Origin of the sequence: Acidovorax sp. MR-S7 (assembly GCF_000400995.2) — a bacterium.
GTDB lineage: Bacteria > Pseudomonadota > Gammaproteobacteria > Burkholderiales > Burkholderiaceae_C > MR-S7.
Map to the genome: position 1 here is coordinate 167,898 of NZ_DF238908.1, position 55,617 is coordinate 223,514.

Below are 55,617 nucleotides of genomic sequence, written 5' to 3' on the forward strand. Positions count from 1 at the left end.
ACGGCACGCGGCTGTCCTGCGGGCGGTTCTCGGCCTCCCACTTCTTGCGCCCGCCGTCGAGCAGCTTCACGTCCTTGACGCCGTAGATGTCGAACACCCATGCGCCCCAGGCAGCGAACCAGTTGTTGGTGTCGCCGTAGAGCACCACCGTGGTGTCCGGCCCCACGCCGGCCTTGGTCAGCAGCTTCTCGAAATCCTGCGGGCCGACGATGTCACGGCGCACCTTGTCGTTCAGGTCGGCGTGCCACGAGAAGTTGACCGCGCCGGGGATGTGCGCGCGCTCGTACAGACCGGGGTTCACGCTGACCTCGATGAGGCGTACCTGGGGATGGTGCAGGTTCTGCGCCAGCCATTCGGTGGTGACGAGCGGCCCGGCGGGAACGGCCCCGGCCGCGTGCGCGGCGCCGGTGACGAGCACGGCCCAGGCGGCGATGTGGAGGGTGCGGGAGAACATGGTTTTCCTTTCTTTCATTGAAACAGCAGTTGCCGCAGGTGAATCTACGGGCCGGGGCTGCTGCGGAGAACGAATGAAAACGCGCTTGCTTATGCGCCGAATGCCGTTGGCGAAGCCAGTCTGCGCACCACTTCCACCAGCCGGTCGATCTCGCCCGCCGTGTTGTAGAACGCCAGCGAGGGCCGCACCGCCGTTTCCACGCCGAAGCGCCGCAGGATGGGCTGGGCGCAGTGGTGGCCGGTGCGCACCGCGATGCCTTCCTGGTTCAACGCCTGCCCCACCTCGTCGGTGGTGCGCCCCCGCAGCACGAAGCTGAGCACGCTGGCCTTGCCCGGCACGGTGCCGATCAGGCGCAGGCCGGGGATGGTGGCGAGCTGCTGCATGCCGTAGTCCACCAGCGCGTGTTCGTAGCGGCTGATGGCGTGGATGCCGATGCGCTCCACGTATTCCAGCGCCGCGCCCAGGCCCACGGCGTCGGCGATGTTGCCGGTGCCGGCCTCGAACTTGTTCGGGATGGGCTGGTACTGGGTTTTCTCGAAGGTCACGTCGGCGATCATGTTGCCGCCGCCCTGCCACGGGGGCATGGCTTCGAGCACCTCGCGGCGGCCCCAGAGGGCGCCGATGCCTGTGGGCGCAAAGATCTTGTGGCCAGAGAAGACGAAGAAGTCGGCGCCGAGGTCCTGCACGTCCACGGGCGTGTGAGCGATGGATTGGGCGCCGTCGATCAGCGTGGTGATGCCGCGCGCCTTGGCATGAGTCACCACCTCTTTGACCGGGACGACGGTGCCGAGCACGTTGGAGACATGGCCGATGGCGACGATCTTCGTGCGGTCGCTCAGCAGCTTTTCGTATTCGTCGAGGCGGATCTGGCCCTGGTCATCGACGGGGATCACGCGCAGCTTCGCGCCCTTGGCCTGGGCGAGCTGCTGCCAAGGGACGATGTTGGCGTGGTGCTCCAGGTGGCTGACGATGATCTCTTCGCCCTCGCCCACGTTCTGGCCGCCCCAGCTTTGGGCGACGAGGTTGATGGCCTCTGTCGTGCCGCGCACGAAGATGACTTCATGAACATCGGGCGCGTTGATGAAGCGGCGCACCACCTCGCGCGCGTGCTCGTAGGCGTCCGTGGCGCGCGCCGCGAGCACGTGGGCGGCGCGGTGGATGTTGGAGTTCTCGTGCTCGTAGAAATGCGCGATGCGTTCGATGACCTGCCGGGGCTTGTGCGTGGTGGCGGCGTTGTCGAGCCATATCAGCGGGTTGCCGTTCACGCGCTCTTGCAGGATGGGGAAGTCGCGGCGCACGGCGTGCACATCGAAGCCTGCCGGGGTCTGGATGAGCGGGCTTTGCTGCACTTCGCCTGGGTGCAGGTAGGGGTGCGGCTTGGCCGGGGTGACGTAGCCGCTGGGCAGGCGCACGGCATCGACGAAATAGAACTGCGGCGCGGTGCTGATTTCAGGCCCTTGCGGCGCGGGTGGCGTGGGCAGACTGGGCACGCCATCGGCCAGGCTCGCCAGGCGCGGCTCGTAGCCGGGCAGCACAGCGAAGGCGTTGTCGGGCACGCCATTGCCTGCCTGCGCGTGCGGCAGCACCGCGCCCGCGCGGTTGACGAGCGACAGCGATGTGCCGGGGCTGGATGGCAGCAGATTGGTGCCGGGCACCTGCCCCAGCGGGATCGGCGTGCCCGGCACGTTGGGCGACAGGCCCGAGGGCGCGGCCAGCGGCGAGCCGCCCGGCGCCCAGGTGGTGGGCGGCTGCGCGCCCTGCACGGGCACGGCAGGCGCATCGCCGGGTAGGCTGCGCAGCAGGCTGGTGGCAAGCTGCGCGAGCGCGGCGGTGTCCAGCGGCGAGGCTGGAATGGGTGTTGTGACGCTCAAGACGCTTACCCTTTACTTGTAGGTATCGAGCACCGAGTAGTCGTGGTACCGGTCGATGCGCACGTCCTCCAGCACCGCCAACGCATCGGGCGTGAGCACGGCCAGCGAGCAGTACAGCGAGATCAGGTACGAGCTGATCGCCTGGTCGTTGATACCCATGAAGCGCACCGACAGCCCCGGGCTTTGCTCGCCCGGCAGCCCCGGCTGGAACAGGCCGACGACGCCCTGGCGCCGGTCGCCCACGCGCAGCAGGATGATGCTGCTCTTGCCGTCGGCCACGGGAATCTTGTCCGAGGGGATCAGCGGCACGCCGCGCCAGGTGATGAACTGCGAGCCGAACAGGCTGACCGTGGGCGGCGGCGTGCCCCGGCGCGTGGCTTCGCGGCCGAAGGCGGCGATGGTGAGCGGGTGGGCCAGGAAGAAGGCGGGCTCCTTCCACACCTTGGTCAGCAGTTCGTCCAGGTCGTCGGGCGTGGGCGCGCCGCTGTCGTTCAGGGGAAGGATGCGCTGCTCGTCCGTCACCTGCGCCAGCAGGCCGTAGCCCGCGTTGTTGATGAGCTCGCTCTCCTGGTTCTCCTTGATGGTCTCGATGGTCAGGCGCAACTGCTCCTTGATCTGGTCGTGCGGGCTGCTGTAGAGGTCGGAGATGCGCGTGTGCACGTCGAGCACCGTGGACACGGCGTTCAGGAAGTACTCGCGCGGCGCCTCGTCGTAATCGACGAAGGTGCGCGGCAACTGGTTCTCGAACTGCTTCGATGTGCAGGTGACCTTGATGTCCTCGGGGTTCTTGACCTGGTTGACGCGGTAGATGCCCGCCTCCACCGGCACCCATTGCAGCAGGTGGGTGAGCCAGCGCGGCGTGATGGTTGATAGCTGGGGCGCGGTCTTGGTGGCGTTGGCCAACTGGCGGGCGGCGTTGTCGCCCAGGGTGTGGAGAGTCGTCATTGCAATGCAGCTTCTGGCTGGGGTTGAGGGAAAGTGGGGGAATGGGTGGCTTGCTGCACCGTGGCCTGCGTGACGTGGGCGCCGGGCGGCACGTCCTCGGTCACCCAGACGTTGCCGCCGATGACCGCGCCGTGGCCGATGGTCACGAGCCCGAGGATGGTGGCGCCCGCGTAGATGACCACGTCGTCCTGCACGATGGGGTGGCGCGGCCAGCCCTTTTGCAGGTGGCCCTGGGCATCGCGCGGAAAGCGCTTGGCGCCCAGCGTCACCGCCTGGTAGATGCGCACGTTGCGGCCCAGCACGGCCGTCTCGCCGATCACGACGCCGGTGCCGTGGTCGATGAAGCAGCCTTCGCCGATGCGCGCGCCGGGGTGGATGTCGATGCCCGTCTGGCCATGCGCCAGCTCGGCGGCGATGCGCGCGAGCAGCGGCAGCTCCAGCGCGTAGAGCGTGTGGGCGATGCGGTGGTGGATCAGCGCGAGCACGCCGGGGTAGCTCAGCACCACCTCGTCCACGCTCTGCGCGGCCGGGTCGCCGTGGAAGGCGGCCAGCACGTCCTCGTCGAGCTGCTGGCGCAGGGCGGGCAATGCCTCGCTGAAGGCGCGCACGGCCTGGGCGGCGCGCTCGTCCACGTCGCCGCCATTGCGGCGGTAGCGCAGCTCGATGCGCGCCTGCGCCAGCAGCGCCTGCAAGGCGGCGTCCAGTGTGTGGGCGATGTAGAAATCCTCGCCCGCCTGGCGCAGGTCGGGCGGTCCCAGGCGCAGCGGGTACAGCACGCCCTTGAGCGCATCGACGGCGCGGGCCACCGCGTCGCGCGAGGGAAACTCGCGGTGCGTGGTGTCGGTGCGGCCCTGCTGGGTGCGCCACTGTTCGCGCACCTCGCGCAGCGCGGCCACGATGTGGGGGATGGGAAAGTCGCTCATGGTGTTTAAGGTCGAATCAGCCCGCAGCGCTTGCTGGACAAGCGCTGGCAGCTATCGTTTTAGAAGTCAGTTCAGTCTTGAATCCACGGCAGGCCGTGGAAGCGCCAGCCGTTGAATCGCCCGCGCTGCTGCGTGTCGTCGAGGTCGCCCTCGAAGCCCTCGCCCACGTTGAGCACGTTGGCCAGCCCCGCCTTGGCCGCCTCCTGCGCGGCCAGGGCCGAGCGCTTGCCGCTGCGGCAGATGAGCAGCACGGTGACGGGCTGCGGCTGCTTGGCGATCAGCGCGCCCAGCTCGCGCACGAAGCGCGGATTGCGCGCCAGCGCCGTGCCGGTGGCCCAGGGTACGTGGGCGCTGCCAGGCACGTGGCCGACGAACTTGCGCTCCTCCGCGGTGCGCACGTCCACGAGCAGCGCCCGTCCTTCGCGCACGAGCTGCCACGCCTGTCGCGGCGGGAGAGTGCCGCCGTCGGCGGTGGCGCGGGCTGCGGCCTGCTGCAGCACGGGGAGAAGCGAAAGATCGGTCATGGCTGGTGCATCGGTCAACGGTGGCGATGCGCCATGGTGCGCCGGCCCGGCGCGCGCGCGAACGAATACGAAAGAGCTTGCTTATGCGCGAAACGAGGAAGGGCGCGGCTCACGCCCGCTCCTGCAGCGCCTGGCGCACCGCGTCGGCGGTGAGCGTGGGCACGAAGCTCTCGATGAAGGCGTAGGCATAGCCGCGCAGCCATGCGCCGCGCCGCAGCGCCAGGCGCGTGAGGTTGACCTCGAACAGGTGCCGCGCGTCGATGGCGCGCAGGTGCCGGTCGCGCTCGGCGTCGAAGGCGATGGAGGCGATCACGCCCACGCCCATGCCCAGCTCCACGTAGGTCTTGATGACGTCGGCGTCCATGGCGGTGAGCACGATGTCGGGTGCCAGGCCCGCGCCGGCGAAGGCCTCGTCGATGTGCGCGCGTCCGGTGTAGCCGGTGTCGTAGGTGATGACGGGGTGGCGCGCCAGCGCCTGCAGCGTCACCGGCCCGCTTTCCTGCAGCAGCGGGTGGCCCGGCGGCACCACGACGCTGTGCGACCAGCGGTAGCACGGCAGCGTGACGAGCCGCTCGTAGCCGGCCAGCGCCTCGGTGGCCACGCCGATGTCGGCCTCGCCCGACAGCAGCATCTCGGCCACCTGGCGCGGCGAGCCCTGGTGCAGGTGCAGCGAGACCTGCGGGTACAGCGCGCGGAAGTCGCGCACCACCTGCGGCAGCGCGTAGCGCGCCTGCGAGTGCGTGGCCGCCACGGACAGGCGCCCGCGCTCGCTGGCGGTGAAGTCCGCGCCCGCGCGGCGCAGGTTCTCGGCCTCCAGCAGCAGGCGCTCGACGATGGGCAGCAGCGCCTCTCCCGGCGGCGTGAGCCCGGTGAGGCGCTTGCCCGCGCGCATGAAGATCTCCACGCCCAGCTCGTCCTCCAGCTCGCGGATCTGGCGGCTGACGCCGGGCTGCGAGGTGTAGAGCATGGTCGCCACCTCGGTCAGGTTGAAGCCGCGCCGCGCCGTCTCGCGCACCGAGCGCAGTTGCTGGAAATTCATGGATTGCTATGGGTTCGATAGCTCCTGGCGCTTGCCCCGCAGGCGCTGGAGCCGTTTTTCTATTGAATGGCGCTCAGAGCTTGGCGATGGAGACTTCGGTGGACTTGACGAGCGCCACGACGTCGGAGCCCACGGCCAGGCCCAGGTCGTCCACCGAGCGCGTGGTGATGACCGAGGTGACGATGCCCCAGGGCGTCTCCACGTCGACCTCGGAGACGACGTCGCCGCGGATGATTTCGCGCACCTGGCCCTTGAACTGGTTGCGCACGTTGATGGCTTGGATGGACATGGTTTTCTCCTGTGAAAAGTCCGGGGGGAGGGGTGAAGGAAATCAGATGGCCCAGCGCAGGGCCAATGCGGGCAGGCCGCGCCAGCCGCCGTCGTCCTGCGCCTCCTCGGCGCCGGGCTTTTGCAGCACGCGGTCGAGGATGCGTTTCTCGATGGCGGCGAACTGCGCATCGCCCTGCGAACGCGGGCGCGCGAGGGCGATGCGCTCGTCCAGCGCGATGCGCCCGTCCTCGATGAGCACCACGCGGTCGGCCAGGGCCACGGCCTCCTGCACGTCGTGCGTGACCAGCAGCGCGGTGAAGCGGCGCTGCTGCCACAGCCCTTCTATGAGGCGGTGCATCTCAATGCGCGTGAGCGCGTCCAGCGCGCCCAGCGGCTCGTCGAGCAGCAGCAGGCGCGGCTGGTGCACCAGCGCGCGCGCCAGGGCCACGCGCTGGCGCTGGCCGCCCGACAGGCGCGCGGGCCATTCGCCGGCGCGGTCGGCCAGCCCCACCTGGGCCAGCACCTCCAGGGCACGCGCGCGCTGGTCCCTGGGCAGGCCCAGCGTCACGTTGTCCAGCACGCGGCGCCAGGGCAGCAGGCGCGCGTCCTGGAACATGATGCGGGTGTCGCCGTGCAGGCCGTGCACGGGCCGGCCGTCGACGGCGAGGCTGCCCTCGCTCGCCTCCTCCAGGCCCGCGACGAGGCGCAGCAGCGTGCTCTTGCCGCAGCCGCTGCGGCCCACGATGGCGATGAACTCGCCGGGTTCGATGGCAAGCTGCGCATGGCGCAGCACCTCGCGCGCGCCGTAGCGCTTGGTGAGCTGGCGGATCTCGAGCTGCACACCGCCGGTGGTGTCCTGCGCCATCTCACGCTCCCGGCTTGAACAGGGGTGCGTCGAGCGCATCGACGCGCCGCGGCAGCAGCTTCTCGGCCAGGAAGGCGTCGGCGATCTTCTGCTGCTCGCCCAGGACCTCGGGCACCACGGGGCGCACGGCGTAGCTGCGCCGGCCGTTGGCCTGCTCGATGGTGGCGGCGTCCAGGCCCCACACGGGTGCGAGCAGCTGCGCGGCCTCGCGCGGGTGCTGCTTGACCCAGCGGCCGGTCTTCTCCAGCTCGGCGTAGATGGTGCGCAGCACGTCGGGCCGCGCCTGGGCGTAGCGCGTGCTGGCAAGGTAGTAGCGCTGGTACGAGGCGATGCCCGTGCCGTCGGCCAGCACGCGCGCGCCGGCCTGGCGCTGCGCGGCGGAGAGGAACGGGTCCCACACCACCCAGGCGTCGATGGCGCCGCGCTCGAAAGCGGCGCGGCCGTCGGCGGGCGTCAGGTAGGCGGGCTGGATGTCGGCGAACGACAGGCCGGCCTTGTCCAGCGCGGCGATCAGCAGGTAGTGCGCGCCTGCGGCCTTGGCGAAGCCCACCTTCCTGCCCTTGAGGTCGGCGACGCTCCTGAGCGGGGAGTCGGGCTTGACCAGGATGGCCTGCGCCGAGGGCGACGGCGCTTCCTGCGCGACGAAGGTCAGCCTGGCGCCCGCGGCCTGCGCGAACACGGGCACGGTGTCGGCCACGTCGGCGCTGAAGTCCAGGTTGTCGAGGTTGAGCGCCTCCAGGAGCGGCAGGCCGCTGGTGAACTCGTGCCACGCGGGCTGCACGCCCAGCGGGGCGAGCTGCTTTTCCAGCGTGCCCTGTGCCTTGAGCACGGCGATGAGGGTGGACGACTTCTGGTAGCCGATGCGCACGGTGGCGGCGCCTTGGGCATGCGCGAGGCCGCCCGCGGCGAGCGCCGCGAGGCCCGCCAGCGCATGGCGGCGCGAGAAAGCGGTGGTGGTCATGGAATGAGCCTTTGGAATGTGGAGGGGGTCACGTCTTCTGGTAGCCGGGATGCCAGCGCAGCCACCACTGTTCGAGGGCGCGCGCGAACACGTCGGCCAGCTTGCCGAGCAGCGCGTAGAGCAGGATGCCCACGAGCACTATGTCGGTCTGCAGGAACTCGCGCGCGTTCATGGTCAGGTAGCCGATGCCCGACTGCGCGGAGATGGTCTCGGCCACGATCAGGATCACCCACATCAGGCCCAGCGAGAAGCGCAGGCCCACGAGGATGGACGAGAGAGCGCCGGGCAGGACGACGTCGCGGTAGAGCTGCCAGCGCGTGAGGCCGTAGGTGCGGCCCATCTCGATCAGCGCCGGGTCCACGTTGCGGATGCCGTGGAAGGTGTTCAGGTACACGGGGAAGAACACCGAGACGGCGATCAGGAACAGCTTGGCCGATTCGTCGATGCCGAACCACAGGATCACCAGCGGGATCAGCGCGAGCGCCGGGATGTTGCGCACCATCTGGATGGAGGAATCCAGCAGCGTCTCGGCCCAGCGCAGCGAGCCCGTGAGCAGGCCCAGCAGCAGCCCGAGCCCGCCGCCGATGGCCAGGCCCGCCAGGGCCCGGCCGGCGCTCACCTTCACGTGCGTCCACAGCTCGCCCGAGGCGGTCAGCTCCCACGCGGCACGCACCACGGCCGAGGGTGCGGGCAGCACGCGCGTGGACAGCCAGCCCAGCGACGAGGCCGCCTGCCACACGGCGACGAGCACCAGCGGCACGAGCCACGGCACGAGGCGCCGGCCCACGCCGGCGGCAAACGCGGCCAGGCCCGCGAGCGCGCCCGGCTCCTGCGGCGCCGCGACGGCGGCGGCCGCGCCGGTGTCGAGTTCGCGAAGGGCGTGTGTCATGGCCGCCCTCCTTCAGCTCTGCGCCGCACGGGGCACGAACAGGTTGGCCACGGCCTCGCCCGCCGGCTGGCCGAACGGGCCGAAGGGCGCGCCGCCCGCGAGCTTTTCCTGCGTGCGCAGCGGCAGCAGCGGGAACACCAGCTCCGCGAAGCGGTAGGCCTCCTCCAGGTGCGGGTAGCCCGAGAGCACGAAGGTGTCGATGCCGAGCCGCGCGTATTCCTCGATGCGCGCGGCCACCGTCTGCGGGTCGCCCACCAGCGCCGTGCCCGCGCCGCCGCGCACCAGGCCCACGCCGGCCCAGAGGTTGGGGCTGATCTCCAAATCGGCGCGGCTGCGTCTGGCGCCCCCCGCATGCAGCGCGGCCATGCGGCGCTGGCCTTCCGAGTCCATGCGCGCGAACGCGGCCTGGGCTTGCACCACGGTCTCGTCCGTGACGTGGCTGATCAGTTCCTCGGCGGCGGCCCAGGCGGCCTCGTCCGTCTCGCGCACGATCACGTGCAGGCGAATGCCGAACTTCAGCGTGCGGCCATGGCGCGCGGCGCGCGCGCGCACGTCGGCGATCTTCCTGGCCACCTCGGCGGGCGGCTCGCCCCAGGTGAGGTAGGCATCGACCTGTCCAGCGGCCAGTTCGTGCGCGGCCTCGGACGAGCCGCCGAAATACACCGGCGGGTAGGGCTTCTGCACGGGCGGAAAAAGCAGCCGGGCGCCCTTCACCTGGAGGTGCTCGCCCTCGTAGTCGAGGCCGGCGCCGTCATGGCTGCGCGCCAGGATCTCGCGCCAGATGCGGATGAACTCGGCGGACTGTTCGTAGCGCTGCCCGTGGTCCAGGAACACGCCGTCGCCCTCCAGCTCGCCGCGGTCGCCGCCGGTCACCAGGTTGACGAGCAGGCGCCCTTCGGAGAGGCGGTCGAAGCTCGCGGCCATGCGCGCGGCCAGACTGGGCTGGTGCAGGCCGGGGCGCACGGCCACCAGGAATTTCAGGCGCCGGGTGAAGCCGATGAGGCTGGACGCGACCACCCACGGGTCTTCGCACGAGCGGCCCGTGGGGATGAGCACGCCCTCGTAGCCCAGGCTGTCGGCGGCGATGGCCACCTGCTTGACGTAGTCGTGGTGGACCGGACGGCCGCCCCGGGCGGTGCCCAGGTAGCGGCTGTCGCCATGGGTGGGGATGAACCAGAAGATCTGCATGGGGGCCTCAGTACGAAATGGCGAAGGGCAGGCCGGGCCAGCGCAGGCCCCAGGCGGCGGCCGTGGTGACGACCAGGCGCTGGATCTGGTGACGGGGATCGAGGGAAGGGTTCATGGCGGTGCTCCTGCGGTTCAGGGCCGGGCGATGACGACGGCATCGCTGACCTGGATGGGTTTGGGAATCAGCTTGAGCGCGTGGAAGGTGTCGGCGATGCGCTGCTGGTCGGCCGCCACCTCGCGCGTGATGGGCTTCACGTTGAACTCGTAGCGGCGCAGCGCCAGCTCCACCACGTCCACCGGCAGGCCCTGCAGCGGCGCGATCAGCTCGGCCGCCTGCCGCAGGTTCTTCTTGAGCCAGATGCCGCGCTCCACCGCGTCGGCGAACACGGCCTCGATCACCTGCGGGTGGCGCGCCACGAAGCCGCGCTCGCCCAGGTAGTACTGGTAGTTGTTCACCACGTCGGGCGTGCCGGGCGCGCCCGTGCCGTCGGCCAGCACGCGCGCGCCGATGCTCTTCTCGGCCGCGGCCTGGAACGGGTCCCACACCACCCAGGCATCGACGCTCTTGCTCTCGAACGCGGCGCGGCCGTCGGCCGGCGCCAGGTACACGGGCTGGATGTCGGAGAGCGCGAGGCCGTGCTTTTCGAGCTGCTTGACCAGCAGGTAGTGCACGTTGCTGCCCTTGTTGAGCGCGACCTTGCGGCCCTTGAGGTCCGCCACCGAGCGCAGGGGCGAATCCTTGGGCACCAGGATGGCCTCGGCGCGCGGCGCGGCCGGGTCGTGGCCGATGTAGACGAAGCGCGCGCCCGCGGCCTGGGCGAAGATGGGCGGGGCCTCGCCCACATAGCCCACGTCCATGGCGCCGACGTTCAGGCCCTCCAGCAGCTGCGGCCCGGCGGGAAATTCCACCCACTTCACGCCGAAGCCCAGCGGCTGGAGCTTCTTCTCCAGCGTGCCCTGGGCCTTCTGCAGCACGAACAGGCTGGCGGCCTTCTGGTAGCCGATGCGCAGCACCGGCTGTTGCGCCCAGGCGTGGCCGGCCTCCGCGAGGGCGCTCAGGCCCAGCAGCGATGCGAGCGCCGCCCGGCGCGTGGGGGAAAAGATCCAGTTCAATGACAACACGATGCAGTTCCTCGGGTAGCGGTGCCCCGCGCTCGGCGCCGGGCGAAGGCCATCCCTTCCGCGCGCGGAGGCGGAATGGCCGGGGGAAACGGGGGAAGGGACGGAGAGGGCGACGGCGCGGCGCCGTCAGACGCTACATCGCACCTGCGAGAACGGCACCGGCGCGAAATGGGTGGCCGGCGCGGGCGCGGACACGGCGGGCCGCAGGGTTTCGGTGACGAGCAGGTTCACCGCGTCGTCGATGCGGCCGGCCACGTCGCCGGCCACCTCGTGCGAACCCTCGGGCGTGACCACCACCTGGGCGTCGGTGGCATAGATGCCCGGCAGGATGTGCTTGGCGCCCAGCGACTGCAGCACGGGCCGCAGCGCATAGTCCAGCGCCAGCATATGGTGCGGGCTGCCGCCCGTGGCCAGGGGCAGCACGGTCTTGCCCTTGAGCGCCGTCTGCGGCAGCAGATCCAGGAAGACCTTGAGCACGCCGCTGTAGGCGGCCTTGTAGACCGGCGTGGCGATGACGAGCACGCGCGCGTCCAGCACCCGCTCCACGGCCTGGGCCACGCTGCGGTGGCCGGTGTCGGCCAGCAGCAGCGCCTGCGGGTTCAGATCGCGGATGTGCAGGTGCTCGGGCGGCGCGCCGCGCCGCGCCAGGCGCAGGCCCACGGCGTCGAGCAGCGCGGCAGAGCGCGAACGCTGCGAGGGGCTGCCGGCGATCAGCAAGGCGGTCATGGTAGTGCTTTCCTTTTCATAGCTTCCAGCGCTTTTCAGACAAGCGCTGCAGGCCGATTTGGCTCTTACTTCTTGGTATAGATCTGGTCGAAGCTCGCGCCATCGGCGAAGTGCTCCTTGTCCGCCTTGGCCCAGCCGCCGAACGCCTGGTCGATGGTCACCAGCGTGAGCTTGGGGAACTGCGCGTCGAACTTGGCCTTGGCCTTCTCGCTCGTGGGGCGGTAGTAGTTCTTGCCGGCGATCTCCTGGCCCTCGTCGGAATACAGGTGCTTGAGGTATTCCTCGGCCAGGGCGCGCGTGCCCTTCTTGTCCACCACCTTGTCCACCACGGCCACCGTGGGCTCGGCCAGGATGGACAGCGAGGGCACGACGATCTCGAACTTGTCCTTGCCGAATTCCTTCAGTGCCAGGAAGGCCTCGTTCTCCCAGGCCAGCAGCACATCGCCCACGCCGCGCTGCACGAAGGTGATGGTGGAGCCGCGCGCGCCGGTGTCGAGCACGGGCACGTTCTTGAAGAGCTTGCCCACAAAGTCCTTGGCCTGGGCCTCGCCGCCGTACTTGCGCTTGGCGAACTCCCACGCCGCCAGGTAGTTCCAGCGTGCGCCGCCGCTGGTCTTGGGGTTGGGGGTGATGACCTGCACGCCGGGCTTGACCAGGTCGTCCCAGTCCTTGAGGCCCTTGGGGTTGCCCTTCTTCACCAGGAACACGATGGTCGAGCTATAGGGCGCCGAGTTGTGCGGCAGGCGCTTTTGCCAGTCGGCGGCCAGCAGGCCGTGCTTGGCCAGCGCGTCGACGTCGCCGCCCAGGGCCAGCGTGGCCACGTCGGCGTCGATGCCGTCGATGATCGAGCGCGCCTGCTTGCCCGAACCGCCGTGCGACTGCTTGAGCTGCACGTCCTGCCCCGTCTTGGCCTTCCAGTATTTGGCGAACGCCTGGTTGTATTCGGCGTACAGCTCGCGCGTCGGGTCGTAGGAGACGTTCAGGAACTGCACCGGCTGCTGCGCGGATGCGGGCAGGGAAAGTCCCCACCCGAGGGTGGCGGCAAGGGCGGCCGCGAGGGGAAACTTGATAAAGTGGCGGCGATTTTTCATGGTGCTTCCGTTGCGTTGAATGTCGATGCAACGCATTCTGGAAGTCGCTCTTCAAAACTGGAACAAATAAGATTTCAGTTTGTTATAGCCAAAACATCTGAAACAGGAATCCCACCATGGCACGCACCGTCCATTGCATCAAGCTCGGCCAGGACGCCGAGGGCCTCGACTTCCCTCCCTATCCTGGTGAGCTGGGCAAGCGCATCTACGAAAACGTGAGCAAGCAGGCCTGGGCCGACTGGCTCAAGCACCAGACCATGCTGGTCAACGAGAACCGCCTGAACCTGGCCGACGCCCGCGCCCGCCAGTACCTCGCCCGGCAGATGGAGAACCATTTCTTCGGCGGCGGCGCCGAGGCCGCCGCAGGCTACGTGCCTCCCACCAGCAGCTAAGGCGCCGTGTCCGAGCCTGTCGACTGGCTCCCCGACGGCACGCCCTACAGCCCCCGCTTCTCCGACCGCTATCACAGCGAAAGCGGCCCAGCCCAGGCCCGCAACGTGTTCCTGCACGGCTGCGGCCTGCCCGCCGCCTGGGCCGGGCAGCCGCAGTGGCGCGTGCTGGAGACGGGCTTCGGCCTGGGGCTGAACTTCCTCGTCACCTGGGCCGCCTGGCGCTCCGATCCTGCGCGCCCGCGCATCCTGCATTTCACCACCTGCGAGGCCTGGCCCATGGGCGCGGCCGACCTGCTGCGCGCCGTGCAGCACTGGGCCCCCGAGGCGCCCGGGCTGCAGCCGCTCGCGCAGCAGCTCGCCGCGCAGTTCTGGGGCCTGCTGCCCGGCGTGCACCGCCTGGCCTTCGAGGACGGGCGCGTGCTGCTCACGCTCTACATCGGCGACGCGCAGGCGATGCTGCGCCAGCAGCAGCCCGTGGCCGACTCCGTCTACCTGGACGGCTTCAGCCCCGAGCGCAACCCCGACCTGTGGAGCCCGCACACCCTCAAGGCCGTGGCCCGCTGCTGCCGCCGCGGCACGCGCCTGGCCACCTGGACCATCGCCCGCGCGGTGCGCGACGCGCTGGCGCAAGGCGGCTTCGCGGTGCGCAAGGTGCCCGGCGTGCCGCCCAAGCGCGACAACCTGCAGGCCACCTTCGAGCCGCACTGGGAGCCGCGCGCGGGCCAGCCCGTGCTGCCGGACGTGGCCGCGCCCCGCGTGGTCCGCTGCCTCGTGGTCGGCGCCGGCCTGGCTGGCAGCGCCGTGGCCGCCAGCCTGGCACGGCGCGGCTGGCAGGTGCACGTGCTCGAAGAGGGCGAGGCGCCCGCGGCGGGCGCCTCGGGCCTGCCCGCGGGCGTGTTCGCGCCGCACGTCTCGCCGGACGACAGCGTGCTCTCGCGCCTGTCGCGCGCCGGCGTGCGCACCACGCTGCAGACGCTGGCCGCCGCCCTGGGCGATGCGCAGGGGGTGGACTGGAGCGACTGCGGCGTGCTCGAACACGGCGTGGACGGCGCCCTGCCCCTCGCCTGGTCGCAGGGGCCGGGCCTGGACTGGAGCCGCCCCGCCACGCCCGGCCAGCTGGCCGCCAGCCACCTGCCGCCCGGCGCGGCAGCCTGCTGGCACGCGCGCGGCGGCTGGGTGCGCCCGCCCCGGCTGGTGCAGCGCCTGCTGGAGCAGCCCGGCATCCACTGGCACGGCGGCCACACCGTCGCGCGCCTGCAGCGCACGGCCACCGCATGGCAGGCGCTCGACGCGCACGGCACCGTGCTGGCCGAGGCCGAGCTGGCCGTGGTCTGTGCCGGCTTCCACAGCGCGCCGCTGATCGGCAGCCCCTGGCCGCTGCAGCCGCTGCGCGGCCAGGTCGCCTGGGGGGTGCATGCGCCGGAAGACGCCGGCCTGCCCTGGCCGCCCCAGCCGCTCAACGGCCACGGCAACCTCGTGTCGCGGGTGCCGCTGGACCAGGGCCTGGGCTGGGTGGCCGGCTCCACCTTCGAGCGCGACCGCGCCGACCTGCCGCCCACCCCGCACGAGACCGCCGCGGGCCATGCCGCCAACCTCGCCAAGATGCAGGCCCTCGCCCCCGCGCTGGGCCAGGCGCTGGCACCCGTGTTCGACGGGGCCCGCACCTGGGCGGCGGTGCGCTGCACGGCCCCCGGCCGCCTGCCCATCACCGGCCCGGTGGATGCGGTCGGCCATGACGCGGTCGGCCAAGACGCGGCCGGCCAGCCGGGCCTGTGGGTCTGCACGGGCATGGGCGCGCGCGGCCTCACCCTGTCCCTGCTCTGCGCCGAGCTGCTGGCCGCGCGCCTGCATGCCGAGCCGCTGCCGCTGGAGGCGAGACTGGCCCAGGCGCTCAGCACCGAAAGACTATCGAATCGATAGCTGCCTGCGCTTGTTGGGCCTGGGCTACAGTCTGAAAAGGCTCAGCTTTTTCCTGCGGTGTATCCGCCGTCCACCATCAAGTGCGCGCCGGTGATGAAGCTGGCCTCGTCGCTCGCCAGGAACACTACCGCGTTGGCCACCTCGGTGTCGGTGCCCAGGCGGCCCAGCGGGTGCAGGCGGACGAGCGCCTGGCGCATCTCGGGCGGCAGGTCCTTGAGCAGCGGCGTGTCGATGTAGCCCGGCCCCACCGCGTTCACGCGCACGCCATGGGATGCGCCTTCCAGCGCCAGGGTGCGCGTGAGGTTGACCACGCCGCCCTTGGCGGCCGAATACGCCGCCGTCTGCTTCTGCCCCATCACGCCGAGGATGGACGCGCAGTTGACGATGCTGCCCCCGCCGCCCTGCCCCAGCATGTGGCGCAGCGCCGCGCGCGCCACGCGGAACACGCCGTTCAGGTTGATGTCGATGATGCGCAGGAAGGCCTCGTCCGTGTAGTCCTGCGCGGGGCACAGGCCGCCGATGCCCGCGTTGTTGAAGACGGCGTGCACGCCGCCCAGCTCCTGCGCCGTGCGCTGCATCAGCGCGTCCACCTGCGCGGTGTCGGTCACGTCGGTGGCCACGAACAGGCAGCGCCCGCCGTGCCGCCCGTCCAGCCGCGCCGCCTGGGCCGCGCCGTCGCTGCCCGCCACGTCGGCGATCACCACGTGGGCGCCTTCTTCCAGGCTGCGCACCACCGTGGCCAGCCCGATGCCGCTGGCGCCGCCGGTGACGACCATGTTCTTGCCTTTCAATCGCATAAGAGCTCCTGTTCGACCATGGTTGAGACCTTGCCATGGTGGCGCGCTGCGCCGCCATGGGTGTTGACGCGCATCAAGCGCAGGCCAACACCTTTTTATATGCCAATGACGATATATATGAAGCATTAAAGATTAGTTTGTTTTCATAAGACACCCTTCTACAGTCACGTCCCATGCGTGCCTGCCCGCGTGGCAAGACACCTCGCGATGAACCGTTGACTAGCCCCTCATGTACCAATACACCGATTTCGACCGCCAATTCGTCCAGCTGCGCGCCGAGCAGTTCCGCGACCAGCTCGAACGCTGGCAGCGCGGCGAGTTGACCGACGAGCAACTGCTGCCCCTGCGCCTGCAAAACGGCTGGTACATCCAGCGCTACGCGCCCATGGCCCGCATCGCCGTGCCCTACGGCGAGATCAGCAGCACGCAGCTGCGCATGCTGGCGCGCATCGCGCGCGACTACGACAAGCCCGCGCCTGAGCTGCTGGCCCACGCCCAGGCCACGCAGGACCAGCTGCAGGCCGCCCAGCCGGGCCTGACGCTGGCAGCACCGCCGCTCCAATACGGCTACGGCCACTTCACCACGCGCACCAACGTGCAGTTCAACTGGATCCCCATCACCCAGGCCGCCGAGGTGATGGAGCTGCTGGCCAGCGTGTGCATGCACGGCATCCAGACCAGCGGCAACGACATCCGCAACATCACCTGCGAGGCCTATGCGGGCATCGCCGAGGACGAGATCGTGGACACGCGCCCGTTCGCCGAGATCGCGCGCCAGTGGAGCTCGTTGCACCCCGAGTTCACCTTCCTGCCGCGCAAGTTCAAGATCGCCTTCAACGGCGCCGAGGAAGACCGTGCCGCCACCGGCTGGTACGACATCGGCTTGCAAGCGCTGCGCAACGACGCGGGCGAAGTGGGCTTCACCGTCAAGGTGGGCGGCGGCATGGGCCGCACGCCCGTGATCGGCACCGTGGTGCGTGAGTTCCTGCCCTGGGACCAGCTGCTGAACTACATCGAGGCCGTGATCCGGGTCTACAACGGCTACGGCCGGCGCGACAACAAGTGGAAGGCGCGCATCAAGATCCTGGTGAAGTCCGAAGGCCAGAAGTTCATCGACGCGGTGGAGGCGGAATACAAGGCCATCCTGGAGCAGGACGGCGCGCCGCACACCATTACCCAGGCCGAGCTCGACCGCGTGACCGCCCACTTTGTCGTGCCGCCGCTGCGGCCCGCCAACCTGCCCTCCAGCGTCAAGGCCGACGGCCAGCTCTACCAGCGCTGGCTGCAGCAGAACGTGCGCGGCCACCGCCTGCCGGGCCTGCGCGCCGTGACCCTGTCGTTCAAGCGCGTGGGCTTCGCGCCCGGCGACGCCGACGCCGACACCATGGAGGCCCTGGCGCAGCTGGCCGACCAGTTCTCCGCCGGCGAGGCGCGCCTCACGCACGAGCAGAACCTGCTGCTGCCCTGGGTGCACGAGGGCGACCTGCCTGCGCTCTACGAGGCCGCCCGCGCCCTGGGCCTGGCGCAGCCCAACATCGGCCTGCTGACGGACATGATCGCCTGCCCCGGCGGCGACTACTGCTCGCTGGCCAACGCGCGCTCTCTGCCCATCGCGGCGGCCATCACCGAGCGCTACCAGGACCTGGACGAGCTGTTCGACCTGGGCCCCATCGACCTGCACATGAGCGGCTGCATCAACTCCTGCGGCCACCACCACAGCGGGCACATCGGCATCCTGGGCGTCGACAAGGACGGCAAGGAGTGGTACCAGATCACGCTGGGCGGTGCCGACGGCACCACGCTTTCCGGCCCCGCCATCGGCGGCAAGGTGGTCGGCCCCTCGTTCTCCGCGGCCGAGGTGCCCGACGTGATCGAGGCCGTGCTGAACACCTACCGCGCCGAGCGCAAGAGCGGCGAGTTCTTCATCGACACCCTGCGCCGCGTGGGCCACGACCCGTTCAAGGCCGCCGCCAACGCCGCACGCCATCCCAAGGCCGAAGAAGCCGTTGCCCAGGAATAAGGACTATGAAAATAATAGCTGCCAGCGCTGCCCCCGCGAGCGCTGAGACCGAAAACACCCTGCAGATCGCCAACGACGCCGACCTGGCCGCGCTGGCTGCCAGCGGCGCGCTGCAAGGCGTGCAGCGCATCGAGCTGCAGTTCCCCAAGTTCACCGACGGCCGCGCCTACAGCCAGGCGCTGCTGCTGCGCCGGCGCTACCAATTCGCCGGCGACATCCGCGCCACGGGCGACGTGCTGATCGACCAGCTCGTGCACATGCACCGCAGCGGTTTCAGCAGCGCCGTGCTGGCCGAGGGCGTGGACCCTACCGCTGCCGAGCGCCAGTTCGCCCGCTTCCAGGGCTTCTATCAGGGCGACGTGCTGGAGCCGCGCCCTCACTTCGCACGGGAGGCCGCATGAACGCCCGCGTGGACACCTCCGTGCTGGCCCACCAGCTCAGCAACCGCCACCTCGACGCGCTGGAGGAAGAGACCATCTTCATCCTGCGCGAGGTGGCCGCCACCTTCGAGCGCCCCGCGCTGCTGTTCTCGGGCGGCAAGGACTCGCTGGTCATGCTCCGGTGCGCCGAGAAGGCTTTCGGCGCGGGCCGCATCCCCTACCCGCTGCTGATGATCGACACCGGCCACAACTTCCCCGAGGTGACGGCCTTCCGCGACCAGCGCGCGAAGGAACTGGGTGCCGAGCTGATCGTGCGCAGCGTGGAAGACTCCATGGCGCGCGGCACCGTGCGCCTGGCGCACCCGGGCGAATCGCGCAACGCGCACCAGTCGGTCACGCTGCTGGAGGCCATCGAGGAATTCCGCTTCGACGCGCTGATCGGCGGCGCGCGCCGCGACGAGGAGAAGGCCCGCGCCAAGGAGCGCATCTTCTCCCACCGCGACAGCTTCGGCCAATGGGCACCGAAGGCCCAGCGCCCCGAGCTGTGGACGCTGTTCAACACACGCCTGGCGCCCGGCGAGCACTTCCGCGTGTTCCCCATCAGCAACTGGACCGAGCTGGACGTGTGGCAGTACATCGACCGCGAGGCCGTGCAGCTGCCCTCCCTCTACTACACCCACCCGCGCCAGGTGGTCGAGCGCCGGGGCCTACTGGTGCCGGTGACCGAACTCACCCCACCGCGCGAAGGCGAGACGGTGGTCACGCGCGACGTGCGCTTTCGCACCGTGGGCGACATCACCTGCACCTGCCCCGTGGAAAGCACGGCCGCCACGGCCTCCGACATCGTGATCGAGACGCTGGCCGCCGAAGTCAGCGAGCGCGGCGCCACGCGCATGGACGACCAGACCTCCGAAGCCTCCATGGAAAAGCGCAAGAAAGACGGGTATTTCTGATGAGCACTATCGATACCATAGCTGGCAGCGCTTACCCAGCAAGCGCCGCAGGCCAGAATGACCTGCAATCGGCCCAGGCGCCCGCGCTGCGCTTCATCACCTGCGGCAGCGTGGACGACGGCAAGAGCACGCTGATCGGCCGCCTGCTGGTGGACAGCCGCGCGGTGCTGCAGGACCACCTGGCGGGCGTGACCAGGAGCGGCGAGACCGACCTGGCGCTGCTGACCGACGGCCTGTCCGCCGAGCGCGAGCAGGGCATCACCATCGACGTGGCCTACCGCTACTTCGCCACCGAGGCGCGCAAGTTCATCATCGGCGACGCGCCGGGCCACGAGCAGTACACGCGCAACATGGTCACCGCCGCCTCGCAGGCCGACGCCGCCGTGGTGCTGGTGGACGCCACCAAGCTCGACTGGCGCAACCCGCAGCTTGCCCTGCTGCCGCAGACGCGCCGCCACGCCCTGCTGGTGAACCTGCTGCGCGTGCCTTCGCTCGTGTTCGCGGTGAACAAGCTCGACGCGGTGGAAGACCCGCAGCACGCTTTCGCCCACATCCGCCAGCAGCTCGCCGCCTTCGCCCAGGCCGCCGGCATCCAGGTGGCCGCCACTGTGCCCGTGTCCGCCCTCAAGGGCTGGAACGTGGCCCAGCCCCACGCCGGCTGGTGCGGCTACGAAGGCCCCAGCCTGCTGCAGATCCTGGAGCGGCTGCCGCACACGCCCGCCGACACGCACCTGCCGCTGGCCTTTCCTGTGCAGTGGGTGGAGAAATTCTCCGCCTCGTCCGACACCAGCCAGGGCCGCCGCGTGTTCTGGGGCCGCGTGGCCGCGGGCCACGTGGCGCCGGGCACCGAGGTGCAGGTGTTTCCCAGCGGCCAGCGCGCCACCGTGGCCCAGGTGCTGGACCACGCGCGCCGCCCCACCGGCGTGCCCGCCGGCACCAGCGCCGGCATCGTGCTCGACCGCGAGGTGGACGTCTCGCGCGGCGACTGGCTGCTGGCCGCGCCAGCCGGCGACGGCGGCGACGGCTTCGACGCGCCCGCCCCCGCCTGGCCCGGCCAGCGCGAGCTGCGCGCCACCGTCGCCTGGATGGACGACGAGCCGCTCGTCGCCGGCCGCGTCTACTGGGCGCTGCACGGCCACCGCTGGGTCAAGGCCAAGGCGCGCCGCGTGGTGCACCGCCTCGACATCCACACGCTGGCCGAGGAAGACGCCGCCCAGCTCGAACCCAATGCCATCGGCCACGTGGAACTGCTGCTGCAGGAGCCCCTGCCCGCCGCGCCCTTCGCGCAGGCGCGGGTGCTCGGCTCCGTCATCCTGGTGGACACCGCCAGCCACCGCACGGCGGGCGCCGCGCTGGTCCACGGCGCTTGACCTGTGTTAAGTGTCCTCGAGGCAGCCAGGGTCGGCGGCCTGCGGACACCGGCCGCCGTCCTAAAATCCCGGGTTGGCCTTACATACCATCCCATCACTTCTTCCCCCATGACTCACGTCGTCTCTGAGAACTGCATCAAGTGCAAATACACCGATTGCGTGGACGTGTGCCCCGTGGACTGCTTCCGCGAAGGCCCGAACTTCCTCGTGATCGATCCCGACGAGTGCATCGACTGCGCCGTGTGCGTCCCCGAATGCCCGGCCAATGCCATCTTCGCCGAGGAAGACCTGCCGGCCGACCAGCTTGCCTACATCAAGCTCAACGCCGAACTCACCCCGCAGTTCAAGAGCATCACCAAGCGCAAGGCCGCACTGCCCGACGCCGACGACTGGAACGGCAAGCCCGACAAGCTCCAGTACCTGGAGCGTTGATCCTTCCATGGACAGCCTGCCGCCCCAGAGCGTGGATGCCGTCGTCATCGGCGCCGGCCCGGTCGGCCTGTTCCAGGTCTTCCAGCTCGGGCTGCACGGCATCGCGGCCCATGTGATCGACGCCCTGCCCCACGTGGGCGGCCAGTGCGCCGAGCTGTACCCCGACAAGCCCATCTACGACATCCCCGGCGTGCCGCACTGCACGGGCCGCTCGCTGGTGCAGCAGCTGCGCCAGCAGATCGCCCCGTTCGCCCCCGCGCTGCACCTGGGCCAGCAGGTCGCCACGCTGCAGCGCATGCCCGAGGGTGGCTTCGCCGTGGGCACCTCCGCGGGCCTGGCGCTGCACGCGCGCAGCGTCTTCATCGCCGCGGGCGTGGGCGCCTTCGTGCCGCGCGCGCTCAAGCTCGAAGGGCTGGAAGCGCACCTGGGCCGGCAACTGCACTACCACCCCGATCCGGCAACGCTGCCCGCGCAGGCCGAAGGACAGCACGTCGTCGTGCACGGCGGCGACGAGCCCGCCGTGGCCGCCGCGCTGGCCTGCGCCGATGCCGGCGCCGCCAGCGTGGTGCTGCTGCACCGGCGCGACGCCTTCCAGGCCGAGCCCGCGCTGCTGGAGCGCCTGCAGGCCCGGCGCGACGCGGGCCGCATCCGCGTGGTGGCCGCGCAGATCACCGGCCAGGAAACCGCGTCCCAGCGCCTGGTTGCCCTGCAACTGCTGGACCCTGAAGGCCAGCCACAGCGCCTGCCGCTGGACCAGCTGATCGTCTGCCTGGGCATCTCCCCGCGCCTGGGCCCCATCGCCGACTGGGGCCTCGCGCTCGACCGCAAGCAGCTCGCGGTGGACACCGCGCAGTTCCAGACCAGCGAACGCGGCATCTACGCCGTGGGCGACATCAACACCTACCCTGGCAAGCGCAAGCTCATCCTCTGCGGCTTCCACGAAGCCACGCTCGCCGCCTTCGGCGCGGCCGAGCTGCTCACCGGCGCGCCCGTGGCGCTGCAATACACCACCACCAGCACACGGCTGCACGAGCGGCTGGGCGTGGCCGCCGGCTGAGCCGGCCTGCGCCCGTATACTGCGCGCCTCGCTAGGGGTGCTCCGGCGCAAGCCGCCGGGGCTGAGATCACACCCTGTGAACCTGTTGAGTTAATCCTCGCGCAGGGAAGCTGTCTTGCCGCGCCCCTTGCCGGGCCGCCATGCCCCGGCCCCTGCTCTGCCTACGAACGGAGCACGCATGTCCACCGCCGCCAACGAATCCCTGACCCCGCTGCCGCCGCAGCAGCGCGCCTTCCGCTGGCGCGACCATGCCTCGCTGTGGTTCAGCCTGGGCGTGGGCCTGCTGGTGATGCAGGTGGGCGCCTACCTGATGCCCGCGCTGGGCACGCAGGAAGCGCTCCTCGCCATCGTCGCTGGCTCCCTCGTGGGCGCGGGGCTGCTGGGCTGGGTGGCCAAGATCGGCTGCGACAGCGGCTTGGCCAGCGCGGGGCTGATGCACGCGGTCTACGGGCGGCGCTTCGCGGGACTGCCCATCGTGCTGAACATCGTGCAGCTGCTGGGCTGGGGCGCGTTCGAGCTGGTGGTGATGCGCGACGCCACGGTGGCCATCGGCCGCCAGGCGGGCGCGATGGCGGCGGGCTACTGGCCGGTGCTGGCCACGCTGCTGTGGGGCGGCGTGGTGATGCTGCTGATCGGCGGCTCCATGGTGCGGCTGGTGCGCCGGCTCATCGCGCGCGTGGCGCTGCCGCTGGTGGTGCTGTCGCTGCTGTGGCTGTCGTGGCAGTTCCTGGCGCTGGCGCATGCGCAAGGCATCGAGGCCCTGTGGACGCGCCAGGGCGCGGGCGGCATGGGCGTGCTGCCGGCGCTGGACCTGGTGATCGCCATGCCGATCTCGTGGCTGCCGCTGGTGGCCGACTACGCGCGCCACGGCCACGAGGGGCGCGCCGCGCTGCGCGGCACCTGGCTGGGCTATGCCGTGGCCAACATGTGGTGCTATGCGCTGGGCGTGCTGGTGGCGCTGGTGCTGCCCAGCCAGGACCTGGTAACGGCGCTGCTGCTGGCGCAGGGCGGGCTGATCGCGCTGTCGCTGATCCTGATCGACGAGGTGGACAACGCCTATGGCGATGCCTACTCAGGCTCGGTGTCGGCGCACAGCCTGTGGCCGCGCTGGAGCGTGCGGCGCTGGGGCTTCGTGGTCGCGCTGGCCTGCACGGCGTTCGCGCTGGTGCTGCCCATGCACAGCCTGGAGCCGTTCCTGCTGCTGCTCAGTTCGGTGTTCGTGCCGCTGTTCGGCGTGATCCTGGGGCGCCTGGCGTTCGGCGCGCATGCCGGTGCGCTGCTGCGCAACGCACGCGGCGTGCACGGGCTGCCCGTGGTGCTCTGGCTGGCGGGCATCGCCTGCTACCACCTCCTGCCGCGCGTGCTGCCGGGCATGGGCGCAGCGCTGCCCACGCTGGCGGTGTGCTTCGTGCTGGCCTTTGCCACGCGCCCGCGCAACGCTACGGAATAGATAGCTGCTTGCGCTTGTCGATCAAGGACTTTCACCTGTTTTTCGGCTGAATATGGCGAACGGCAAGCGCGAGCCGCTCATTTAAATATAGCGACCGCGGAACTTCGATCGCGCGGCCCCCTCCACCTTGTGTTGCAACCCATTTTCACAAGGAGTAACCGCCCCGTGTCTTCCACACCGGCCCGCCTCGCCCGCACCCTCTCCTGCGCCGCTTTCGCCGCCGCGCTGTGCCTGCCCGCCCTCGCGCAGGCGCGCGAGTTCGTCAGCATCCACGGCAATACGGTCAATGTCCGCACGCAGCCCACGACGCGCTCCGCCACGGCGTGGGAGCTGGGGCGCGGCTACCCGCTGCAGGTCGAGCAGCGCAAGGGCCAGTGGCTCAAGGTACGCGACCATGAGGAGACGCTGGGCTGGGTCTTCGCACCGCTCACGGCCAAGACGCCCCACCGCGTGGTGACCGCGCGCACCGCCAACCTGCGCGCCGGCCCGGGCACCCAGCACAAGCGCGTGGGCCAGCTCGAGCAGCACGAGGTGGTGCGCACGCTGGGCCGCTCGGGCACCTGGGCGCAGGTGCAGCGCGCCAGCGGCCAGAAGGGCTGGGTGGCCCAGCGGCTCACCTGGGGCTGGTGACGATGCGCTGCGCCACGGGCGCATAGCCATGGTTGAGCGGGCCATGGCCATGGCCCGTGCGCACGTCGGCCCCCGCGGCGATGGCGCCCAGGATGTAGGCGCGCGCGCGCTCCACGGCTTGCGGCAGCGCATGGCCCAGCGCCAGGTGCGCGGCGATGGCCGACGACAGCGTGCAGCCCGTGCCATGGCCGTTGTGCGTGGCGATGCGCGGGGAGGCCAGGCGGTGCAGTCCGCCGCCGGGCAGCGCCAGCACGTCCACCACGCGCTCGCCCGGCAGGTGGCCGCCCTTGAGCAGCGCGGCGCGCGCGCCCAGGTCCAGCAGGCCGGTGGCGGCCGCGTCCAGCTGGTCCTCGGCGGCGAGGGTGCGGCCCAGCAGCAGGCCGGCCTCGTCCAGGTTGGGCGTGACCACGGAAGCCAGCGGGAACAGCTCGCGCACCAGCACGCCCACCGTCTCCTGGGCGATCAGGCGGTCTCCGCTGGTGGCGACCATCACGGGGTCGAGCACCACGTGGGGCAGGCGGTGGCGGCGGATGGCGTCGGCCACCACGCGCACCACCTCGGGCGCATGCAGCATGCCGATCTTCACCGCATCCACGCCGATATCCTCCACCACCGCATCGATCTGCGCGGCCAGGAACTCGGGCGGCACGCCATGGATGCCGCGCACACCCTGCGTGTTCTGCGCAGTCAGCGCGGTGATGGCCGTCATGCCGTAGCAGCCCAGGGCGCTGAAGGTCTTGAGGTCGGCCTGGATGCCCGCGCCGCCGCCGCTGTCGGAGCCGGCGATGGACAGCACGCGCGCATAGCGCCGGGCGGGAGTCGGTGTTTCTTGCGTCATGACAAAAATTATCAACCGTAAGGACACTGCCCCTGTGCTGTAATTCCCGGCACGGACGAAACAGGGGTGTCCCTGCCATTGGGGCAGGCGGCTGAGAAAGACCCTCACACCCGATCCAGATCATGCTGGCGTGGGAAGTTTCAGGCCTCGGTGCCACGCTCTGTCTTGTCCCGTCCTTGGAACAACGATGCCTGCGCACCCTCTTCTTCGCTCCCCCGCTTCCATCACCCTCCTCGGCGCCGGTCTCATGGGCCGGCTGCTGGCCGTGGAGCTCGCGCGCCAGGGCCACAGGGTCGAGGTGCACGAGGCCGGCGGCCCCGGCGCCGAAGGCTCCGCCGCGCGCGTGGCCGCCGCCATGCTGGCGCCGCTCGCCGAATCGGCCGTGACCGAGCCCGGCGTGGTGCGCATGGGCCAGCATGCGCTGGGACGCTGGCCCGCGCTGCTGGCGCAGCTGGCCGGGCCCGTCTTCTTCCAGCAGGAGGGCACCCTCATTCTCTGGCACCGGCAGGACGCGCCCGAGGCCGCGCGCCTGCGCCACAAGCTGGAGCAGACGCAGGCCACCGTGCCCGGCCTGCCCGCGCTGCAGGTGCTGGACGCGGCCGGCGTGGCGCAGCGCGAGGGCGCCGTGGCGGGCCGCTTCCACCAGGGGCTGTACCTGCCCGGCGAAGGCCAGCTCGACAACCGCCAGCTGCTGGCCGCGCTGGCCGCCACCATGGAACAGCTGGGCGTGCGCACGCACTGGCACAGCACACGCGCGCCGGGCGACTTCCAGCCCGGCGGCGCGGGGCAGCCGGACTGGGTCATCGACTGCCGCGGCCTGGGCGCGCGCACCCAGTGGCAGGCGCTGCGCGGCGTGCGCGGCGAGGTGGTGCGCCTGCACGCGCCGGACGTCACGCTGCAGCGCCCCACGCGCGTGGTGCACCCGCGCTACCCGATCTACATCGCGCCCAAGCAGGAGCACGTGTTCGTGATCGGCGCGACGGAGATCGAGTCCGACGACCTCTCGCCCACCAGCGTGCGCAGCGCGCTGGAGCTGCTCAGCGCCGCCTATGCGGTGCACCCGGGCTTCGCCGAGGCGCGCATCCTGGAGATCGCCACCCAGTGCCGCCCCACCCTGCCCGACAACCTGCCCGCCGTGCGCGTGGTGCGGCAGCGCGTGCTGGAGGTCAACGGGCTGTACCGCCACGGCTTCATGATCGCCCCCGCGCTGCTCGACGTGGTGCTGCAGGTGCTGAACACGGGACAATCCGCGCTGGCCTCCGATTTCGCGCTTTCGCTTTCCCTGCCCTCATGAACGTCCTCATCAACCAGACCGCCACCGAGCTGCCCGTCGGCGCCACCGTGGCCGACGCCGTGGCCTACCTGAATCCCAAGCCCCCTTTCGCCGTGGCCGTGAACCTGCAGTTCGTGCCCCGCGCCGGCTATGCCGCGCACGCGCTGCAGGCGGGCGACAGCATCGAAATCATCGCTCCCGTCACCGGAGGCTGAGAACACCATGACCCACACCACCGACGACGCGCTCGTGCTCTACGGCCAGCGCTTCCAGAGCCGCCTGCTGCTGGGCACGGCGCGCTACCCCTCTCCCGCCGTGCTGGAGGCCGCCGTGCGGCGCGCCCGCCCGGCCATGGTCACCGCGTCGCTGCGCCGCCAGGGCAGCAACGCGGCCGAGACCGGCAGCAGCTTCTGGGAACTGCTCAGGCAACTGGACGTGCCCGTGCTGCCCAACACCGCCGGTTGCCACAGCCTGCAGGAAGCCATCACCACCGCCCACATGGCGCGCGAGGTGTTCGACACGCCCTGGATCAAGCTGGAGCTGATCGGCGACGACTACACGCTGCAGCCCGACACGCTGAACCTCGTGCAGGCGGCCGAGCGGCTGGTGAAGGACGGCTTCCACGTGCTGCCTTATTGCACCGAAGACCTCGTGCTCTGCCAGCGTCTCGTGGACGTGGGTTGCCAGGCCGTCATGCCCTGGGCCGCGCCCATCGGCACCGGGCGCGGCCCGGTCAATCCCTATGCGCTGCAACTGCTGCGCGAGCGCCTGGCCGTGCCCATGCTGGTGGACGCGGGCCTGGGCCTGCCCTCGCATGCCTGCCAGGTCATGGAATGGGGCTACGACGGCGTGCTGCTCAACACCGCCGTGGCGCTGGCGACCGACCCGGTGGCCATGGCCGGTGCCTTCGCCGATGCCGTGGCTGCCGGCCGCGCCGCGCGCCAGGCGGGCGCGATGGCGCCTCAGGAGGCAGCCCAGCCCAGCACCCCCGTCCTCGGCACGCCCTTCTGGCACCACACGCAGTAATGGAAAAACACCCCTCTGAACGGCTGCACGGCTGCCCTCGCTTGGTTGCGCTGGTTTCATGCGGCGCGGACAACGCATAGCGATCTGATATGAACGACGACCTGCAACACGCCATCCTGCGCCACCACGCCCCGCGCTTCGCCGGCTTTCCGGCGCAGCCCGTGCCGGAGTCCGCGTCCGGCGACCCGGTCTACCGCGCCGCACTGGCCGCGTGCAGCCAGCTCGGCTTCATCGCGCACGACGCCGACTGCCTGGCCCGCGCCTGGAGCGCCCAGGCCCAGCGCCTGGGCCATTTCGACGCGGCCCTCTGGCCCGATGCGCCGCAGGATTTCGGCCTGCAGCCGCGCCCGCACGCCCTGCCCTTCGCCTCCTGCCCGCAGCGGCTGAGCCTGTACGCGGTGCTACCCGATGCCGCCTGGGTGAGCCGCATGGCGCGCGCCGGCGTGCCCACGGTGCAACTGCGCTTCAAGAGCACGGATGCCGACGCCATTGCGCGCGAGGTGCGCGCTGCCGTGCAGGCCGTACAGGGCACCGGCGCCCTGCTGTTCATCAACGACCACTGGCGCGAGGCCATCGCCGCCGGCGCCTATGGCGTGCACCTGGGCCAGGAAGACCTGGATGCGCTGCACCCCGACGACCTGCGCACCCTGCGCGATGTCGGCCTGCGCCTGGGCGTCAGCACCCACGGCTACGCCGAGATGGTGCGCGCCGATGCCGCCTGCCCCAGCTACGTCGCCATGGGCGCCGTGTTCCCCACCACGCTGAAGAAAATGGCCACGGTGCCCCAGGGCGTGGCGCGCCTGCAGGGCTATGCACGGCTGATGCGAGGCTACCCGCAGGTGGCCATCGGCGGCATCGGCCTGGCGCAGTTCCCCGAGGTGCTGGCCACCGGCGTGGGCTCGATCGCCGTGGTGCGCGCCATCGTCAACGCCGAACAGCCCGAGGCCGCCGCCGCGCAGCTGATGGCGGCGATGGACAGGGCCTAACCCCGCAGGTCCTTGCGTTCCAGCTCGAAGCGGATCTCCATCTTGTCGTCCTCCATGCCGAAGCCCACGGGCTGGCCCGGCGCGGGCGCGGCCGTGGCGGGCACGGGCGGCAGGTCGCTGATGGTGATGGGTGGCGGGTCGGTCAGGTCCACGTCCAGCATGGCTTCCGAGATCGGCCGCTGCGCCAGCGGCGCATACCCCGACTCCTGCAACGACAGATCTCCCGCCAGCGAATCGAGCGAACGCGGCGCGGCCCCAGGCGGCAGGTTGGGCGCCCCCCACGGCGTGGTGCGCTGGCGCGGCGAAGACGCGCCGCGCAGGTGGGCGGGCACGGTCTGCACGATGGACAGGAGCAGCAGCAGGTCGTCGTAGGCCGCCAGGTCGAAGGGTTCCACGGGGTCCGCCCCCTCGCGGCGGAACAGGAAGCCATCGAGCACCGCCATCACCTCGGGCGAGGCCCACACCCTTTCGATGTGCGCCAGCGCCTCGGGAGAGTCTTCCAGGGCACGGCCGTGCTGGTGGAACTGCGAGAACGGCGGCACGCGGGCATTGAAGTGCGCATGGAAGCGCTCGCGCAGCAGCTCGAAGCCCTCCGCGCGGCCCAGCATGTGGTGCAGGCGCAGCAGTTCCAGATACGCCACGGGCGAGGCCTCGCCGTGCTCGGCCACGTGCTGCTGCAGCGTATCGATGGCCTGCTCGTGCTCGCCGACGGAAATGAAGAACTCCGCCTGCTGCAGCACGTCGAAAAGGGCTTCGGGATGCACCGTCTGCTGCGCCCGCGGCGGCGAGGCGGAAGCCGGCACGGCTGCCGGCGACGGAGGCGGCATGGGCAGCGTGGGCTCGCCGCCGTCCTGCGGCGGCTCCCAGAGCTGCGCCGCGCCGGAGGACAGCGCCTCCAGCGGCGGCGCATCCATCTCGGCCAGGGCGGCATCGCTGTCCCAGTCGTCCCGCGGGTCCGCGGCGAAGGAGACCACCGAATGCTGCCAGTCCTGCTCCGCCTGGCGCCGCGCACGGCGCAGCAGCCAGGCGATGCACAGCACGGCCAGGGCCAGCAGCCCCGCGAGCGCATAGACCACGGTGGCGGAAAAGCCCTGCGACTCCACCTGGGCCAGGCGCTGGCGCAGCTCGGCCACCGTGGCCTTCTCCGTCTCCAGCCGCGCGCGCTGGGCGTCGGCGGCGGCCTCCAGCTTGCGCAGGCGGGATTCGAGCGACAGCACCTCCTCCGCCGGCACCACCGCGGCCTGCGCGGCAGAAGCCGCAGCCGCGGGCAGCGCCGGGGCGGAGGCCGCCGCCTGGGGCGCCTCGGGCCGCAGGTCCCACGGCTCCATGACCAGGCGCGGTGCGAGCGGTGGAGCGGCAGCGGGCGTCGCCGGCCGGGCCTGGCGCGTGGCGCTGGCAGGCGCCGCGGCGGACGGCTTGCGTGCGGCCGCGCGGCGCGGGCGTGCCTGGGCCGGCGCACCCGATGCGGCCCGCGTAGGGCGCGCCGCCGGAGGGGCGGGCGTTTCGGCGGCCGTGTCGGCGCGAGCTGCGGCAGCCCCGCCCAGGCGGGCAATATCGATGGGCTGGCCGGTCGCCACGGCCATGCTCGGCAGGTCTGCCAGGAAGGTGTAGGTGCGCGACACCCGGCCCTCGCAGCCCGCGACCAGCGTGGCGGTGAGCACGGGTTCGTCCACGGCGACCGTGGTCTGCACGCGCACCAGTGGCGCAGGCCCGCCCTCCACGGGAGTGACCTGGATGCGTGCCGAAGGGAGAGGATGGGAGCCGGCGACCAAGCGGGCGGAGATGCAGGAGGAAGCCAGGTCCTTGCCCGGATCGGGACGCACCTCGAACGCCAGATCGACCGCCGCCCCCAAGGTCACTGCGCCCCGGCTGTCTCCGAGGGAAAGCGCTGCTGCGCCGCAGGCCACGGCGAACAGGCAGGCGCCGACGATTGCGTTACGAGTGCTCACAATGGTGTCAATTTGTGAATCGATTTTGACACAGAACGCCCCTGGATCGCCACAGGGATAATGCCGCGCATGCAACTCGATTTCACACGCATCGGCGTCGTCGGCACGGGCGCCATGGGCCGGGGCATCGCCCAGATCGCGGCCCAGGCCGGCAGCACGGTTTATCTCCACGACAGCCAGCCCGGCGCGGCCGAGGCCGCGCGCGATCACCTCCACCAGCAGTGGCTACGCATGGCGGACAAGGGCCGCATCGACGCGGGGCAGCCCCAGCTCTGGCGCGACAAGCTGGTGCCCGTCGCCTCCCTCGGCGAGCTGGCGCCGTGCACGCTGGTGGTGGAAGCCATCGTCGAGCGGCTGGACGCCAAGCGCGAGCTGCTGCTGCAGCTGGAATCCATCGTCGCACCCGACGCGGTGCTGGCCAGCAACACCTCGTCGCTGTCGATCACGGCGGTGGCCGCAACGCTTGCCCGCCCGGAGCGCGTAGCGGGTTTCCACTTCTTCAATCCCGTGCCGCTGATGAAGGTGGTGGAGGTGGTGGCCGGCCTGCGCACCAGCGCCGCCGTCTGCGAACGTCTGGCCCGCTACGCACGCGCCATGGGCCACACGCCCGTGATGGCGCAGGACACGCCGGGTTTCATCGTCAACCATGCCGGGCGCGGCTACGGCACCGAGGCCCTGCGCATCGTCAGCGAAGGCGTGGCCGATTTCGCCACGGTGGACCGCATCCTGCGCGACCAGGTGGGCTTCAAGCTCGGCCCCTTCGAGCTGCTGGACCTGACGGGGCTGGACGTGTCGCACCCGGTGATGGAATCCATCTACCACCAGTTCTACGACGAGCCGCGCTTTCGCCCTAGCGCCATCGCCGCGCAGCGCCTGGCCGGCGGACTGCTGGGGCGCAAGTCCGGCGAGGGCTTCTACCGCTACGTGGACGGCACGGCCCAGGTGCCGCCCGAGCCCGCGGCCCCGGTGGTGGCCGAGATGCCGCCCGTGTGGGTGTCCACGCGCGCGGCGCGGCGCGCGGAGCTGTACCAGCTGCTCAAGGACCTGGGCGCGCGCATCGAGACCGGCGCCTCCCCCTCGGCCCAAGCGCTCACGCTGGTGGCGCCGCTGGGCTTCGACGTGACCACGGTGGCCGTGGTGGAGCGGCTGGACCCGGCGCGCACCGTGGGCATCGACATGCTCATCGACGACGCCGCCACCCGCCGCCGCGTGCTCGCCACCAACCCCGCCACGCGGGAGGACATGCGCGATGCCGCGCACGCCCTCTTCGCGCGCGACGGCAAGGCCGTGAGCGTGATCTGCGACTCGGGCGGCTTCGTCACGCAGCGCGTGGTGGCCACCATCGTCAACATCGCGTCGGACATCTGCCAGCAGCGCATCTGCACGCCCGCCGACCTGGAGACCGCCGTCACCCTGGGCCTGGGCTACCCGCTCGGCCCGCTGGCGATGGGCGACCGCTGGGGCCCCACCAACGTCCTCGAAGTCCTGTTCAACATGCAGACCGTTTATGGCGACATGCGCTACCGCCCCAGCCCCTGGCTGCGCCGCCGCGGCGCCATCGGCCTCAGTTTGACGCATCCCGAAAGCTGACATGCCCGCCGAACTGCAAAGCACCAGCCAGGGCCAGACCCTGGTCCTCACCATCCACCACCCGGAGATGCGCAACGCGCTCGACCCGGCCATCTACGCCGCCGGCATCGAGGCCTTGAACGTGGCCGAGCGCAGCGCCGACGTGCGCAGCGTGGTGCTCACCGGCGCGGGCGACACCTTCAGCGCGGGCGGCAACCTGCAGCGCTTGCAGGCGCGCCGCCAGCAGGGCGCGCAGGAGCAGGCGCGCGGCGTGGAGGCGCTGCACGACTGGGTGGAGGCCATCCGCACCTTTCCCAAGCCCGTGGTCGCGGCCGTGGAGGGGCATGCGGCGGGCGCGGGCTTCTCGCTGGTGCTGGCCTGCGACCTCGTGGTGGCGGCGCGCAACGCGCTCTTCGCCGTGAGCCACGTCGGCGTGGGTCTCTCGCCCGACGGCGGCGCCACCTGGAGCCTGGGTCGCATGCTGCCGCGCCAGCTCGCGGGCGAGCTGCTGCTGTGCGGCAGCCGCATCGACGCGGCGCGCCTGCAGGCGCTGGGCGTGGTCAACCAGCTGGCCGAGCCCGGCCGCGCGCTGCACGAGGCACTGGCGCTGGCCGAGCGCCTGAACGGGCGCGCGCCCAACGCGCTCGCCAGCATCAAGGAACTGCTGGACGATGCCTCCCGCCACACGTTCACCGAGCAGCTGGCGCACGAGCGCGACCACTTCGTGCGCAACCTGCAGCACGCCAATGCCGGCGAAGGCATCGCGGCCTTCCTGGAAAAGCGCGCGCCGCGCTACCAGTAAATAAAAAAAACGCAGGCGCACTCGCTGCGCCCTGCCCCGCGCGCGACAGCCTCCTGCCGCGCCGCCGGTCCCCCACGCGACAATGGGCCGCAACCGCAGTCACGCAAACGACAGACCATGGACGAGCCGATTCTTACCATCGAAGAACGCGAGGCGATCAATACCGGTCGCTGGTTTTCCTCCCTCTCTCCCTCACTGCGTCACGACATCCTGCGATGCTCCTACGTCAAGCGCTTCAAGGACGGCGCGCTCATTGCGGCGCGCGGCGACCCGCCCGAGGAGTGGATCGCCTGTGCGCGCGGCGCGGTGCGGGTCAGCTCCACGTCGCTGTCGGGCAAGCAGATCACGCTGACCTACGTGGAGCCGGGCATCTGGTTCGGCGACGTGGCGATCTTCGACGGCGACCGGCGCACGCACGATGCCTATGCGCATGGCGACACCACCATCGTCTGCGTGGCGCGGGCGGACTTCCGCAAGATTCTCGCGCAGCACACCGAGCTGTACGAGGCCATGCTGCGCCTGCATGCGAGGCGCATCCGCCAGCTGTTCGGGCTGGTGGAAGACCTCAACACCCTGCCGCTGCGCGCGCGCCTGGCCAAGCAGTTGCTGCACCTGATGCGCAGCTATGGCGTGACCAGCCTGTCCAACGGCGACGAGATCCGCATCAGCCTGCAGCTGGCGCAGGAGGAGTTGGCGCAGCTGCTCGGCGCATCGCGCCAGCGCGTGAACCAGGAGCTCAAGGCCATGGAGCGCGAGGACGTGATCCGCATCGAGCCGGCCGGCCTGGTGGTGCGCGACCGCGCCGCGCTGCTGCGCATCGCCGAGACCTGAGTCTTTCGAAAACCATAGCTGCCAGCGCTTGCCTGGCAAGGGTTTCAGCATCAAAGGTGCCAAAATCCCTTGCCAGGCAAGCGCTGGCAGCTCTTTTTTTGTGACTGGACCCTTGCCCCCATGAGCGACTTCGACCACTTCATCGGCACCCGCCCCGTCTCCGCGCAGCATGCCTTCGACACCGGGGCGCTCGGCGCCTGGCTGGCGCAGCATGTCGAGGGCTTCGCCGGGCCGCTCTCGGTGGAGATGTTCAAGGGCGGGCAGTCGAATCCCACCTACAAGCTGCTTACCCCCGGCGCCAGCTACGTGATGCGCTCCAAGCCTGGGCCGGCCGCCAAGCTGCTGCCCTCGGCCCACGCCATCGAGCGCGAATACGCCGTGATGCGCGGCCTGGCGGGGACGGATGTGCCCGTGCCGCGCATGCTGGCGCTGTGCGAGGACGAATCGGTCATCGGCCGCGCCTTCTACATCATGGAGTTCATGCAGGGCCGCGTGCTGTGGGACCAGTCGCTGCCCGGCATGCAGCCCGCCGAGCGCGCCGCGCACTACGACGAGATGAACCGCGTCATCGCCGCGCTGCACGGCGTCGATTTCGCCGCGCGGGGCCTGGCAGGCTACGGCAAGAGCGGCAACTACTTCGAGCGCCAGATCAGCCGCTGGAGCAAGCAGTACGTGGCCTCCATCACCCAGCCCATTGCCGAGATGGACCGGCTCATGCAGTGGCTGCCCGCCCACATGCCGGCCAGCGCGCGCGACGAGAGCCGCGTGTCCATCGTGCACGGCGATTACCGGCTGGACAACCTCATGTTCCACCCCACCGAGCCGCGCGTGATCGCCGTGCTCGACTGGGAGCTGTCCACGCTGGGCCACCCGCTGGCCGACTTCGCCTACCACTGCATGAGCTGGCACATCCCGACCGCGCTCAGCCGCGGCATCGGCGGGCTGGACCTGGCCGCGCTGGGCATCCCGGCGGAGGACGCCTACATCCGCCGCTACTGCGAGCGCGCGGGCATCGCCGACGTCGATGCGCTGCGCGCCGACTGGAACTTCTACCTCGCCTACAACATGTTCCGCATCGCGGCCATCCTGCAGGGCATCGCCAAGCGCGTGGAGGCCGGCACGGCCGCCAGCGCCCAGGCCAGGGCCGCGGGCGCCACCGCGCGGCCCATGGCCGAGCTGGCCTGGTCCTTCGCGCAACGCTGAGCTTCTTTCCGACCTCTGAAGGGAATCCCCATGGACTTCGACTACTCTCCCAAAACTAAGGAACTGCAGGCCCGGCTGACGCAGTTCATGGACGAGCACATCTACTCCGCCGAGAAGGCCTATGCTCAGGAGATGGGCGCCAACACGGCGGCCGGCAACCGCTGGCAGCCGCTCAAGACCATCGAGAACCTCAAGCCCAAGGCCCAGGCCGCAGGCCTGTGGAACCTGTTCCTGCCGGTGGACACGGCCGAGGCCTCGGGCTACCACGGCGCGGGCCTCACCAACCAGGAATACGCGCCGCTGGCCGAGATCATGGGCCGCGTGCTGTGGGCCAGCGAAGTGTTCAACTGCTCGGCGCCCGACACGGGCAACATGGAAACCATCGCGCGCTACGGCTCCGAGCCCATCAAGGCGCAATGGCTGCGCCCGCTGCTCGACGGCCAGATCCGCTCGGCCTTCGCCATGACCGAGCCCGACGTGGCGTCGAGCGACGCCACCAACATCGCCACACGCATCGAGCGCCAGGGCGACCACTACGTCATCAACGGCCGCAAGTGGTGGACCAGCGGCGCCAACGACCCGCGCTGCAAGGTCTTCATCACCATGGGCAAGACCGATCCCGAGGCGCCCAAGCACTCGCAGCAGAGCATTATCGTGGTGCCGGCCGGCACGCCCGGCATCACCGTGGTGCGCGCGCTCAACGTGTTCGGCTACGACGACGCGCCCCACGGCCATGCCGAGGTCGTCTTCGACAACGTGAAGGTGCCCGTGGAGAACATCCTGCTGGGCGAAGGCCGCGGCTTCGAGATCGCGCAGGGGCGCCTGGGCCCCGGGCGCATCCACCACTGCATGCGCCTGATCGGCCAGGCCGAGCGCGCGCTGGAGCTGATGTGCCGGCGCGCCAGCAGCCGCGTGGCCTTCGGCAAGCCGATCGCCGCGCAGACCGTGACGCAGGAGCGCATCGCCGAGGCGCGCTGCAAGATCGACATGGCGCGCCTGCTCACGCTCAAGGCCGCCTGGATGATGGACACCGTGGGCAACAAGGTGGCCAGGACCGAGATCGCCATGATCAAAGTCGTCGCCCCCAGCATGGCCTGCCAGGTGATCGACTGGGCCATGCAGGTGCACGGCGGCGGCGGCGTGAGCGACGATTTCCCGCTCGCCTACGCCTACGCCAACGCCCGCACGCTGCGCTTCGCCGACGGCCCCGACGAAGTGCACCGCAACGCCATCGCCAAGTGGGAGCTGGGCAAGTACGGCAGCTACGGCCGCGATGCCCATGTGCCCGTGACGCGCGGCGCCTGATTCAAAAATGAGAGCTGCCAGCGCTTGCTGGGCAAGCGCTGGCAGCTCTTTTCATGCGCATTCCACAGCGGACGTTTTCATTACGTAAAATGGCCGGCTTTTGGGAGCCTCTTCCATCGCCATGAAGAAAAGCCATCCGGACATGCCGCCCAAGCCCAGCGTCCAGGTGCTGGAGCGCATGTTCCAGTTGATCGATGTCCTGGCCTCGCGCGAGGAGGCCATCTCGCTGAAGGAAATCAGCGAGAAGACGGGCCTGCACCCGTCCACCGCGCACCGCATCCTCAACGACCTGACCATCGGCCGCTTCGTCGACCGGCCGGAATCGGGCAGCTACCGGCTCGGCATGCGCCTGCTGGAGCTGGGCAACCTCGTCAAGGGACGCCTGTCCGTGCGCGACGCAGCCATGGCCCCGATGCGCCAGCTGCACAAGCTGATCCAGCAACCCGTGAACCTCAGCGTGCGCCAGGGCGACGAGATCGTCTACGTGGAGCGCGCCTACAGCGAACGCTCGGGCATGCAGGTGGTGCGCGCCATCGGCGGCCACGCACCGCTGCACCTCACCTCCACCGGCAAGCTGTTCCTGGCGGCCGACGATCCGCAGCGCGTGCGCGCCTACGCCGCCCGCACCGGCCTGCCGGGGCACACGCGCAACAGCATCACCCAGCTGCCCATCCTGGAACGCGAACTGGGCAAGGCGCGGCAGTACGGCATCGCGCGCGACAACGAGGAGCTGGAGCTGGGCGTGCGCTGCATGGCCGCCGGCGTGTTCGACGACCAGGGCCAGCTCGTGGCCGGCCTGTCCATTTCCGCTCCGGCCGACCGGCTGGACGACGGCTGGCTGCCCAAGCTGCAGGCCACCGCGGGCGAGATCTCGGCCGCCCTGGGCTACACCGCCGGCATGCGCACGGCGCTGCAGGGACCGCTGGCGTAGGCGATAAAAAAGCGCGCGGCCTCGGGCCGCGCGCCTTGCAGGGAAAAAGGCTTTCCGTCAGCCCTTGGGGCCGGCCTCCGCGTGCAGCATGATCCCGTCCATGGGATGCATCTTCTCCACCCAGGAGCGCACCCGCTCCGCATCGCCCAGGCGGCTGAACTTGCCCGCCGAATCCAGGAACACCATGATGAGCTTGCGGCCCGCCACCTGCGCCTGCATCACCAGGCAGCGGCCGGCCTCGGAGATGTAGCCGGTCTTCTGCAGGCCGATGTCCCACGCCGGGCTGCTCACCAAGCGGTTGGTGTTGTTGTACTGCAGCGTGCGGCGGCCCACGGCCACCTCGTAGCTGGGCGACGTGGACAGCTCGCGCAGCAGCGGGTCACTGTGCGCCACATTGACCAGCGTGGCCAGGTCATGGGCGCTGGACTGGTTGCGGCTGGACAGGCCCGTGGGCTCAACATAGCGCGTGTCGGCCATGCCGAGCAGCCGGGCCTTGGCGTTCATGCGCTCCACGAAGGCCGCCAGTCCACCCGGATAGGTGCGGCCCAGCGCATGCGCGGCGCGGTTCTCGCTGGACATCAGGGCCAGGTGCAGCATCTCGCCGCGCGTCAGCGTGGCGCCCACCACGAGGCGCGAGCCGCTGCCCTTCTCGGTGTCCACGTCGTCCTGGGTGATGGTGATGGGCTCGTCCATGGGCAGGTGCGCCTCGGAGATCAGCAGCCCGGTCATGAGCTTGGTGAGCGAGGCGATGGGCAGCACCGCATGGTCGTTCTTGCTGAGCAGCACTTCCTTGGTGTCCTGGTCGATGACCAGCGCCACGCTGGACTTCAGGTCCAGCGGATCGCTCACCTCGTGCAGGCCCGCGAGCTGGCCGAACGACAGCCGCGGCGGCACGGCGGCCACGATGCGCGCGGGCGCCTTGGCGCTGCGGGCGGACACGCGCACCGCCTTGGTGGCCTTCGCGGCGGACTTGCGCGGCACCTTGGCGGCCGAGCGGTGGGTGGTGGCCGAGGCCGCAGTTTTCTTCACCGCCACCTTCTTGCGCTCCGCCGCCTGCGCGCCCGGCAGCGCGAGCGCCAGGCTGACGGCCATGAGGGCCAGGGCATGAAAAAACCGGGCGGCGGCGCGAGGACGGGCGTGCATCAGATGCTCCAGGCGGCAAAAACTGTGTGGCAGTGTACAGAATCAAAAAAAGTCGCGCAAGATCAATATCTTGCGCGACTCTTTTAGAAATTGCCTCAATTATAGGCTGGCAAATCAGCCCTGCGCGGCCACGCGCTCGGCTTTACTTTGTAATTTGTTCAGGGCGCTCAGGTAGGCCTTGGCCGATGCCACGACGATGTCCGGGTCGGCGCCCACGCCGTTGACCACCCGCCCGGCGCTCTGCAGGCGCACCGTGACCTCGCCCTGGCTCTCGGTGGAGCCGCTGATGGCATTGACCGAATACAGCACCATCTCCGCACCGCTCTGCACGTGCGACTCGATCGCCTTGAGGGACGCATCGACCGGGCCGTTGCCGTCCGACTCTCCGCGCACCTCCTTGCCGTCCACGGTGAAGACCACCGTGGCCTGCGGACGCTCGCCGGTCTCGCTGTGCTGCGCCAGCGACACGAAGCCGAACTGCTCCTTCTCGCTGGTCACGCTCTCGTCGCTCACCAAGGCCAGGATGTCCTCGTCGAATATCTCGCTCTTGCGGTCGGCCAGCTCCTTGAACTTGGCGAAGGCGGCGTTGATCTCGCCCTCGCTCTCCAACTCCACGCCCAGCTCCTGCAGGCGCTGCTTGAAGGCGTTGCGCCCCGAGAGCTTGCCCAGCACGATCTTGTTGGCGCTCCAGCCCACGTCCTCCGCGCGCATGATCTCGTAGGTGTCGCGCGCCTTGAGCACGCCGTCCTGGTGGATGCCCGAGGCATGGGCAAACGCGTTGGCGCCCACCACGGCCTTGTTGGGCTGCACGACGAAGCCCGTGGTCTGGCTGACCATGCGGCTGGCGGCCACGATGTGCTGGGTGTCGATGTTGACCTGCAGGCCGAAGTAATCCTTGCGCGTCTTCACGGCCATGACCACCTCTTCCAGCGAGCAGTTGCCCGCGCGCTCGCCCAGGCCGTTGATGGTGCACTCCACCTGGCGCGCGCCGCCGATCTGCACGCCCGCCAGCGAGTTGGCCACGGCCATGCCCAGGTCGTTGTGGCAGTGCACGCTCCACACGGCCTTGTCGCTGTTGGGCACCTTCTCGCGCAGCGTCTTGATGAAGTTGCCGTACAGCTCGGGAATGGCGTAGCCCACCGTGTCGGGAATGTTGATGGTGGTGGCGCCCTCCTTGATGACGGCCTCGCACACGCGGGCCAGGAAGTCGATCTCGCTGCGATAGCCGTCTTCCGCGCTGTACTCGATGTCGCCCGCCAGGTTGCGCGCGAAGCGCACGGCCTGGATGGACTGCTCCAGCACCTGCTCGGGCGTCATGCGCAGCTTCTTTTCCATGTGCAGCGGGCTGGTGGCGATGAAGGTGTGGATGCGCCCGCGGTTGGCCCCCTTGAGCGCCTCGGCGGCACGCGCGATGTCGCGGTCGTTGGCACGTGCCAGCGAGCACACGGTGGAGTCCTTGATCGCGTTGGCGATCGCCTGTATGCATTCGAAGTCGCCGTTGGAGCTGGCGGCGAAGCCGGCCTCGATCACGTCCACCTTCAGGCGCTCCAGCTGCCGCGCGATGCGCAGCTTTTCGTCGCGCGTCATCGAGGCGCCGGGCGATTGCTCGCCGTCGCGCAGGGTGGTGTCGAAAATAATGAGTTGGTCGGTCATCGTGTGTCTCTCCATGAAATGCGGTGGCGGCAATGCGTGGCGTGCCGGGCAACCCGTTAATTTAAGCGACCCGGCCGCCTGTTCAGGCGACGGCCTCCTGCGCGGCGCCTGCGGACTGCATGCGGGCCGCCCGCAGCACGCCCGAGGTCACGGCGCGTATCGCGGCGCTGATGATGTCGTGGTCCATGCCCACGCCGAACACCTGCCGGCCGTCGTCCACGCGCAGCTCCACATAGGCCGCCGCGCGCGCGTCGCCTCCTACGGCCCCGGTGCCGCCGATGGCATGCTCGTGGTAGTCCACCACCCGGATGCTATGCCCCGTGGCCGCACCCAGCGCGTTGACGAAGGCGTCGATGGGCCCGTTGCCCAGCCCGTGCACCGGGCGCACGCGGCCCTGCCAGTCGATGCTGCCGCGCAGTTCCGTCTCCTGCACGCCATGCGCATTGGTGCGCGACGCCAGCTCGCGGTCCTGCAGCGGCGGCGTGGCATCCAGGCCGTATTCGCCGCAGAAGATGCGCCACAGGTCCGCGGCGGCCAGCTCCTTGCCCTCGACGTCCATGGCGCGCTGCACCGCCTGGCTGAATTCGATCTGCAGCCGGCGCGGCAACTGCATGCCGTACTCCGTCTCCAGCAGGTAGGCCATGCCGCCCTTGCCCGACTGGCTGTTGACGCGGATCACCGCCTCGTAGCTACGGCCCAGGTCCTTGGGGTCGATGGGCAGATAGGGAATCTCCCACACGTCATCCGGGCGGCGCGCGGCGAAGCCCTTCTTGATGGCGTCCTGGTGCGAGCCCGAGAACGAGGTGTAGACGAGGTCGCCCGCATAGGGATGGCGCGCCGGCACAGGCAACTGGTTGCAGTGCTCCACCTCGGCGCGGATGGCATCGATGTCCGAGAAATCCAGCTCCGGCGAGACGCCCTGCACGTACATGTTGAGCGCGACGTTGACGATGTCGAGGTTGCCGGTGCGCTCGCCGTTGCCGAACAGGCAGCCTTCCACGCGGTGGGCACCGGCCATCAGCGCCATCTCGGCGGCGGCCGTGCCTGTGCCGCGATCGTTGTGCGGGTGCACGGACAGCACCACCTCGGGCCGGCCTGCGAAGTGCCGCGCCATCCACTCGATCTGGTCGGCGAAGATGTTGGGCGTGGCCGCTTCCACGGTGGTCGGCAAGTTCAGGATGATGGGACGCCCCGGACCCCAGGCGGCGATCGCGGTCTCGCAGGCCTGCAGCGACACGTCGAGCTCGGCCAGGCTGAAGGTCTCGGGCGAATACTGCAGCACCCACTCCGTCTCGGGCCGCGCGTCGGTGAGTTCGCGCACCTGGTGGATGTGGCGCTCCACCAGGGCCATGACCTCGGGCACCTCCATGCCGAACACCACCGTGCGCCACACGGGCGCCACGGCGTTGTAGACGTGCACGATGGCCCGTCGTGCGCCCTGGACGGCATCGACGGTGCGCCCGATCAGTTCCTCGCGCGCCGGCGTCATGACCTGGATGGTCACGTCGTCGGGAATGCGGTCCTCGTCGATGAGCTTGCGCACGAAGTCCCATTCGATCTGGGACGCGGCGGGGAAGCCCACCTCGATTTCCTTGAAGCCGATGCGCACCAGCATCTCGAACATCCGCAGCTTGCGCTGCAGGTCCATGGGCTCGATGAGCGCCTGGTTGCCATCGCGCAGGTCGGTGGACAGCCAGATGGGCGCACGGGTGATCTGCGCGTCGGGCCATGTGCGGTCCTTGAGCCCGATGGGGGCGAAGGCGCGGTACTTGCTGGCGGGGTTCTTCAACATGGTTGCAGGTCTTCCATTCGAGGGGGAGGAACCACCAGCAACTGCATGCAAAAACAAAACGGCCCGTTGCTGGTGCATACGGGCCGATAGGAGTGGAGTTGACGCGTGCGCTACTCTGCCTGCCCGTGGGACATCAGTAGTAGGGCTAGCGACAGGGAATGCATGGCGGCCACTGTAGCACAGATTCTCATTGGTGCAATCCGCGCTCGTCGGGCTCGTCGGTGGATGTGCTGATCACGCTGGCTGGCTTGCCCTTGGCCTTGCGCCAGGCATAGACGACGTAGCCCGACAGGCCGTACATCATGAAGATCCCGAACAGCACGCTGGGCGGATCGATGTTGATCACGGCGATGCCCAGCGCGATGAGCACGATGGCGGCGAAGGGCACGCTCTTCTTCATCTGGATGTCCTTGAAGCTGTAGAACGGCACGTTGGTCACCATCGTCAGGCCGGCGTAGAGCGTGAAGGCGCACATCACCCAGGTGGTCTGCTCCCAGCTCAGCCAGCCGTCGTCGCCCGGGTGCACGCCGGCCTCCGTCATGAGCCAGATGAACCCCGCCACCAGAGCTGCCGCCGCGGGCGAGGGCAGTCCCTGGAAATAGCGCTTGTCCACCACGCCGGTGTTGACGTTGAAGCGTGCCAGCCGCAGCGCCGCGCATGCGCAATAGACGAAGGCCGCGATCCAGCCCCAGCGCCCCAGCCCCTGCAGCGCCCATTCATAGGCGATGAGCGCCGGCGCCGCGCCGAATGACACCATGTCCGACAGCGAATCCATCTGCTCGCCGAACGCGCTTTGGGTGTTGGTCATGCGCGCCACGCGGCCATCAAGGCTGTCGAGCACCATGGCGCAAAACACGCCCACCGCCGCCAGGTCGAAGCGGCCGTTCATGGCCATGACGATCGCATAGAAGCCGCCGAACAGCGCGGCCAATGTGAACAGGTTGGGCAGGATGTAGATGCCCTTGCGGCGCTTGCGCACCATGATGCCCTGGCCTTCGGCAGAGTCATTGCCGTCATGCATTCAATCGACCTCCAGTGCCCATCGCACATGCGCGAGCAGCTATATTTTTAATACTGATCCAATCCGCACTACCGCTGCGGAAAAGGAGGCAGTGTAGCCGCAGCGCCGCACGCGAAAAAGGCCACCGAAGTGGCCTTTTCCCAGGAGTGCGTGCGGCGCATGGGGCCGCAGCCGCATCAGTTGCGCGTCTGGTCCACCAGCTTGTTCTTGGCGATCCAGGGCATCATGGCGCGCAGCTTGCCGCCCACCACTTCGATGCTGTGGTCGGCCGTGTTGCGGCGGCGGGCCGTCATGCTGGGGTAGCCGGTGCGGCCTTCCAGGATGAACATCTTGGCGTAGTCGCCGTTCTGGATGCGCTTGAGGGCGTTGCGCATGGCGGCGCGCGACTGCTCGTTGATGACCTCGGGACCGGTCACGTACTCGCCGTACTCGGCGTTGTTCGAGATCGAGTAGTTCATGTTGGCGATGCCGCCTTCGTAGATCAGGTCCACGATGAGCTTGAGCTCGTGCAGGCATTCGAAGTAGGCCATCTCGGGAGCGTAGCCGGCTTCGACCAAGGTCTCGTAGCCCATCTTGATCAGCTCGACCGCACCGCCGCACAGCACAGCCTGCTCGCCGAACAGGTCGGTCTCGGTCTCTTCCTTGAAGTTGGTCTCGATGATGCCGGCCTTGCCGCCGCCGTTGGCCATGGCGTAGGACAGGGCCAGGTCGCGCGCCTTGCCGCTCTTGTCCTGGTGCACGGCCACGAGGTGGGGCACGCCACCGCCCTGCGTGTAGGTGGAGCGCACGGTGTGGCCGGGGGCCTTGGGAGCGACCATCCACACGTCGAGGTCGGCACGCGGCACGACCTGGTTGTAGTGCACGTTGAAGCCGTGGGCGAAGGCGAGCGACGCGCCCTGCTTGATGTTCGGCGCCACGTTGTTGTTGTAGACCTCGGCGATCTGCTCGTCGGGCAGCAGGATCATGACCACGTCGGCTTCCTTGACCGCGTCGTTCACTTCCTTGACCGTCAGGCCGGCCTTGCCGACCTTGTCCCAGCTCGCGCCACCCTTGCGCAGGCCGACCACGACCTTCACGCCGCTGTCGTTGAGGTTCTGTGCGTGTGCGTGGCCCTGCGAGCCGTAGCCGATGATGGCAACGGTCTTGCCCTTGATCAGGCTCAGGTCACAGTCTTTGTCGTAGAAAACTTTCATGGTCGCTCCGGTTGAAATTCTGTTGAGGGGGGAAGGGAAAAGCGGGAATTGTCCTACACGCGCAGGATGCGCTCGCCGCGGCCGATGCCGCTGGCGCCCGTGCGCACGGTTTCGAGGATGGCGGTGCGGTCGATGGCCTGCAGGAAGGCGTCGTTCTTGGCCTGGTCGCCCGTGAGTTCGATGGTGTAGCTCTTTTCGGTCACGTCGATGATGCGGCCGCGGAAGATGTCGGCCATGCGCTTCATCTCCTCGCGCTCCTTGCCGACGGCGCGCACCTTGACCATCATGAGCTCGCGCTCGGTGTAGGCCCCCTCGGTCAGGTCGACCACCTTCACGACCTCGATGAGGCGGTTCAGGTGCTTGGTGATCTGCTCGATCACGTCGTCCGAGCCCGTGGTCTGGATGGTCATGCGCGAGAGCGATGCATCCTCCGTGGGAGCCACGGTGAGCGATTCGATGTTGTAGCCGCGGGCCGAGAACAGGCCCACCACGCGGGAAAGAGCGCCAGGCTCGTTTTCGAGCAGGACGGCGATGATGTGTTTCATGGTGATGCGATTCCTCTTTTCGCTGCCCTCCCCTGGCGCCGGTAAGCGCCAGGCTTGGCAGGCAATAGATTCGTCAAGAAAGATAGCTGCCAGCGCTTGGCTGGCAAGCGCTGGAGGCCGTTTTGATGCTTAAAGGTCTTCCGACCCCAGCAGCATTTCGGTGATGCCCTTGCCGGCCTGCACCATCGGGAACACGTTCTCGGTGGGGTCGGTGCGGAAGTCCATGAACACCGTGCGGTCCTTGAGCTTGCGGGCTTCGCGCAGCGCGGGCTCCACGTCCTGCGGGCGCTCGATGAGCATGCCCACATGGCCATAGGCCTCGGCCAGCTTCACGAAGTTGGGCAGCGCATCCATGTAGCTATGGCTGTAGCGGCCGGAGTACTCGATCTCCTGCCACTGGCGCACCATGCCCAGGTAGCGGTTGTTCAGCGAGCAGATCTTGATCGGCGTGTTGTACTGCAGGCAGGTGGACAGCTCCTGGATGTTCATCTGCACCGAGCCTTCGCCGGTGATGCAGAACACCTCGGACTGCGGCTTGGCCAGCTTGATGCCCATGGCGTAGGGAATGCCCACACCCATGGTGCCCAGGCCGCCGGAGTTGATCCAGCGGCGCGGCTCGTCGAAGCGGTAGAACTGCGCGGCCCACATCTGGTGCTGGCCCACGTCGGAGGTGACGTAGGTGTCCGCGTCCTTGGTCATGTTCCACAGCGTCTCGACCACGTACTGCGGCTTGATGACCTCCTGGTTGCCGCGGTCGTACTTCAGGCAGTCGCGGCTGCGCCAGGTTTCGATCTGGTCCCACCAGGCGCCGAGCGCCTTGGCATCGGGACGGGTGCTCGCCTCGCGGATCATGGAAATCAGCTCGGTCAGCACTTCCTTGACATCGCCCACGATGGGAATGTCCACCTTCACGCGCTTGGAGATGGAGGACGGGTCGATGTCGATGTGGATGATCTTGCGGTCGTTCTGCGCGAAGTGCTTGGGGTTGCCGATCACGCGGTCGTCGAAGCGCGCGCCCACGGCCAGCAGCACGTCGCAGTTCTGCATGGCGTTGTTGGCTTCGATCGTGCCGTGCATGCCCAGCATGCCGAGGAACTTGCGGTCGCTGGCCGGATAGGCGCCCAGGCCCATCAGCGTGTGCGTGACCGGATAGCCCAGCATGTCCACGAGCGTGCGCAGTTCGTTGCAGGCATTGCCCAGCAGCACGCCGCCGCCCGTGTAGATGTAGGGGCGCTTGGCGGCCAGCAGCAACTGCAGCGCCTTGCGGATCTGCCCGCCATGGCCCTTCTTGACCGGGTTGTACGAGCGCATCTCCACGCTCTGGGGATAGCCCTGGTAAGCCGTCTTCTTGAACGAGACGTCCTTGGGAATATCGACCACCACCGGGCCGGGGCGGCCGGTGCGCGCGACGTGGAATGCCTTCTTGAGCGTCACCGCCAGGTCGCGCACGTCCTTGACCAGGAAATTGTGCTTGACGATGGGGCGCGTGATGCCCACGGTATCGCACTCCTGGAAGGCGTCCAGCCCGATCGCGGGCGTGGGCACCTGGCCGGAGATGATGACCATGGGGATGGAGTCCATGTAGGCGGTGGCGATGCCCGTCACCGCATTGGTCAGGCCGGGGCCGGAGGTGACCAGCGCGACGCCCACCTCGCCCGTGGCACGGGCGTAGCCATCGGCAGCATGCACGGCCGCCTGCTCATGGCGCACCAGCACGTGCTGCATGGTGTCCTGCTTGTACAGGGCGTCGTAAATGTAGAGCACCGCGCCGCCGGGGTAGCCCCAGATGTACTGCACGTTCTCGGCCTGCAGGGCCTTGACGAGGATTTCGGCGCCCATCAGCTCCTGGGAGCCGGTTGCGGGGGGGGAGGCGGAAGCGTTGCCGCTGGAGGCGGCGGCCGCCGAAGCGAGTTCGGCCTTGGAGATTTCCATGATCAACCTTTGCGAATTTCTCTAACGAAAAACCTTGGGTGCTCCTCGCGCCAGCTCTTGTGAAGCCGCCTTGGAACTTGAGGCCTCGGCCATGGGCGACATGCGTACTGCGCCGGACCGGGACCCGTTTGCCTTTTTGAATTGCAGCGGCGATTATCGCACTGCGCGCCGCACCTGGCGTGCGCCTTGCGCAAATTTTTCCGGTGCGATGCCATAATCGCCCGTTTCCAAGCCTGCGCCGCGCGCGCTTCGCGCCGCCCCTGCCAGCCCTCCGCGGTTTTTTCGTCTTTTGGCCACCGAACAAGAGCTGTCCGATTTCCTCAAGAGCGTCGACAAGCGTGCCTTCAAGCGCACGCTCTACCACGTGCGCAACGAGGAGTCGGCCCTGGACATCGTGCAGGACAGCATGCTCAAGCTGGCCGAACACTACGGCGACAAGCCCCTGGCCGAGCTGCCGATGCTTTTTCAGCGCATCCTGACGAACTGCACGCTGGACTGGTTCCGCCGCCAGAAGACCCGCAACGCGCTCTTCTCGAGCATGAGCGACTTCGAGGGGCCGGGAGACGATGGCCAGGATTTCGACTTTCTCGAGGCCTACCAGTCCCCGGCGGAAGGCGAGCTGGCGCAGAGCGCGGAAGACACCGTACGCCGGGCACAGGTCCTGCGCGACATCGAGGCGGAGATCCAGGAATTACCCGCCCGTCAACGCGAAGCATTTTTGATGCGTTACTGGGAGGAAATGGACGTGGCAGAAACAGCAGCCGCCATGGGTTGCTCCGAAGGCAGTGTCAAGACACACTGCTTCCGTGCCGTCCAAACCCTCAGCAAGGCACTGAAGGCCAAAGGAATCGTGCTATGAACAGCCCCTCTCAAACCGCCGTGGATGCGTATGCACTGCGCGTGACCGCGCGCCTCACGCATGCCACCGAGGAGTTGCCCTACGACATCACCGAACGCCTGCGCGCGGCCCGCATGCAGGCACTGGACAAGCGCAAGAAGCCCATGGCACAGGCCGTGTGCCGTGCAGAAACCGCGACGGTGCTCGTGGGCGCCGGCGGGGCTGCCGTCCTCGGCCGGGGCGGCGACGAGGGCAACTGGTGGCGCGCGCTGGTTTCGGCCGTGCCGGTGGCGGCGCTGCTCGTCGGCCTGTTCTTCGTCAACATGGCCCAGGACCAGACCGTCGCCGCCGAGATCGCCGAGGTCGACGCCGCCCTGCTGACCGACGACCTGCCGCCTTCCGCCTACGCCGACCCCGGCTTCCTGCAATTCATCAAGACCTCCAGCCCGGGCCAATAACCCCATGGGCCCGGGCCCATCCACCGCCTGATGCACGCATCGCACCACCGCCACCTCTCCCCTTCCCGCCAATGGCCAGTCTTCGTGCTGGCTTTTGTCTTGCTGGGCCTCCTGGCGGCGGCCGGCTGGTGGATGGCAGGCTACGTGCGCATGGCCCCCAGCACCCCCGTGCCGGCCGAGGCCCTGGGCGGCAAGCACAAGACCCACAGCGTGCTGCTGCCGCCCCAGGTACAGGCCGGCCCCGACTGGAGCGAACTGAACACGCCGCAGAAGGAAGCCCTGTACCCGCTGGCCAACCGCTGGGCCTTCCTCAGCGAGGCGCAAAAGCGCAACTGGCTCAAGCTCGCAGCCGGCTTCCACGCCCTGTCCCCCGAGGAGCAGTCCAAGATGCTGGCCCGCATCACCGACTGGGCCAGCCTGAGCGTCCAGCAGCGCAGCCAGGCCCGGCTGAACTATGCGGCGGCCAACAAGCTGGCACCCGACAGCAAACGCGCCCAGTGGGAGGCCTACCAAGCCCTGAGCGAAGAAGAGAAAAAGCGCTTGGCCGCCAAGGCCGCTCCTAAGCCCTCGGGCGCCGCCACAGCCGTGCGGCCTGTGTCGCCCAAGAAGCTCGCCCGCGTGCCTGCGGCCACCAATGCCGCCCCGGCCGCCCCCAACCCGCCAAAGATCCTGCCGCCCGCGGAATTCCATTCGCCCCAGGCCCTGCCGGTGACGCCGCCGCCTCCGCCGGTTGTGGTAGAAACCGCACCCGTCGCGACGCCGTCGGCCGTTCCGGTGCCCCTGCCCCCGATGCTCCCCGCTTCCGAAGCGGAGCCGGCAACGCCTCCTTCCGACCACGCGCCCCTGTACAGCCCGTCCTAGCCGATCGCCCTTTTTTGCATGCAATCTCCCAGCCCGACCACCACTGTGGCCCCCGCGCTCTGGCGCCGCATGGCCTGCTGGTTCTACGAAGGCATGCTGATGTTTGGGCTGGTGTTCATCGCCGGCTACCTGTTCGACACGCTCAGCCAGTCGCGCCACGCCCTCGCCAACCGGCCCCTGCGGATGGCGTTCCTGTTCGTGGTCTTCGGCATCTATTTCGGCTGGTTCTGGTCGCGCGGCCAGACCCTGGCGCAGAAGACCTGGCATATCCGCGTGGTGGACACCGCCGGCCAGCCCGTCACCCAGGCCCGCGCCTGCCTGCGCTACATGCTGTGCTGGCTGTGGTTCCTGCCGCCGCTGGCGGCCTACGCGCTGGGCGTGCCCGCCCTGACCACCCTGCTGCTGCTGGCCCTGTGGGTGGTGCTCTGGGCCCTGCTGAGCCGCCTCCACCCCGAGCGCCAGTTCTGGCACGATGCGCTGGCGCGCACGCGGCTGGTGCACCATCAACCGCCGCCCCGCGCCCACCAGGGGCGCCGATAGGCCCGCCACGCCATGTCCGACACCCCTTCCGTCCACCCCCACAAGCGCCGCACCGGGCTGAACCGCCTGTGGCACGCTGCGGGCTATTCGCTGCAGGGCCTGCGCGCGGGCTGGGGCGAGAAGGCCTTCCGCCAGGAAGCCTGCCTGGCCATCGTGCTGCTTCCGGTCTCCTTGTGGGTGGGCCGCAGCTGGGTGGAAGCCGCGCTGCTGGCCGCCGCCGTGGTGCTGGTCCTGGTCACGGAACTGCTCAACTCGGGCATCGAGGCGGCCATCGACCGCATCGGCCCCGAACTGCACGACCTGTCCAAGCGCGCCAAGGACATGGGCAGCGCCGCGGTGCTGCTCAGCCTTCTGCTGTGCGCCGGCATCTGGGCGGCAGCGCTCTACCAAAGGTTTGCCCATGGCTGATCCCGCCTTCTCCGTCTGCGTCTACCTGGGCTCGCGCCCCGGCGACAACCCTCTCTTCACCGAAACGGCCACGGCCGTCGGCCGCTGGATCGGCCAGCACGGCGGGCAACTGGTCTATGGGGGCGGGCGCAGCGGCCTCATGGGCACCGTGGCCGAGGCCACCCGCCTGGCGGGCGGGCGGGTGGTGGGCGTGATTCCCCAGGCCCTGGTGGACAAGGAACTGGCCAACCACCAGTGCGACGAACTGCACATCGTCACGACCATGCACGAGCGCAAGGCCATGATGGCCGAGCGCAGCGACGCCTTCCTGGCGCTGCCCGGCGGCATCGGCACGCTGGAGGAGCTGTTCGAGGTCTGGACATGGCGCCAGCTCGGCTACCACGACAAGCCCATCGGGCTGCTGGACGTGGACGGCTACTACGCCCACATGCTGCGTTTCCTGGAGCAGGCGGTGGCGAACGGCTTCATGGGTGAATGGCAGATGGGCCTGGTGCGCACCGGCACCGAGGTCGATGCCCTGCTCTCCTCCCTGGTGCAGGACGCGGGCCTCAACGCCCAGGCGATCCCGCTGCGCAGCGTGATCTAGAAATCAGACTGCCGCGTCGTCCAGGTCACCGGTGCGGATGCGCACCACGCGCTGCACGGCGGTGACGAAGATCTTGCCGTCGCCGATCTTGCCGGTGCGTGCGGCGCCCACGATGGCGTCCACGCAGCGGTCCACGTCCTCGCCGCGCACCACCACCTCGATCTTCACCTTGGGCAGGAAGTCCACCACGTACTCGGCTCCCCGGTAGAGCTCGGTGTGGCCCTTCTGGCGCCCGAAGCCCTTCACCTCCGTCACCGTCAGCCCCGTCACGCCGCACTCGGCCAATGCCTCGCGGACTTCCTCGAGTTTGAAGGGCTTGATGACGGCGGTGATCATTTGCATGGCGGAAACTCCTGGTGGCTGTGCGGTGGATGCGGAACGGGCACGGGCGGGGGCGCCCGGTCAGGCCCGGAAGCGGTTCGTGATGGGGTAGCGCCAGTCCTTGCCGAAGCTGCGGCGGGTGACGCGCACTCCCACGGCGGCCTGGCGGCGCTTGTATTCGTTGATCTTGATGAGGCGGGTGACACGCTCCACGTCGGCCCGGTCGAAACCTGCGCGGACGATGTCTTCGATGGGAGCGTCATTTTCCATGTAACGCTCGATGATGGCATCGAGCACCTCATAAGGCGGCAGGCTGTCCTGGTCTTTCTGGTCCTCGCGCAGTTCGGCGCTGGGCGGGCGCGTGATGATGCGCTCGGGGATCGGGTCGGCCCCCGTGCCGTAGGGATCGTGCGCGTTGCGCCAGCGCGCGAGCGCGAAGACGCGCGTCTTGAGCACGTCCTTGATGACCGCGAAGCCACCGGCCATGTCGCCGTACAGCGTGCAGTAGCCCGTCGCCATCTCGCTCTTGTTGCCGGTGGTGAGCACCACGGCGCCGAACTTGTTGGACAGCGCCATGAGGAGCGTGCCGCGGATGCGCGCCTGCAGGTTCTCCTCCGTCGTGTCCTCGGGCAGGCCGGCGAACTGCGGCTCCAGCGCGGCCTTGAACGCCTCGAACTGCGGGGCGATGGCGATCTCGTCGTAGCGCACGCCCAGGCGGGCGGCCATGTCGCGCGCGTCGATCCAGCTGATGTCGGCCGTGTAGGGCGAAGGCATCATCACCGTGCGCACCTTGTCCGCGCCCAGCGCGTCCACCGCGACCGCCAGCACCAGCGCCGAGTCGATGCCGCCCGACAGCCCCAGCAGCACGCCCGGGAAGCCGTTCTTGCCCACGTAGTCGCGCACGCCCAGCACCAGCGCGTGCCACAGCTCGGCGTCCGCGTCATCGTGGGGCAACACTTTCGCTTCTATTTTGATAGCTGCTTGCGCTTGCTGTACAAGCGCCAGGGCCATATTTTCCTTGAAACCCGGGGCGCGCAGCGCCACCGCGCCGTCCGCCTGCAGGGCAAAGGAGCGGCCCTCGAACACCACCTCGTCCTGCCCGCCCACCAGGTGGGCGTAGAACAGCGGCAGGCCGGTCTCGCGCACACGCTCGCGCATCACCTCCTCGCGCTCGCGCGCCTTGCCCATGTGGTAGGGCGAGGCGTTGATCGTCAGCAGCATCTGCGCGCCCGCGTCGGCGGCGCGGCGGGCGGGGCCGGGGAACCAAGCGTCCTCGCAGATCAAGAGGCCCATGCGCACGCCCTCGACCTCGAAGACGCAGGTGTCCTGGCCGCGCACGAAATAGCGCTGCTCATCGAAGACCTCGTAGTTGGGCAGTTCCTGCTTGGCATAGGTGCACTCCACGCGCCCGCCGCGCAGCACGCTGGCGGCGTTGTGGACGCGCCCGTGCCCGCCTGCATTGGCCCCCATGGCCCGCTGCGGATGGCCGACCACCACCGCCAGCCCCGGCCACTGCGCGGTGGCCTGCGCCACCTCGGCCAGCGCCTGCTCGCAGGCCGCCAGGAAGGCCGGGCGCAGGTACAGGTCTTCGGCCGCGTAGCCGCACAGCGCCAGCTCCGGCGTGAGCAGCAGGCGCGCGCCGGCGGCATGGGCCTCGCGCGCGGCGCCGATGATTCGCTGGGCATTGCCCGGCACGTCGCCCACCACGAAGTTGAGCTGGGCGATGCTGATGACGAATGGCATAGGGAGGGAGGGAAAGGAGTCGAGGGAATTATGTCATTCGTACCTCCGCCTCCCATGCGAAAGCCGCGCCTGTGGCAGGATGGCCGGGCGCAGCCGCTCCTATCGCATGCACTCCTCTGCCCCTCTCACCGCCTCCTACGACCTGCGCGTGTCCGACGCCCTGCCCGCCGCGGACGCCGCCGCGTGGGACGCGCTACTGCAAGCCCAGTCCCAGCCCACGCCCTTCATGCGCCACGCCTATCTCGCGGCGCTGCAGGCCAGCGGCAGCGCCGTGCCCGCCACGGGCTGGACGCCGCTGTGGTTCACCCTCTGGCAGGGCGGTGCGCTGCATGCCGCCTGCGTGTTCTACCTCAAGCCCCACTCGCGGGGCGAATACGTCTTCGACTGGGCCTGGGCCGACGCCTATGCGCGCCACGGCCTGCCCTACTACCCCAAGGCCGTGGTGGCCGTGCCTTTCACCCCCGTGCCGGGCACGCGCCTGCTGGCGCGCGACGCAGCGGCACGCCTGGCGCTGCTGCGCACCCTGGTGGACTGGTGCGACGCCCAGGCGCTGTCGTCGCTGCACCTGCTGTTCACCGCACCCGAGGACGTGCAGGCCGCGCGCGAGGCCGGGCTGATGCTGCGCCACGGCGTGCAATTCCACTGGAACAACGCCGCACCGCCATCCGCCGGCACGGCGGAGCGGCCCTTGCGCGACTTCGACGATTTCCTCGCCACCCTTTCGCACGGCAAGCGCAAGAAGATCCGCCAGGAACGCCGCCGCGTGGCGGACGCCGGCGTGCATTTCCGCGTGCTGCGCGGCGCCGAGATCACGGCGCGCGACTGGGACTTCTTCTACCGCTGCTACGAGCGCACCTACGCCGAGCACGGCAACCCGCCCTACCTCACGCGCGACTTCTTCACCCGCATGGCCGCCCACATGCCCGAGGCATGGGTGCTGTTCGTGGCCGAGCGCGGCGGGCGCCCCATTGCTAGCAGCTTGATAGCTGTCAGCGCTTGTCCCGTAAGCGCTGCAGGCTCAAAACACCCTCAACCTCTGGTGGCCTATGGCCGGTACTGGGGCGCGCTGGAACGCGTGGATTGCCTGCATTTCGAGGCCTGCTACTACCAGCCCCTGGCGTGGTGCATCGCCCACGGCGTGCAGCGCTTCGAGGGCGGTGCCCAGGGCGAGCACAAGATGGCCCGCGCCCTGCTGCCGGTGCAGACCACCAGCGCGCACTGGCTGGCACATCCGGCCTTCGCCGAAGCCGTGGACCGTTTCCTGGAGCGCGAGAGCGAGGGCGTCGCGCACTACCTCGACGAACTGCACACGCGCAGCCCGTTCAGGCAGGGCTGAGCCGGCGGCCTGTCAGAAGCTTTCCCAATCGTCGTCCTGCGCTGCGACGGCAACCGGCTTGGCCAGCGCCGCCGGCTTGGCGGCGGGCGGCGGGCTCTTGCGCAGGACCGGCTTGGGCGGTGTGGCCTGAGGCTTCGGTGCAGGCGCCACCGCGCGCGGCGGCTGCGGCACGGAACGCGGCGCGGCGATGGCCTGCGGCTGCGTGCCGATGCGGAACACCGCCACGGCGTCCACGAGCTGCGCCGCCTGCGCCTTGAGGCTGCCTGCGGCAGCCGCGCTCTGCTCCACCAGCGCCGCGTTCTGCTGCGTGGCCTGGTCCATCTGCGTGATGGCCTCTCCCACCTGGGCCACGCCGCTGCTCTGCTCGCTGCTGGCCGCGCTGATCTCGCCCATGATGTCCGTCACGCGGCGAATGGAGTTGACCACCTCGGTCATGGTCGTGCCCGCCTTGTCCACCAGCTGCGAGCCCTGCTCCACGCGCTCCACGCTGGCCGTGATCAGCTGCTTGATCTCCTTGGCGGCTTCCGCACTGCGCTGCGCCAGGCTGCGCACCTCGCCGGCCACCACCGCGAAGCCCCGGCCCTGCTCGCCCGCGCGCGCCGCCTCCACGGCGGCGTTGAGCGCCAGGATGTTGGTCTGGAAGGCGATGCCGTCGATCACGCCGATGATGTCGGCGATCTTGCGGCTGGAATCGTTGATGCCGCGCATGGTGTCCACCACCTGGCTGACCACCTCGCCGCCCTGCACGGCGACGGTGCTAGCGCTCATGGCGAGCTGGTTGGCCTGGCGGGCGTTGTCGGCGTTCTGGCGCACGGTGGCGCCCAGCTGCTCCATGGAGGCGGCGGTCTCTTCCAGGGCGCTGGCCTGGCTTTCGGTGCGGGCCGACAGGTCGTGGTTGCCCTGGGCGATCTCGGCGCTGGCCGTCGCTACGCCTTCGGCATTGCTGCGCACGCCGGAAACCACGCTGGCCAGGTTGTGCTGCATGTCGCGCAGGGCCTGCGTGAGCTGGCCCATCTCGTCCTTGGAGCGCACCGCCAGCTCCACCGTTAGATTGCCCTGGGCGATCTCGCTGGCCGCCCGCACGGCCTGGGCCACGGGCGCCGTGATGAGCCGCGTGATCCACACGCCCAGCGCCACCGCCACGGCGATGGCCGCCGCCAGCACACCGAGCATGGTGCCGCGGGCCATTCCGAACGCCCGCTGGGAATCTTCATACGCCTCGGTGGAGCCCGCGGCATTGATCTTGGAGAGCTTGCCGATGGTTTCGGCCATGCCCACGAAGGCCTGCTGCGAGCCCTGGTAGAGCAACTGGCCGGCGTCGGCCTGGCGCGACTCGCCCTGGGCCACCAGCTCCTGCAGTTGCGCCTGGGTACGCAGGTACGCGGCGCGGTGCGTCTTGAATTCCTCGAACGCGGCCGCCTCGGCCGGGGTCACCAGCGGGGCGTAGCGCTGCTCCAGCTCGCCCAGCATGGCAGCGACGGCCGTCGCGTCCTTGCTCAGCCGCGCCTTCTCGGCCGGATCGGAGCTCAGCACCATGCCGATCTCGCTGGCGCGCAGCCGGTTGGCCGTGGCCCGCATATCGCCCAGCGCCTGCACGCTGGGCAGCCAGTTGGTGGCGACATCGCGCGTGTCGTCGTTGATCTGCCCCATCTGCACGATGGCCAGGACGCCCAGCAATACGTTGAGGAGCACCATGGCGGCGAAGGCCAGGCCCAGCTTCGCCCCGATGCGCAGATTGGAAAACGCCATGTGATGCTCCCTCCGGGCAGCCCCGCCTCAGGCGGTGGCGACGGTCTTGACCAATCCCATTTCAGCACTGCTCAGCAGCGATTCGATGTCCACCACGATCAGCATGCGCTCGCCCACCGTCGCGATGCCGCGCACGAACGAGGCATCCATCTGCCCCTGGAACTGGGGCGCGGGCTTGATGGCGTCTGCCGGCAGTGCCACCACGTCGGCCACCGCATCCACCACTGCACCGAGCACCGTGCCACCCACGTTGAGGATGATGACCACGGTGAAATCGGTGTACTCGGCTTCGGCGCAGTGCAGCTTCAAGCGCAGGTCCACGATGGGCACGATGACGCCGCGCAGGTCGATCACGCCCTTGATGAATTCCGGCGCATGGGCCATGCGGGTGGGCTGCTCATAGGAGCGGATTTCCTGCACACGCAGGATGTCGATTCCGTACTCCTCCTGCCCCAGGCGGAAAGTCAGGTATTCCGCGGCGCTGGCGGTGGCGCCGGTGGAAGAACGCTGGGCGGG

The 55,617-nt window shown here is 69.5% G+C and carries 55 protein-coding genes and 2 riboswitches (2 of these 57 running past the window's edge); of the genes, 27 read left to right on the top strand and 28 right to left on the bottom strand.

Annotated elements, in window-relative coordinates:
• From AVS7_RS06740 to AVS7_RS06805, 14 genes are all read right to left on the bottom strand, one after another.
• A protein-coding gene (locus tag AVS7_RS06740; protein WP_020227668.1) for a sulfurtransferase crosses the window boundary here: on the bottom strand, nt 1-454 show its start. Its footprint begins 476 nt before the window's first position; the window shows 454 of its 930 coding nt (coding positions 1-454); it begins with the start codon at nt 452-454; the stop codon falls past the left edge of the window.
• Between the two features lie 89 nt (nt 455-543).
• A complete protein-coding gene (locus AVS7_RS06745; RefSeq protein ID WP_020227669.1) occupies nt 544-2,325 on the bottom strand; it encodes a family 2A encapsulin nanocompartment cargo protein cysteine desulfurase in 1,782 nt (593 codons plus the stop codon).
• Nucleotides 2,326-2,337: 12 nt separating this feature from the next.
• Nucleotides 2,338-3,270, bottom strand: coding sequence for a family 2A encapsulin nanocompartment shell protein (locus AVS7_RS06750; RefSeq protein WP_020227670.1), 933 nt, complete (start codon nt 3,268-3,270; stop codon nt 2,338-2,340).
• On the bottom strand, nt 3,267-4,193 hold the full coding sequence (gene epsC, locus AVS7_RS06755) for a serine O-acetyltransferase EpsC (RefSeq protein WP_020227671.1): 927 nt from the start codon (nt 4,191-4,193) through the stop codon (nt 3,267-3,269). The genes AVS7_RS06750 and epsC overlap by 4 nt, the downstream gene beginning before the upstream one ends.
• A 71-nt stretch (nt 4,194-4,264) precedes the next feature.
• Nucleotides 4,265-4,717 carry a rhodanese-like domain-containing protein gene (locus AVS7_RS06760; protein WP_020227672.1) on the bottom strand — a complete coding sequence of 151 codons (453 nt, stop codon included), beginning with the start codon at nt 4,715-4,717 and terminating at the stop codon, nt 4,265-4,267.
• 109 nt (nt 4,718-4,826) lie between these two features.
• Nucleotides 4,827-5,756, bottom strand: coding sequence for a CysB family HTH-type transcriptional regulator (locus AVS7_RS06765; protein ID WP_020227673.1), 930 nt, complete (start codon nt 5,754-5,756; stop codon nt 4,827-4,829).
• 73 nt (nt 5,757-5,829) lie between these two features.
• The gene (locus tag AVS7_RS06770) at nt 5,830-6,045 is read right to left on the bottom strand and encodes a molybdopterin-binding protein (protein WP_020227674.1); all 216 of its coding nucleotides are present in this window, start codon (nt 6,043-6,045) and stop codon (nt 5,830-5,832) included.
• A gap of 42 nt (nt 6,046-6,087) precedes the next feature.
• On the bottom strand, nt 6,088-6,891 hold the full coding sequence (locus AVS7_RS06775; RefSeq protein WP_020227675.1) for an ATP-binding cassette domain-containing protein: 804 nt from the start codon (nt 6,889-6,891) through the stop codon (nt 6,088-6,090).
• A gap of 1 nt (nt 6,892) precedes the next feature.
• Nucleotides 6,893-7,852 carry an aliphatic sulfonate ABC transporter substrate-binding protein gene (locus AVS7_RS06780; protein ID WP_020227676.1) on the bottom strand — a complete coding sequence of 320 codons (960 nt, stop codon included), beginning with the start codon at nt 7,850-7,852 and terminating at the stop codon, nt 6,893-6,895.
• A 28-nt stretch (nt 7,853-7,880) separates the two neighbouring features.
• Nucleotides 7,881-8,741, bottom strand: a complete 861-nt coding sequence (ssuC, locus tag AVS7_RS06785; protein ID WP_020227677.1) for an aliphatic sulfonate ABC transporter permease SsuC — start codon at nt 8,739-8,741, stop codon at nt 7,881-7,883.
• A gap of 12 nt (nt 8,742-8,753) precedes the next feature.
• Complete coding sequence (gene ssuD / locus AVS7_RS06790) at nt 8,754-9,929, bottom strand: FMNH2-dependent alkanesulfonate monooxygenase (protein WP_020227678.1); 1,176 nt, start codon at nt 9,927-9,929, stop codon at nt 8,754-8,756.
• Nucleotides 9,930-10,061: 132 nt separating this feature from the next.
• On the bottom strand, nt 10,062-11,042 hold the full coding sequence (locus AVS7_RS06795; RefSeq protein WP_020227680.1) for a sulfonate ABC transporter substrate-binding protein: 981 nt from the start codon (nt 11,040-11,042) through the stop codon (nt 10,062-10,064).
• A 135-nt stretch (nt 11,043-11,177) separates the two neighbouring features.
• The gene (gene ssuE, locus AVS7_RS06800; protein WP_020227681.1) at nt 11,178-11,777 is read right to left on the bottom strand and encodes an NADPH-dependent FMN reductase; all 600 of its coding nucleotides are present in this window, start codon (nt 11,775-11,777) and stop codon (nt 11,178-11,180) included.
• A 65-nt stretch (nt 11,778-11,842) separates the two neighbouring features.
• Nucleotides 11,843-12,868, bottom strand: coding sequence for a sulfate ABC transporter substrate-binding protein (locus AVS7_RS06805; RefSeq protein WP_020227682.1), 1,026 nt, complete (start codon nt 12,866-12,868; stop codon nt 11,843-11,845).
• Between the two features lie 116 nt (nt 12,869-12,984).
• On the opposite strand from AVS7_RS06805, the gene AVS7_RS06810 reads away from it, so the two are divergent.
• Together AVS7_RS06810 and mnmC are read left to right on the top strand one after the other, a co-directional pair.
• On the top strand, nt 12,985-13,260 hold the full coding sequence (locus tag AVS7_RS06810; protein ID WP_020227683.1) for an oxidative damage protection protein: 276 nt from the start codon (nt 12,985-12,987) through the stop codon (nt 13,258-13,260).
• A gap of 6 nt (nt 13,261-13,266) precedes the next feature.
• Nucleotides 13,267-15,180, top strand: coding sequence for an FAD-dependent 5-carboxymethylaminomethyl-2-thiouridine(34) oxidoreductase MnmC (mnmC, locus tag AVS7_RS06815; protein ID WP_020227684.1), 1,914 nt, complete (start codon nt 13,267-13,269; stop codon nt 15,178-15,180).
• A 41-nt stretch (nt 15,181-15,221) separates the two neighbouring features.
• Here mnmC and AVS7_RS06820 read toward each other — a convergent pair whose 3' ends face one another.
• A complete protein-coding gene (locus AVS7_RS06820) occupies nt 15,222-15,977 on the bottom strand; it encodes an SDR family NAD(P)-dependent oxidoreductase (RefSeq protein ID WP_024001061.1) in 756 nt (251 codons plus the stop codon).
• Between the two features lie 229 nt (nt 15,978-16,206).
• On the opposite strand from AVS7_RS06820, the gene AVS7_RS06825 reads away from it, so the two are divergent.
• From AVS7_RS06825 to AVS7_RS06860, 8 genes are all read left to right on the top strand, one after another.
• Nucleotides 16,207-17,997, top strand: coding sequence for a nitrite/sulfite reductase (locus AVS7_RS06825; protein ID WP_020227686.1), 1,791 nt, complete (start codon nt 16,207-16,209; stop codon nt 17,995-17,997).
• A 5-nt stretch (nt 17,998-18,002) separates the two neighbouring features.
• Nucleotides 18,003-18,398 (top strand): DUF934 domain-containing protein, encoded by a 396-nt coding sequence (locus AVS7_RS06830; RefSeq protein WP_020227687.1) that lies wholly within the window; start codon nt 18,003-18,005, stop codon nt 18,396-18,398.
• Nucleotides 18,395-19,330 carry a sulfate adenylyltransferase subunit CysD gene (cysD, locus tag AVS7_RS06835; protein ID WP_020227688.1) on the top strand — a complete coding sequence of 312 codons (936 nt, stop codon included), beginning with the start codon at nt 18,395-18,397 and terminating at the stop codon, nt 19,328-19,330. The genes AVS7_RS06830 and cysD overlap by 4 nt, the downstream gene beginning before the upstream one ends.
• The gene (locus tag AVS7_RS06840) at nt 19,330-20,700 is read left to right on the top strand and encodes a sulfate adenylyltransferase subunit 1 (RefSeq protein WP_020227689.1); all 1,371 of its coding nucleotides are present in this window, start codon (nt 19,330-19,332) and stop codon (nt 20,698-20,700) included. The genes cysD and AVS7_RS06840 overlap by 1 nt, the downstream gene beginning before the upstream one ends.
• Nucleotides 20,701-20,808: 108 nt before the next feature.
• Complete coding sequence (gene fdxA / locus AVS7_RS06845) at nt 20,809-21,132, top strand: ferredoxin FdxA (protein WP_020227690.1); 324 nt, start codon at nt 20,809-20,811, stop codon at nt 21,130-21,132.
• 7 nt (nt 21,133-21,139) lie between these two features.
• Nucleotides 21,140-22,189: an NAD(P)/FAD-dependent oxidoreductase gene (locus AVS7_RS06850; RefSeq protein WP_020227691.1), complete on the top strand. Its 1,050-nt coding sequence runs from the start codon at nt 21,140-21,142 to the stop codon at nt 22,187-22,189.
• A gap of 23 nt (nt 22,190-22,212) precedes the next feature.
• Nucleotides 22,213-22,314: riboswitch (TPP riboswitch) on the top strand.
• 53 nt (nt 22,315-22,367) lie between these two features.
• Nucleotides 22,368-23,639, top strand: coding sequence for a cytosine permease (locus tag AVS7_RS06855; protein WP_020227692.1), 1,272 nt, complete (start codon nt 22,368-22,370; stop codon nt 23,637-23,639).
• A 165-nt stretch (nt 23,640-23,804) separates the two neighbouring features.
• Nucleotides 23,805-24,269 (top strand): SH3 domain-containing protein, encoded by a 465-nt coding sequence (locus tag AVS7_RS06860; protein ID WP_020227693.1) that lies wholly within the window; start codon nt 23,805-23,807, stop codon nt 24,267-24,269.
• On the opposite strand, the gene thiD is transcribed toward AVS7_RS06860, so the two are convergent.
• Complete coding sequence (gene thiD / locus AVS7_RS06865) at nt 24,253-25,107, bottom strand: bifunctional hydroxymethylpyrimidine kinase/phosphomethylpyrimidine kinase (RefSeq protein ID WP_024001062.1); 855 nt, start codon at nt 25,105-25,107, stop codon at nt 24,253-24,255. The genes AVS7_RS06860 and thiD overlap by 17 nt on opposite strands.
• Before the next feature lie 52 nt (nt 25,108-25,159).
• A riboswitch (TPP riboswitch) is annotated at nt 25,160-25,261 on the top strand.
• A 33-nt stretch (nt 25,262-25,294) separates the two neighbouring features.
• Between thiD and AVS7_RS06870 the strand changes: the two genes are divergently transcribed.
• The 4 genes from AVS7_RS06870 (at nt 25,295) to AVS7_RS06885 (ending at nt 28,392) form a co-directional block, all read left to right on the top strand.
• Entirely contained in the window at nt 25,295-26,401 is a 1,107-nt protein-coding gene (locus AVS7_RS06870) for an FAD-dependent oxidoreductase (RefSeq protein ID WP_034690172.1), read from the top strand.
• A complete protein-coding gene (thiS, locus tag AVS7_RS06875) occupies nt 26,398-26,595 on the top strand; it encodes a sulfur carrier protein ThiS (protein ID WP_020227696.1) in 198 nt (65 codons plus the stop codon). Before AVS7_RS06870 ends, thiS begins: the two co-directional genes overlap by 4 nt.
• A gap of 7 nt (nt 26,596-26,602) precedes the next feature.
• A complete protein-coding gene (locus AVS7_RS06880; RefSeq protein ID WP_020227697.1) occupies nt 26,603-27,406 on the top strand; it encodes a thiazole synthase in 804 nt (267 codons plus the stop codon).
• A gap of 89 nt (nt 27,407-27,495) precedes the next feature.
• Nucleotides 27,496-28,392: a thiamine phosphate synthase gene (locus AVS7_RS06885; protein ID WP_020227698.1), complete on the top strand. Its 897-nt coding sequence runs from the start codon at nt 27,496-27,498 to the stop codon at nt 28,390-28,392.
• Here AVS7_RS06885 and AVS7_RS06890 read toward each other — a convergent pair.
• Nucleotides 28,389-30,341 (bottom strand): FimV family protein, encoded by a 1,953-nt coding sequence (locus tag AVS7_RS06890; RefSeq protein ID WP_034690175.1) that lies wholly within the window; start codon nt 30,339-30,341, stop codon nt 28,389-28,391. The two genes, AVS7_RS06885 and AVS7_RS06890, sit on opposite strands and share 4 nt — an antisense overlap.
• Before the next feature lie 69 nt (nt 30,342-30,410).
• On the opposite strand from AVS7_RS06890, the gene AVS7_RS06895 reads away from it, so the two are divergent.
• From AVS7_RS06895 to AVS7_RS06920, 6 genes are all read left to right on the top strand, one after another.
• Nucleotides 30,411-31,931: a 3-hydroxyacyl-CoA dehydrogenase gene (locus AVS7_RS06895; RefSeq protein ID WP_034690215.1), complete on the top strand. Its 1,521-nt coding sequence runs from the start codon at nt 30,411-30,413 to the stop codon at nt 31,929-31,931.
• Nucleotide 31,932: 1 nt separating this feature from the next.
• Nucleotides 31,933-32,712: an oxepin-CoA hydrolase, alternative type gene (locus AVS7_RS06900; RefSeq protein WP_020227701.1), complete on the top strand. Its 780-nt coding sequence runs from the start codon at nt 31,933-31,935 to the stop codon at nt 32,710-32,712.
• A 117-nt stretch (nt 32,713-32,829) separates the two neighbouring features.
• On the top strand, nt 32,830-33,543 hold the full coding sequence (locus AVS7_RS06905; protein WP_020227702.1) for a Crp/Fnr family transcriptional regulator: 714 nt from the start codon (nt 32,830-32,832) through the stop codon (nt 33,541-33,543).
• 120 nt (nt 33,544-33,663) lie between these two features.
• The gene (locus AVS7_RS06910; RefSeq protein WP_020227703.1) at nt 33,664-34,746 is read left to right on the top strand and encodes a phosphotransferase; all 1,083 of its coding nucleotides are present in this window, start codon (nt 33,664-33,666) and stop codon (nt 34,744-34,746) included.
• A 30-nt stretch (nt 34,747-34,776) separates the two neighbouring features.
• Nucleotides 34,777-36,051 carry an acyl-CoA dehydrogenase family protein gene (locus AVS7_RS06915; RefSeq protein WP_020227704.1) on the top strand — a complete coding sequence of 425 codons (1,275 nt, stop codon included), beginning with the start codon at nt 34,777-34,779 and terminating at the stop codon, nt 36,049-36,051.
• A gap of 121 nt (nt 36,052-36,172) precedes the next feature.
• Nucleotides 36,173-36,982, top strand: a complete 810-nt coding sequence (locus AVS7_RS06920) for an IclR family transcriptional regulator (RefSeq protein ID WP_034690177.1) — start codon at nt 36,173-36,175, stop codon at nt 36,980-36,982.
• A gap of 57 nt (nt 36,983-37,039) precedes the next feature.
• Here the strand turns inward: AVS7_RS06920 and AVS7_RS06925 are convergent, their stop codons facing one another.
• The 7 genes from AVS7_RS06925 to AVS7_RS06955 all read right to left on the bottom strand — a co-directional run bounded on the left by AVS7_RS06925 (nt 37,040) and on the right by AVS7_RS06955 (nt 46,261).
• Complete coding sequence (locus tag AVS7_RS06925) at nt 37,040-38,125, bottom strand: serine hydrolase (protein ID WP_024001067.1); 1,086 nt, start codon at nt 38,123-38,125, stop codon at nt 37,040-37,042.
• 114 nt (nt 38,126-38,239) lie between these two features.
• Nucleotides 38,240-39,778, bottom strand: a complete 1,539-nt coding sequence (locus AVS7_RS06930) for a 2-isopropylmalate synthase (RefSeq protein ID WP_020227707.1) — start codon at nt 39,776-39,778, stop codon at nt 38,240-38,242.
• Between the two features lie 82 nt (nt 39,779-39,860).
• Nucleotides 39,861-41,570 (bottom strand): 2-isopropylmalate synthase, encoded by a 1,710-nt coding sequence (gene leuA / locus AVS7_RS06935; protein WP_020227708.1) that lies wholly within the window; start codon nt 41,568-41,570, stop codon nt 39,861-39,863.
• A 187-nt stretch (nt 41,571-41,757) separates the two neighbouring features.
• Nucleotides 41,758-42,591 (bottom strand): CDP-diacylglycerol--serine O-phosphatidyltransferase, encoded by an 834-nt coding sequence (gene pssA, locus AVS7_RS06940; RefSeq protein WP_020227709.1) that lies wholly within the window; start codon nt 42,589-42,591, stop codon nt 41,758-41,760.
• 176 nt (nt 42,592-42,767) lie between these two features.
• Nucleotides 42,768-43,784: a ketol-acid reductoisomerase gene (gene ilvC / locus AVS7_RS06945; protein ID WP_020227710.1), complete on the bottom strand. Its 1,017-nt coding sequence runs from the start codon at nt 43,782-43,784 to the stop codon at nt 42,768-42,770.
• Nucleotides 43,785-43,837: 53 nt separating this feature from the next.
• A complete protein-coding gene (ilvN, locus tag AVS7_RS06950; protein ID WP_020227711.1) occupies nt 43,838-44,329 on the bottom strand; it encodes an acetolactate synthase small subunit in 492 nt (163 codons plus the stop codon).
• A 129-nt stretch (nt 44,330-44,458) separates the two neighbouring features.
• Entirely contained in the window at nt 44,459-46,261 is a 1,803-nt protein-coding gene (locus tag AVS7_RS06955; protein WP_020227712.1) for an acetolactate synthase 3 catalytic subunit, read from the bottom strand.
• A 289-nt stretch (nt 46,262-46,550) separates the two neighbouring features.
• On the opposite strand from AVS7_RS06955, the gene AVS7_RS06960 reads away from it, so the two are divergent.
• Genes AVS7_RS06960 through AVS7_RS06985 form a run of 6 tightly spaced genes read left to right on the top strand, consistent with a single transcriptional unit; the run spans nt 46,551 to nt 49,952 of the window.
• Nucleotides 46,551-47,120 (top strand): RNA polymerase sigma factor, encoded by a 570-nt coding sequence (locus AVS7_RS06960; protein ID WP_020227713.1) that lies wholly within the window; start codon nt 46,551-46,553, stop codon nt 47,118-47,120.
• Nucleotides 47,117-47,557 carry a DUF3619 family protein gene (locus AVS7_RS06965; protein ID WP_020227714.1) on the top strand — a complete coding sequence of 147 codons (441 nt, stop codon included), beginning with the start codon at nt 47,117-47,119 and terminating at the stop codon, nt 47,555-47,557. Before AVS7_RS06960 ends, AVS7_RS06965 begins: the two co-directional genes overlap by 4 nt.
• A 30-nt stretch (nt 47,558-47,587) precedes the next feature.
• On the top strand, nt 47,588-48,418 hold the full coding sequence (locus tag AVS7_RS06970; RefSeq protein ID WP_020227715.1) for a DUF3106 domain-containing protein: 831 nt from the start codon (nt 47,588-47,590) through the stop codon (nt 48,416-48,418).
• 18 nt (nt 48,419-48,436) lie between these two features.
• Nucleotides 48,437-48,958 (top strand): RDD family protein, encoded by a 522-nt coding sequence (locus AVS7_RS06975; RefSeq protein ID WP_024001069.1) that lies wholly within the window; start codon nt 48,437-48,439, stop codon nt 48,956-48,958.
• A 12-nt stretch (nt 48,959-48,970) separates the two neighbouring features.
• A complete protein-coding gene (locus AVS7_RS06980; protein WP_020227717.1) occupies nt 48,971-49,366 on the top strand; it encodes a diacylglycerol kinase in 396 nt (131 codons plus the stop codon).
• On the top strand, nt 49,359-49,952 hold the full coding sequence (locus AVS7_RS06985) for a TIGR00730 family Rossman fold protein (RefSeq protein ID WP_020227718.1): 594 nt from the start codon (nt 49,359-49,361) through the stop codon (nt 49,950-49,952). The genes AVS7_RS06980 and AVS7_RS06985 overlap by 8 nt, the downstream gene beginning before the upstream one ends.
• Nucleotides 49,953-49,955: 3 nt before the next feature.
• On the opposite strand, the gene AVS7_RS06990 is transcribed toward AVS7_RS06985, so the two are convergent.
• On the bottom strand, nt 49,956-50,294 hold the full coding sequence (locus tag AVS7_RS06990) for a P-II family nitrogen regulator (RefSeq protein WP_020227719.1): 339 nt from the start codon (nt 50,292-50,294) through the stop codon (nt 49,956-49,958).
• Nucleotides 50,295-50,354: 60 nt separating this feature from the next.
• Nucleotides 50,355-52,016 carry an NAD+ synthase gene (locus AVS7_RS06995; protein ID WP_020227720.1) on the bottom strand — a complete coding sequence of 554 codons (1,662 nt, stop codon included), beginning with the start codon at nt 52,014-52,016 and terminating at the stop codon, nt 50,355-50,357.
• A 106-nt stretch (nt 52,017-52,122) separates the two neighbouring features.
• Here AVS7_RS06995 and AVS7_RS07000 point away from each other — a divergent pair, with 106 nt between their 5' ends.
• Entirely contained in the window at nt 52,123-53,352 is a 1,230-nt protein-coding gene (locus AVS7_RS07000; protein WP_034690216.1) for a GNAT family N-acetyltransferase, read from the top strand.
• A gap of 12 nt (nt 53,353-53,364) precedes the next feature.
• On the opposite strand, the gene AVS7_RS07005 is transcribed toward AVS7_RS07000, so the two are convergent.
• Nucleotides 53,365-55,101 (bottom strand): methyl-accepting chemotaxis protein, encoded by a 1,737-nt coding sequence (locus AVS7_RS07005; protein WP_020227722.1) that lies wholly within the window; start codon nt 55,099-55,101, stop codon nt 53,365-53,367.
• A 27-nt stretch (nt 55,102-55,128) separates the two neighbouring features.
• Nucleotides 55,129-55,617, bottom strand: the 3' portion of a protein-coding gene (locus tag AVS7_RS07010; protein WP_020227723.1) for a chemotaxis protein CheW. Its footprint extends 12 nt past the window's final position; only the last 489 of its 501 coding nucleotides appear in the window; its start codon lies beyond the right edge, outside the window; the stop codon is at nt 55,129-55,131.

Coding starts and splice junctions, on each gene's coding strand:
- AVS7_RS06750 (WP_020227670.1), bottom strand. CDS start 3,270: ATGACGACTCTCCACACCCTGGGCGACAACGCCGCCCGCCAGTTGGCC.
- epsC (WP_020227671.1), bottom strand. CDS start 4,193: ATGAGCGACTTTCCCATCCCCCACATCGTGGCCGCGCTGCGCGAGGTG.
- AVS7_RS06760 (WP_020227672.1), bottom strand. CDS start 4,717: ATGACCGATCTTTCGCTTCTCCCCGTGCTGCAGCAGGCCGCAGCCCGC.
- AVS7_RS06765 (WP_020227673.1), bottom strand. CDS start 5,756: ATGAATTTCCAGCAACTGCGCTCGGTGCGCGAGACGGCGCGGCGCGGC.
- AVS7_RS06770 (WP_020227674.1), bottom strand. CDS start 6,045: ATGTCCATCCAAGCCATCAACGTGCGCAACCAGTTCAAGGGCCAGGTG.
- AVS7_RS06775 (WP_020227675.1), bottom strand. CDS start 6,891: ATGGCGCAGGACACCACCGGCGGTGTGCAGCTCGAGATCCGCCAGCTC.
- AVS7_RS06780 (WP_020227676.1), bottom strand. CDS start 7,852: ATGACCACCACCGCTTTCTCGCGCCGCCATGCGCTGGCGGGCCTCGCG.
- ssuC (WP_020227677.1), bottom strand. CDS start 8,741: ATGACACACGCCCTTCGCGAACTCGACACCGGCGCGGCCGCCGCCGTC.
- ssuD (WP_020227678.1), bottom strand. CDS start 9,929: ATGCAGATCTTCTGGTTCATCCCCACCCATGGCGACAGCCGCTACCTG.
- ssuE (WP_020227681.1), bottom strand. CDS start 11,777: ATGACCGCCTTGCTGATCGCCGGCAGCCCCTCGCAGCGTTCGCGCTCT.
- AVS7_RS06805 (WP_020227682.1), bottom strand. CDS start 12,868: ATGAAAAATCGCCGCCACTTTATCAAGTTTCCCCTCGCGGCCGCCCTT.
- AVS7_RS06810 (WP_020227683.1), top strand. CDS start 12,985: ATGGCACGCACCGTCCATTGCATCAAGCTCGGCCAGGACGCCGAGGGC.
- AVS7_RS06820 (WP_024001061.1), bottom strand. CDS start 15,977: ATGCGATTGAAAGGCAAGAACATGGTCGTCACCGGCGGCGCCAGCGGC.
- AVS7_RS06825 (WP_020227686.1), top strand. CDS start 16,207: ATGTACCAATACACCGATTTCGACCGCCAATTCGTCCAGCTGCGCGCC.
- AVS7_RS06830 (WP_020227687.1), top strand. CDS start 18,003: ATGAAAATAATAGCTGCCAGCGCTGCCCCCGCGAGCGCTGAGACCGAA.
- cysD (WP_020227688.1), top strand. CDS start 18,395: ATGAACGCCCGCGTGGACACCTCCGTGCTGGCCCACCAGCTCAGCAAC.
- AVS7_RS06840 (WP_020227689.1), top strand. CDS start 19,330: ATGAGCACTATCGATACCATAGCTGGCAGCGCTTACCCAGCAAGCGCC.
- fdxA (WP_020227690.1), top strand. CDS start 20,809: ATGACTCACGTCGTCTCTGAGAACTGCATCAAGTGCAAATACACCGAT.
- AVS7_RS06850 (WP_020227691.1), top strand. CDS start 21,140: ATGGACAGCCTGCCGCCCCAGAGCGTGGATGCCGTCGTCATCGGCGCC.
- AVS7_RS06855 (WP_020227692.1), top strand. CDS start 22,368: ATGTCCACCGCCGCCAACGAATCCCTGACCCCGCTGCCGCCGCAGCAG.
- thiD (WP_024001062.1), bottom strand. CDS start 25,107: ATGACGCAAGAAACACCGACTCCCGCCCGGCGCTATGCGCGCGTGCTG.
- AVS7_RS06870 (WP_034690172.1), top strand. CDS start 25,295: ATGCCTGCGCACCCTCTTCTTCGCTCCCCCGCTTCCATCACCCTCCTC.
- thiS (WP_020227696.1), top strand. CDS start 26,398: ATGAACGTCCTCATCAACCAGACCGCCACCGAGCTGCCCGTCGGCGCC.
- AVS7_RS06880 (WP_020227697.1), top strand. CDS start 26,603: ATGACCCACACCACCGACGACGCGCTCGTGCTCTACGGCCAGCGCTTC.
- AVS7_RS06885 (WP_020227698.1), top strand. CDS start 27,496: ATGAACGACGACCTGCAACACGCCATCCTGCGCCACCACGCCCCGCGC.
- AVS7_RS06895 (WP_034690215.1), top strand. CDS start 30,411: ATGCAACTCGATTTCACACGCATCGGCGTCGTCGGCACGGGCGCCATG.
- AVS7_RS06900 (WP_020227701.1), top strand. CDS start 31,933: ATGCCCGCCGAACTGCAAAGCACCAGCCAGGGCCAGACCCTGGTCCTC.
- AVS7_RS06905 (WP_020227702.1), top strand. CDS start 32,830: ATGGACGAGCCGATTCTTACCATCGAAGAACGCGAGGCGATCAATACC.
- AVS7_RS06910 (WP_020227703.1), top strand. CDS start 33,664: ATGAGCGACTTCGACCACTTCATCGGCACCCGCCCCGTCTCCGCGCAG.
- AVS7_RS06915 (WP_020227704.1), top strand. CDS start 34,777: ATGGACTTCGACTACTCTCCCAAAACTAAGGAACTGCAGGCCCGGCTG.
- AVS7_RS06920 (WP_034690177.1), top strand. CDS start 36,173: ATGAAGAAAAGCCATCCGGACATGCCGCCCAAGCCCAGCGTCCAGGTG.
- AVS7_RS06925 (WP_024001067.1), bottom strand. CDS start 38,125: ATGCACGCCCGTCCTCGCGCCGCCGCCCGGTTTTTTCATGCCCTGGCC.
- AVS7_RS06930 (WP_020227707.1), bottom strand. CDS start 39,778: ATGACCGACCAACTCATTATTTTCGACACCACCCTGCGCGACGGCGAG.
- leuA (WP_020227708.1), bottom strand. CDS start 41,570: ATGTTGAAGAACCCCGCCAGCAAGTACCGCGCCTTCGCCCCCATCGGG.
- pssA (WP_020227709.1), bottom strand. CDS start 42,591: ATGCATGACGGCAATGACTCTGCCGAAGGCCAGGGCATCATGGTGCGC.
- ilvC (WP_020227710.1), bottom strand. CDS start 43,784: ATGAAAGTTTTCTACGACAAAGACTGTGACCTGAGCCTGATCAAGGGC.
- ilvN (WP_020227711.1), bottom strand. CDS start 44,329: ATGAAACACATCATCGCCGTCCTGCTCGAAAACGAGCCTGGCGCTCTT.
- AVS7_RS06955 (WP_020227712.1), bottom strand. CDS start 46,261: ATGGAAATCTCCAAGGCCGAACTCGCTTCGGCGGCCGCCGCCTCCAGC.
- AVS7_RS06965 (WP_020227714.1), top strand. CDS start 47,117: ATGAACAGCCCCTCTCAAACCGCCGTGGATGCGTATGCACTGCGCGTG.
- AVS7_RS06970 (WP_020227715.1), top strand. CDS start 47,588: ATGCACGCATCGCACCACCGCCACCTCTCCCCTTCCCGCCAATGGCCA.
- AVS7_RS06975 (WP_024001069.1), top strand. CDS start 48,437: ATGCAATCTCCCAGCCCGACCACCACTGTGGCCCCCGCGCTCTGGCGC.
- AVS7_RS06980 (WP_020227717.1), top strand. CDS start 48,971: ATGTCCGACACCCCTTCCGTCCACCCCCACAAGCGCCGCACCGGGCTG.
- AVS7_RS06985 (WP_020227718.1), top strand. CDS start 49,359: ATGGCTGATCCCGCCTTCTCCGTCTGCGTCTACCTGGGCTCGCGCCCC.
- AVS7_RS06990 (WP_020227719.1), bottom strand. CDS start 50,294: ATGCAAATGATCACCGCCGTCATCAAGCCCTTCAAACTCGAGGAAGTC.
- AVS7_RS06995 (WP_020227720.1), bottom strand. CDS start 52,016: ATGCCATTCGTCATCAGCATCGCCCAGCTCAACTTCGTGGTGGGCGAC.
- AVS7_RS07000 (WP_034690216.1), top strand. CDS start 52,123: ATGCACTCCTCTGCCCCTCTCACCGCCTCCTACGACCTGCGCGTGTCC.
- AVS7_RS07005 (WP_020227722.1), bottom strand. CDS start 55,101: ATGGCGTTTTCCAATCTGCGCATCGGGGCGAAGCTGGGCCTGGCCTTC.